Annotated in this window: 46 protein-coding genes (1 of these 46 running past the window's edge); 21 read left to right on the top strand and 25 right to left on the bottom strand. The window is 40.0% G+C overall.

The annotated features are described in order from the left end of the window. The 3 genes in view from tpiA to gap are tightly spaced (at most 1 nt apart) and all read right to left on the bottom strand, a layout consistent with a single transcriptional unit that may run on beyond the window. Positions 1-264, bottom strand: partial view of a triose-phosphate isomerase gene (tpiA, locus tag EHQ62_RS09525; protein ID WP_135642248.1) — the 5' portion only. Its footprint begins 486 nt before the window's first position; only the first 264 of its 750 coding nucleotides appear in the window; it begins with the start codon at positions 262-264; its stop codon lies beyond the left edge, outside the window. 1 nt (position 265) lies between these two features. After that, complete coding sequence (locus tag EHQ62_RS09520; RefSeq protein ID WP_135642246.1) at positions 266-1,456, bottom strand: phosphoglycerate kinase; 1,191 nt, start codon at positions 1,454-1,456, stop codon at positions 266-268. Position 1,457: 1 nt separating this feature from the next. Next, the gene (gene gap / locus EHQ62_RS09515) at positions 1,458-2,465 is read right to left on the bottom strand and encodes a type I glyceraldehyde-3-phosphate dehydrogenase (RefSeq protein WP_135642244.1); all 1,008 of its coding nucleotides are present in this window, start codon (positions 2,463-2,465) and stop codon (positions 1,458-1,460) included. Positions 2,466-2,629: 164 nt separating this feature from the next. Here gap and EHQ62_RS09510 point away from each other — a divergent pair, with 164 nt between their 5' ends. Further along, positions 2,630-4,315: a GAF domain-containing sensor histidine kinase gene (locus tag EHQ62_RS09510; RefSeq protein WP_279638324.1), complete on the top strand. Its 1,686-nt coding sequence runs from the start codon at positions 2,630-2,632 to the stop codon at positions 4,313-4,315. Positions 4,316-4,326: 11 nt separating this feature from the next. Here EHQ62_RS09510 and lepB read toward each other — a convergent pair whose 3' ends face one another. Beyond that, entirely contained in the window at positions 4,327-4,851 is a 525-nt protein-coding gene (lepB, locus tag EHQ62_RS09505; protein ID WP_244241721.1) for a signal peptidase I, read from the bottom strand. Beyond that, the gene (locus EHQ62_RS09500) at positions 4,844-7,339 is read right to left on the bottom strand and encodes a methyl-accepting chemotaxis protein (RefSeq protein WP_167482864.1); all 2,496 of its coding nucleotides are present in this window, start codon (positions 7,337-7,339) and stop codon (positions 4,844-4,846) included. Before EHQ62_RS09500 ends, lepB begins: the two co-directional genes overlap by 8 nt. 74 nt (positions 7,340-7,413) lie before the next feature. Between EHQ62_RS09500 and uvrC the strand changes: the two genes are divergently transcribed. Genes uvrC through EHQ62_RS09480 form a run of 4 tightly spaced genes read left to right on the top strand, consistent with a single transcriptional unit; the run spans position 7,414 to position 15,202 of the window. After that, on the top strand, positions 7,414-9,261 hold the full coding sequence (uvrC, locus tag EHQ62_RS09495) for an excinuclease ABC subunit UvrC (protein WP_135642238.1): 1,848 nt from the start codon (positions 7,414-7,416) through the stop codon (positions 9,259-9,261). 33 nt (positions 9,262-9,294) lie between these two features. Then, positions 9,295-12,120, top strand: a complete 2,826-nt coding sequence (locus EHQ62_RS09490) for an LIC11755 family lipoprotein (protein WP_135642236.1) — start codon at positions 9,295-9,297, stop codon at positions 12,118-12,120. 47 nt (positions 12,121-12,167) lie between these two features. Beyond that, a complete protein-coding gene (locus EHQ62_RS09485) occupies positions 12,168-13,565 on the top strand; it encodes an LA_2168 family protein (RefSeq protein ID WP_135642235.1) in 1,398 nt (465 codons plus the stop codon). Next, a complete protein-coding gene (locus tag EHQ62_RS09480) occupies positions 13,562-15,202 on the top strand; it encodes a phospholipase D-like domain-containing protein (RefSeq protein WP_135642233.1) in 1,641 nt (546 codons plus the stop codon). The genes EHQ62_RS09485 and EHQ62_RS09480 overlap by 4 nt, the downstream gene beginning before the upstream one ends. On the opposite strand, the gene EHQ62_RS09475 is transcribed toward EHQ62_RS09480, so the two are convergent. The 5 genes from EHQ62_RS09475 to EHQ62_RS09455 all read right to left on the bottom strand — a co-directional run bounded on the left by EHQ62_RS09475 (position 15,203) and on the right by EHQ62_RS09455 (position 19,243). After that, positions 15,203-15,388 carry a hypothetical protein gene (locus EHQ62_RS09475; RefSeq protein WP_015678394.1) on the bottom strand — a complete coding sequence of 62 codons (186 nt, stop codon included), beginning with the start codon at positions 15,386-15,388 and terminating at the stop codon, positions 15,203-15,205. A gap of 43 nt (positions 15,389-15,431) precedes the next feature. Beyond that, positions 15,432-16,673, bottom strand: a complete 1,242-nt coding sequence (locus EHQ62_RS09470) for an MFS transporter (RefSeq protein ID WP_135642231.1) — start codon at positions 16,671-16,673, stop codon at positions 15,432-15,434. Positions 16,674-16,734: 61 nt separating this feature from the next. Further along, the gene (locus EHQ62_RS09465; protein WP_135642229.1) at positions 16,735-17,715 is read right to left on the bottom strand and encodes an LBF_2017 N-terminal domain-containing protein; all 981 of its coding nucleotides are present in this window, start codon (positions 17,713-17,715) and stop codon (positions 16,735-16,737) included. A 7-nt stretch (positions 17,716-17,722) separates the two neighbouring features. Further along, positions 17,723-18,508 carry a FecR family protein gene (locus EHQ62_RS09460; RefSeq protein WP_135642227.1) on the bottom strand — a complete coding sequence of 262 codons (786 nt, stop codon included), beginning with the start codon at positions 18,506-18,508 and terminating at the stop codon, positions 17,723-17,725. Between the two features lie 192 nt (positions 18,509-18,700). After that, complete coding sequence (locus EHQ62_RS09455; RefSeq protein ID WP_135642226.1) at positions 18,701-19,243, bottom strand: NUDIX hydrolase; 543 nt, start codon at positions 19,241-19,243, stop codon at positions 18,701-18,703. Between the two features lie 129 nt (positions 19,244-19,372). On the opposite strand from EHQ62_RS09455, the gene EHQ62_RS09450 reads away from it, so the two are divergent. The 5 genes from EHQ62_RS09450 to EHQ62_RS09430 all read left to right on the top strand — a co-directional run bounded on the left by EHQ62_RS09450 (position 19,373) and on the right by EHQ62_RS09430 (position 25,296). Beyond that, positions 19,373-19,969, top strand: coding sequence for a glutathione S-transferase family protein (locus EHQ62_RS09450; protein WP_135642224.1), 597 nt, complete (start codon positions 19,373-19,375; stop codon positions 19,967-19,969). A gap of 67 nt (positions 19,970-20,036) precedes the next feature. Beyond that, entirely contained in the window at positions 20,037-22,052 is a 2,016-nt protein-coding gene (locus tag EHQ62_RS09445) for an ATP-dependent helicase (RefSeq protein ID WP_208720657.1), read from the top strand. Then, complete coding sequence (locus EHQ62_RS09440) at positions 22,052-22,741, top strand: tetratricopeptide repeat protein (RefSeq protein WP_135642220.1); 690 nt, start codon at positions 22,052-22,054, stop codon at positions 22,739-22,741. The genes EHQ62_RS09445 and EHQ62_RS09440 overlap by 1 nt, the downstream gene beginning before the upstream one ends. Before the next feature lie 6 nt (positions 22,742-22,747). Continuing rightward, positions 22,748-24,931 carry an LIC_12586 family protein gene (locus tag EHQ62_RS09435; protein WP_135642218.1) on the top strand — a complete coding sequence of 728 codons (2,184 nt, stop codon included), beginning with the start codon at positions 22,748-22,750 and terminating at the stop codon, positions 24,929-24,931. Then, positions 24,916-25,296: a hypothetical protein gene (locus EHQ62_RS09430; protein WP_167482863.1), complete on the top strand. Its 381-nt coding sequence runs from the start codon at positions 24,916-24,918 to the stop codon at positions 25,294-25,296. Before EHQ62_RS09435 ends, EHQ62_RS09430 begins: the two co-directional genes overlap by 16 nt. Here the strand turns inward: EHQ62_RS09430 and lpxB are convergent. From lpxB to EHQ62_RS09370, 12 genes are all read right to left on the bottom strand, one after another. Next, on the bottom strand, positions 25,270-26,484 hold the full coding sequence (gene lpxB, locus EHQ62_RS09425) for a lipid-A-disaccharide synthase (protein ID WP_135642216.1): 1,215 nt from the start codon (positions 26,482-26,484) through the stop codon (positions 25,270-25,272). The genes EHQ62_RS09430 and lpxB overlap by 27 nt on opposite strands. Next, entirely contained in the window at positions 26,453-27,319 is an 867-nt protein-coding gene (locus tag EHQ62_RS09420; protein ID WP_135642214.1) for an LpxI family protein, read from the bottom strand. Before EHQ62_RS09420 ends, lpxB begins: the two co-directional genes overlap by 32 nt. 11 nt (positions 27,320-27,330) lie before the next feature. Then, positions 27,331-27,561, bottom strand: a complete 231-nt coding sequence (locus EHQ62_RS09415) for an FmdB family zinc ribbon protein (protein ID WP_135642212.1) — start codon at positions 27,559-27,561, stop codon at positions 27,331-27,333. A gap of 10 nt (positions 27,562-27,571) precedes the next feature. Further along, positions 27,572-29,026, bottom strand: a complete 1,455-nt coding sequence (locus EHQ62_RS09410; RefSeq protein ID WP_135642210.1) for an SH3 domain-containing protein — start codon at positions 29,024-29,026, stop codon at positions 27,572-27,574. A 24-nt stretch (positions 29,027-29,050) separates the two neighbouring features. Beyond that, positions 29,051-30,592, bottom strand: a complete 1,542-nt coding sequence (locus EHQ62_RS09405) for a TolC family protein (RefSeq protein WP_135642207.1) — start codon at positions 30,590-30,592, stop codon at positions 29,051-29,053. 58 nt (positions 30,593-30,650) lie between these two features. Continuing rightward, positions 30,651-31,541 carry a succinate--CoA ligase subunit alpha gene (sucD, locus tag EHQ62_RS09400; RefSeq protein WP_015678143.1) on the bottom strand — a complete coding sequence of 297 codons (891 nt, stop codon included), beginning with the start codon at positions 31,539-31,541 and terminating at the stop codon, positions 30,651-30,653. A gap of 12 nt (positions 31,542-31,553) precedes the next feature. Beyond that, a complete protein-coding gene (sucC, locus tag EHQ62_RS09395) occupies positions 31,554-32,723 on the bottom strand; it encodes an ADP-forming succinate--CoA ligase subunit beta (protein WP_135642205.1) in 1,170 nt (389 codons plus the stop codon). 166 nt (positions 32,724-32,889) lie between these two features. Continuing rightward, entirely contained in the window at positions 32,890-34,800 is a 1,911-nt protein-coding gene (locus tag EHQ62_RS09390) for a PAS domain-containing sensor histidine kinase (RefSeq protein WP_135642204.1), read from the bottom strand. Between the two features lie 86 nt (positions 34,801-34,886). Next, positions 34,887-36,077, bottom strand: coding sequence for a Kelch repeat-containing protein (locus EHQ62_RS09385; RefSeq protein WP_208720656.1), 1,191 nt, complete (start codon positions 36,075-36,077; stop codon positions 34,887-34,889). 216 nt (positions 36,078-36,293) lie between these two features. Next, a complete protein-coding gene (locus EHQ62_RS09380; RefSeq protein ID WP_135642389.1) occupies positions 36,294-36,965 on the bottom strand; it encodes a hypothetical protein in 672 nt (223 codons plus the stop codon). A gap of 48 nt (positions 36,966-37,013) precedes the next feature. After that, positions 37,014-38,435, bottom strand: a complete 1,422-nt coding sequence (locus tag EHQ62_RS09375; RefSeq protein WP_135642200.1) for an Lcl C-terminal domain-containing protein — start codon at positions 38,433-38,435, stop codon at positions 37,014-37,016. A gap of 36 nt (positions 38,436-38,471) precedes the next feature. Further along, on the bottom strand, positions 38,472-40,784 hold the full coding sequence (locus tag EHQ62_RS09370) for a SpoIIE family protein phosphatase (RefSeq protein WP_135642198.1): 2,313 nt from the start codon (positions 40,782-40,784) through the stop codon (positions 38,472-38,474). A gap of 136 nt (positions 40,785-40,920) precedes the next feature. Between EHQ62_RS09370 and EHQ62_RS09365 the strand changes: the two genes are divergently transcribed. Both EHQ62_RS09365 and EHQ62_RS09360 read left to right on the top strand, forming a co-directional pair. Next, positions 40,921-41,679 (top strand): SDR family NAD(P)-dependent oxidoreductase, encoded by a 759-nt coding sequence (locus EHQ62_RS09365; RefSeq protein ID WP_135642196.1) that lies wholly within the window; start codon positions 40,921-40,923, stop codon positions 41,677-41,679. A 21-nt stretch (positions 41,680-41,700) separates the two neighbouring features. Beyond that, positions 41,701-44,370 (top strand): PAS domain S-box protein, encoded by a 2,670-nt coding sequence (locus EHQ62_RS09360; RefSeq protein WP_135642194.1) that lies wholly within the window; start codon positions 41,701-41,703, stop codon positions 44,368-44,370. Here EHQ62_RS09360 and EHQ62_RS09355 read toward each other — a convergent pair. Then, a complete protein-coding gene (locus tag EHQ62_RS09355) occupies positions 44,367-44,783 on the bottom strand; it encodes a response regulator (protein ID WP_135642191.1) in 417 nt (138 codons plus the stop codon). The genes EHQ62_RS09360 and EHQ62_RS09355 overlap by 4 nt on opposite strands. 79 nt (positions 44,784-44,862) lie before the next feature. Between EHQ62_RS09355 and EHQ62_RS09350 the strand changes: the two genes are divergently transcribed. Both EHQ62_RS09350 and EHQ62_RS09345 read left to right on the top strand, forming a co-directional pair. Then, positions 44,863-46,878, top strand: coding sequence for an NADPH-dependent 2,4-dienoyl-CoA reductase (locus tag EHQ62_RS09350; RefSeq protein ID WP_135642188.1), 2,016 nt, complete (start codon positions 44,863-44,865; stop codon positions 46,876-46,878). A gap of 72 nt (positions 46,879-46,950) precedes the next feature. Continuing rightward, complete coding sequence (locus EHQ62_RS09345; RefSeq protein ID WP_135642386.1) at positions 46,951-47,769, top strand: TrmH family RNA methyltransferase; 819 nt, start codon at positions 46,951-46,953, stop codon at positions 47,767-47,769. Positions 47,770-47,777: 8 nt separating this feature from the next. On the opposite strand, the gene EHQ62_RS09340 is transcribed toward EHQ62_RS09345, so the two are convergent. Both EHQ62_RS09340 and EHQ62_RS09335 read right to left on the bottom strand, forming a co-directional pair. Next, positions 47,778-47,969, bottom strand: a complete 192-nt coding sequence (locus EHQ62_RS09340; RefSeq protein WP_135642185.1) for a hypothetical protein — start codon at positions 47,967-47,969, stop codon at positions 47,778-47,780. After that, positions 47,966-49,084: a 1-acyl-sn-glycerol-3-phosphate acyltransferase gene (locus EHQ62_RS09335; RefSeq protein WP_135642182.1), complete on the bottom strand. Its 1,119-nt coding sequence runs from the start codon at positions 49,082-49,084 to the stop codon at positions 47,966-47,968. The genes EHQ62_RS09340 and EHQ62_RS09335 overlap by 4 nt, the downstream gene beginning before the upstream one ends. Before the next feature lie 741 nt (positions 49,085-49,825). Here EHQ62_RS09335 and EHQ62_RS09330 point away from each other — a divergent pair. The 7 genes from EHQ62_RS09330 (at position 49,826) to EHQ62_RS09300 (ending at position 57,390) form a co-directional block, all read left to right on the top strand. Further along, a complete protein-coding gene (locus EHQ62_RS09330) occupies positions 49,826-50,164 on the top strand; it encodes a MarR family EPS-associated transcriptional regulator (RefSeq protein WP_135642179.1) in 339 nt (112 codons plus the stop codon). A gap of 84 nt (positions 50,165-50,248) precedes the next feature. After that, a complete protein-coding gene (gene fcl, locus EHQ62_RS09325) occupies positions 50,249-51,205 on the top strand; it encodes a GDP-L-fucose synthase (RefSeq protein WP_135642384.1) in 957 nt (318 codons plus the stop codon). 110 nt (positions 51,206-51,315) lie between these two features. After that, entirely contained in the window at positions 51,316-52,323 is a 1,008-nt protein-coding gene (locus EHQ62_RS09320) for a phosphoglycerate dehydrogenase (RefSeq protein ID WP_135642175.1), read from the top strand. Positions 52,324-52,326: 3 nt separating this feature from the next. Further along, positions 52,327-53,406, top strand: a complete 1,080-nt coding sequence (locus tag EHQ62_RS09315) for an NAD(P)/FAD-dependent oxidoreductase (protein WP_135642172.1) — start codon at positions 52,327-52,329, stop codon at positions 53,404-53,406. 4 nt (positions 53,407-53,410) lie between these two features. After that, positions 53,411-55,168 (top strand): ABC transporter ATP-binding protein, encoded by a 1,758-nt coding sequence (locus EHQ62_RS09310; protein ID WP_244241719.1) that lies wholly within the window; start codon positions 53,411-53,413, stop codon positions 55,166-55,168. Next, a complete protein-coding gene (gene pseC, locus EHQ62_RS09305; RefSeq protein ID WP_135642168.1) occupies positions 55,165-56,346 on the top strand; it encodes a UDP-4-amino-4,6-dideoxy-N-acetyl-beta-L-altrosamine transaminase in 1,182 nt (393 codons plus the stop codon). The genes EHQ62_RS09310 and pseC overlap by 4 nt, the downstream gene beginning before the upstream one ends. A gap of 162 nt (positions 56,347-56,508) precedes the next feature. Next, a complete protein-coding gene (locus tag EHQ62_RS09300; RefSeq protein WP_135642166.1) occupies positions 56,509-57,390 on the top strand; it encodes a class I SAM-dependent methyltransferase in 882 nt (293 codons plus the stop codon). Positions 57,391-57,671: the final 281 nt, after the last annotated feature.

Below are 57,671 nucleotides of genomic sequence, written 5' to 3'. Positions count from 1 at the left end.
TTTGATTCCAAGTTCTGCAAGTTGCACGGGGGAAATTTCACCGGTCATGGCTGTGAGGCCAGACTGGTAAGCATTCTGCGCCCCTACGATGAGTTTGGATCCACTTGCAATGGAGGAAACCGATTCTAAATGAAGGGCACTCGGAAATACCATAACTTCGAAAGAAGATGAGTCACTGGCACTTAACAATCCTTTTGCGATTGATTTTGCCTCTGCCAAACTGAGGTTCATTTTCCAGTTTCCTGCGATGATCTTCTTTCTCATTTTATTTTTCTTCCTTTGGGAGTAAACATTGTACGCCAGGCAGGGTTCGTCCTTCTAAAAATTCTAAAGAAGCACCACCACCAGTGGAAATATGAGTGATTTTGTCTGCCACACCGGCTTTGTTCACTGCGGCGATGGAATCCCCGCCACCCACAACTGTTTTGGCCTTGGATTTGCTAATGGCCTTTGCAATTTCGATGGTTCCTTTCGAGAACTTATCCATTTCAAAAACACCCATCGGGCCGTTCCATAAAATGGTTTTTGCTTCTTTTATGGCTTTCACATAATTGTCGATCGTCTTAGGACCAATGTCCATTCCCATCCAACCATCGATGATTCCCATTTTGTCCACGGACTTCGTTTTTGCATTGGGATCAAAATTGTCTGCAATGATATGGTCAATTGGGATTTGTAAGTCTACCCCTTGGATCCCAGCCCTGTCAATGAGTTGGAAGGCTTGGGATTCAAATTCTGGTTCCACAAGGGATTTCCCAACAGGCACCGCTCTGGATTTCAAAAATGTATAGGCCATGCCACCCCCGATGAGGAGGTGGTCTACCTTCTCCAGAAGGTTTTTTAAAATCGCAAATTTGGAACTCACTTTGGATCCACCCACGATCGCCACAAAAGGTCGTTCTGGTCTTGCGAGGAGACCACTTAAGACTTCAATTTCTTTTCTCATCAGAAGTCCTGCAAACGCAGGCAGGAGGTGGGCCACACCTTCTGTGGAAGCGTGTGCTCTATGTGCAGTTCCAAACGCATCGTTCACATACACATCAGCCAGTTTTGCCAGTTCCTTACAGAAACCAGCATCATTTGCCTCTTCTTCCTTATGGAAACGAAGGTTTTCTAAAAGTAAAATCTCTCCTTCGCCGAGATCATTTGATAACTTCACGACGGTAGCTCCAATGACAGCCTCTGAGAAACTGACTTTGGTTTTTACCAGTGTGGAAAGGACATCAAACACAGGTTTCATGGAATACTTTGGTTCCGGTCCACCCTTCGGTCTGCCTAAGTGGCTTCCCAAAATGATTTTGGCCCCTTTGGAAATGAGGAGTTCCAAAGTAGGGAGGGTTTTTTCAATTCGAGTTTTGTCCGTCGCAATTCCGTTTTCCACAGGGACATTGAAATCCACGCGAACAAAAACTCGTTTTCCTTTTAGATTTTGTTCTTCTAGAAGAGGTAATTTCATCTTAGCCTTTTTTTGCCATGTAACGTACGAGATCTAACACTCGGTTGGAATATCCCATTTCATTGTCATACCAAGATACAAGTTTGAAAAACGTTGGGCTTAGTTCAATACAAGCATCCGCATCAAAGATAGAGGAACGAATGTCACCTAGGAAGTCGTTGGATACCACCATATCTTCCGTGTAACCAAGGATTCCTTTCATAGAACCTTCACTTGCTTCTTTCATTTTCTTTTTGATTTCAGCGAGTGATGTTGGTTTTTCTGTTCGAACGGTTAAGTCCACAACGGATACGTCTGGAGTGGGAACTCGAAAACTCATACCAGTGAGCTTTCCATTCACTTCTGGGATACAAAGTCCTACTGCTTTTGCCGCTCCAGTGGAAGCAGGGATGATGTTTTGGGCAGCACCACGTCCACCTCGGAAGTCTTTTTTAGAAGGTCCGTCAACGGTTGGTTGGGTTGCTGTCATCGCGTGGATGGTTGTCATAAGGCCTTCTACGATTCCAAAATTGTCAAGGACCACTTTTGTGATCGGAGCAAGGCAGTTTGTTGTACAAGATGCGTTGGAGACAACATTGTCTTTTGCGGCATCGTATTTTTCATGGTTCACACCCATGACAAAAGTAGGGATGTCTTTGTCTTTGGCAGGAGCTGAAATCACAACTTTTTTTGCACCCGCTTTGATGTGCTTTTCTGCGCCGACTCGGTCAGTGAAAAGACCTGTGGATTCAATCACGAAGTCCACTCCGAGTTCTTTCCATGGGAGTTTTTCAGGGTCTCTTTCGGAGAAGGTTTTTACTTTTTTGCCATCGATGATGATTTCATTGTCTGTATGAGAAACTTCCCCGTCGAATCGACCGTGGGTGGAGTCATATTTGAATAGATAAGAAAGGTTGTCTGGGGTGACGAGGTCGTTGATTGCTACAAATTCTAAATTGGGATCTTTGATTCCGGAACGAAGCACAAGTCGTCCAATGCGACCAAAACCATTAATTGCGATTTTTACCATGAGTTTCTCCTAAAAGGCTCGTATCTAGAGATAAAACGATTTTTTAATAACAGAATTTCGAGTTCGGGGTCTATGTCACTCATTTTAAAGGGAGAAGGAGCATTCACGGAAAGAGAAATTCCCAAATTTTAGGGTGACTTCTTCCCAGTGGCAGTGTATGGTTGGTGGGCTTTTCTCTGTCTAACTTCACGATGGATTCCCTAAAACTAGAACTCAATCGAGCCAGAATCCAACAAACCATCTTGGCAAAGGTCTCCTCCCATCCGAGCGCTCGGTCAGGGGACATCCAAACCATCTCCCAACTCATCACGAAATCCGTAGCGGAAGGCTTAGAAATCGAACGGGTCGGAGTTTGGCTTTTTAACGATTCCAAAAATGAACTTGTGAATGTGGACACGTACATAAGGAGTGCGGGGATTCACAGTTCTGGGGCCATCCTAAAAGAAAATGAATTTCGAGAGGAGTTCCATTACTTAGTCAATGAAAAGTTTGTGGATGCAAATGATCCTTACACCGACCCACGAACCAAAGGATTCATTGATACCTACCTAATCCCGAATGGCATCACTGCCATGTTAGATGGTGTGATCCGCATGGGGGAAGAACTCATCGGTACATTATGTTTTGAACATGTTAATAAAAAACATATGTGGTTAGAAGATGAAATTATTTTTTGTAGCCAGTTAGGTGACCAAATTTCATTAACCATCAGCAACCAACGAAAAAACAAAATCAATGATGAACTGATCGCCAGAGAAAATGAGTTAAAAGAACTGAATGAATCTTTGGAACGATTGGTCGAAGAACGTACAAAAAAATTAAAGTTGGCAAATGATGAATTGGAGATGACAATAACCAGTTTAAAGAAAGCACAAAACCAATTGGTTTTATCTGAAAAACTGGCAAGCCTTGGCCAACTTGTGGCAGGGATCGCTCATGAGATCAACAATCCCATTGCCGCCATCCAATCTTCTGCCGAAAACCTAAAAGAGTTTTTGTTTGAATCGGAACTTTCCATTTTCCAAAAAGAATTAAAAGAATTATTACCTGACCTAACGTTACAAAAACGGTTTTTGGAACTCATCCAAATATTAAGGACAAGGATTGAAATCATTTCTGGACGGGATCGTATGAACCGAAGGAAACGATTGGAAGTTTGGTTACAAACCAATGGAATCCCTGATACCTTTGCTTACCACTTGATTGATGCAGGATTTGATTTGGATGTTCTCGAATCATTTCGAGACTTACTTTGTGGAGAGCGATTGGAAAGGATCCTTACCTTGCTTGTTGAAGAAATCACAGTGTACCAATCCCTTCATATCATGTTGCTTGCAGTGGAGAGGGCAAGTAAAATGACCTTTGCCTTAAAAAACTTTGCCAGGTTTGAGATCTCCAAAAATCCCATCCAAGTGAATTTAAAAGAAAATATCGAAACGGTTTTGACCCTTTACCAAAACCAATTCAAAAAAAATGTAAAACTTGTAAAAGAGTTTGGGGATGTTCCTTTTATCGAAGGTTATCCAGAAGAATTATTACACCTTTGGACAAATTTAATTTACAATGCCTTACAAGCGATGTCCTTTCAAGGGAAACTCATCATACAAATGAAATTAGAAGGGGATACAGTTTTTGTATCGGTTGAGGATTCGGGGCCAGGAATTCCTTTGGAAATCCAAAATCGAATTTTCGAACCATTTTTTACCACAAAGCCATTGGGGGAAGGGAGTGGTCTTGGTTTGGATATATCGCGAAAGATCGTAGAACGGCACTTAGGTTCCATTCAATTTGTTTCCAAACCTGGCAAAACCATTTTTACAATTGGATTGCCAGTTAGAATCACAAACTAAGGTTTGTTAAGTTACCATAAAACCGCAAAAATTTGTGATTCTTGGATGGGGCCAAGGGTTCTCGAGTCCACACCAATTTCTCTGTTGTCAGCGAGTAAAAAAAAGGATTTTTCAGGCACAGTGACTTCTTTCATGTCATCGTGTTCTGTTTTTCCTTGTGGGATTAGGGGGATGGTTTGGGTACTCGGTTCAGGAAATAGAGCCGGGTCAAGGATTGTTCCATTACGAAAGACAAATCGTTTTTGGATGGAGATGGAGTCTCCCGGTTTTCCAATGATCCTTGCCATCACATAAGAATTTGGATCAGACGGAGAGACCGCAATCACAACATCCCCAATTCCCAAATTGTCCTTTCGAAACCACCTCGTAAAGTATTTCGTTTCCCCTTGTTTGAAGCTAGGTTCCATATAGCCATTGGAAATAGAGACAGGTAACAATACTTTGTATTTCACAAAGAGAGCAAATGTGAGCCCGATGCCCATAGGCAAAAGGATTGCGATGAGTTTTGTTTTGAGAGGGATTTTTTGTTTAGACATGGAAATAGTTGATCTCTTTTCGTAAACTTTCTGTGAGTTGGTTCATGTTTTGTGAATTGGACTTCGTTCCATCACTTGAAATGGCTGTGGTTTGGGCATGTTGGTTGATCTCGGCAATTGAACGTGAGATTTCCATCATCGCCGTTTTTTGTTCGTCGGTTGCTTCTCGGATCATCTCAGAAAGTTCACGGATCTGAGTGACACCTTCGTTCACTTCTTCGTTTGTTTCAATTTGTTTTTGCACAACAGACCGAATCTCTTTTGTCATTTGGTTGATCGAATTCACGCCGGTAATGGTTTCACTTAAGATGGAAATGGATTGGTCAATTTTTTCTTGGCCTTGGCTGATTTCCCCTTCGTTTTGTTTGATAAGTTCTTCGATATCTTCGATGGATTTGGCTGTTTTGTCGGCAAGTTTTGAAATTTCATCGGCAACCACAGCAAAACCTCTGCCACTGGCACCAGCCCTTGCCGCCTCGATTGCAGCATTTAACGCTAGTAAGTTGATCTGTTCGGAAATATTATGAATGATTTCGACTACATTTGTCATTTCAGAGGAAGACTGGTAAATTTTATCCATGGAAAGTTTCATTTCACCAAGTGAAATTTCCCCTTTTTTGGCATCTTTTGTGATCTCGCCCACACGAGTGTCAGCCACTTGGAATTTTTTATCAATTTCTGTTACTGCTTGGTTGAGTTCTGTCATCTTTTTCATGAGGGATGCCAAAGTAAAGGATTGGGTCTCCGTCCTTTGGGCCACACTTTCAATGCCTGCTGTAATTTCTTCAATAGAGGCTGAAATTTCTTCACTGCTTGCCGCTTGGTTTTGGGCTGCATCGGAAAGGGTTAACATGGATTCATAAATATCGGAACTTGTGTTTGTCAGTTCATTTGATACGGTTTGGGTTTGGTTGACAATTTGGCGTAATTTTGTTTGGAAATCAAACATGGCGTTGGCCATACTTCCAATTTCATCCCGGCTTGGGTCATAAAAATCGGATTTTAAATTCCCTTTGACCATCTCACTGATGCGGACTTTGATACGCTCCAGGGGTTTCAGTTTGGATTCAATGACAAGTACGGTAACAACACCAATCACGATGACGATAAAGATGGATATCCCCAGTGTCAATAAAAGGCTCATCAATGTTTTTTCATAGAGTTCTGCATTTTCAAAAATACAAAAGATGATGTAATTGAATTCAGGGTTTTTGACAAAGAAAATTCGTTTTTGTGTGCCATCTTCTGCTGAATCTATAAATCCTAGTGCTTCATCTGTTTGGAAGGGTGTATCAAATACTAACTTGGCTTTGGCGTTATTTCCAATTTCTTTTTTGTCGGTGTAATAAACGATGGATCCATCCCCATCAAAAAATCCAACTTTTCCTGAACTTCCAATTTTTAAGTTCCCTAAGATAAAACTAGATAGTTTTCCAATATTTAAGAAACCTCCCACATACCCTTGGAACTCGTTATTTTCATACACGGGAAGGGTGTATGGGGAAACAATATCCCCTGAAATACGAGAACGGATGCTTGTGTGGCGGAGTGGCCCTTGTCTTGCCAAATCACCATCTTCTATATAAAATACCCCACCCGTTTTGGATTTATCATATTCGTTTGTGGAGATGAATATCCCATCTTCTGGTTTGTAATAGAACAAGGCTTCTACGGCATGGTTTGTACTTCGTAATTGAATTTCATTTAAGACAGCACGAACTCCGCTTAGATTCTTTTTCACAATCTGGTCTTTGAGTTTGTTATCTGCAAATATGGATATGGTGAGTCGGTCTCGAAAATCAACAAGAGTGAGCCTCATGAGTGATTCCGAATCCATAACCGATTGTTTCATACTGGTATTCACAAGGTCTAACTCTTGTTTGAAATTCATTCGGTAATTGATAATAAAGAGAAGTAATATGGCTGCAAGAAAGGACAAGACTGTTTGGAATCCTAAATTGCGAGATAACCTTCTTGTATTGATCCGTGAGTTTTTGTCCATGCGAATGGATAATAAAATCCCTTTTACATTAAACTTTGTTTCAACGAACCCGATAAAAATGGATTGGAATAAAATGGTAAATGCCAAAGTCATCCCAAGTCCAATCGCTAGTTCACTTAAGAGGACAAAGTTTCTCGTTTTTTGGAAAACGAGTAAGGCGATCAAAACAAAAACATACCCGATGCTATACCTGATGGCAACATCCATCATTGAAACCTTTTCCAAGTGGTCCAACCAGAAATATGCCTTGTGGTTGTCTTTACTTGTTGCCGTTCCATTGTAAATGCGAAGGACAGGGGAAAAACGGACGTAATAAAATGAGATACAAAAAACAAGTAGGAAAACGACGATAAGGGCAGTGGAAATTAGAATGATTTCAAATTCTTCTTGTGTCCATTGTGTGAAAAAATAGATGTAAGAGAGTAATAATGGGAAACCAATGAAATAATTAAATCCTTCCAGACCAAAAATTATAAATTTGATCATTTTCCGTATGTCCATACCGTAGGGATACAGATTGTCTAAGAATTGTAAACGTAAAATTCCAAAACCACCCCTTTATGAAAGACACACTTGTTCTCAAAACCATCCAAGAAAAAATTAAAAATTTAGGTAGTTTGCCTGGGTGTTACCTTTGGAAAAACCAATTGGGGCAAGTGATTTATGTAGGAAAAGCACTCAAACTCCAATCACGAGTTAGGTCTTATCTGAATCCAAACCAAAAGGACAGAAAAACTCGGGCACTTTTTGTTGAGTTATATGATTTAGATTGGATTGCCACAAGGACAGAAAAAGAAGCACTGCTGCTTGAAGCAACTCTCATCAAAAAATACAATCCTAAGTTTAATGTTAGGTTAAAAGACGATAAAAAATATCCCTTTTTATGTGTTTCTACGAGTGAAGACTACCCAATGGTATTTTTAACTCGGAAAGTTAAAGATAACGGAGATAAATTTTTTGGTCCCTTTACAGATGTGAAAGCTGCCCGTGATACTCTTGAGCTGATTCACCGAATTTTTCCCATTCGGAAAACAAAGTTGAAACTCCCTTTGGCGAAACCTCAAAGGCCTTGCCTCAATTTTCATATGGGACGTTGTTTGGGGCCCTGCCAAGGGAATGTCACAAAAGAAACCTATGCAGAGTTAGTGGATGAGATTTTACGATTTTTGGAAGGCAAAAAAGAAAGGTTAGTTGCTGACTTAAAATCGGCAATGATTGCAGCCTCTGCCAAAATGGAATACGAACGAGCAGGTTTTCTCAAACAAAGAATTGAAAAAATAAACCAAATTCGCGAGAAGCAAACTGTTGTTAGTTTAGATGGCGGAGACGAAGACATTCTTGGGATTAGTAAAAGGGATGATGAAGGTCAAATTGTGATCCTAGAAGTAAGAGGGGGAAGGCTTGAAGGAAAAAAATCCTTTCCTCTTTCTGGACTTTCTTTTTCAGACGATGAAGAAGCGTTTACATCCTTTTTACGGGATTATTATTTAAATGCCACCGTTTTGCCGAGTGTTGTGTATCTTCCAACTTCCGCAAAAGGCAATTATGATGTTTTTTTAGAAGCCATCTTAGAAAAATTTGGCACTTCCATCAAACTCAAATTTCCAGAGATGGGTCCAAAAAAATCCTTACTCCGCCTAGCGGAAAAAAATGCAGACTTAAGTTTAACAGAAAGAATCCTTGCAACCAAACTCCGCGACCAAACCGTCGCCATGAAAGAATTACAAGAAAAGTTAAACCTTCCTACCTTACCTCGTACCATAGAGTGTTATGATATATCTCATTTCCAAGGCAGTTTGCCTGTCGCCAGTGGAGTGATGTTTGTGGAGGGAAAACCGTATAAACCAGGTTACAGGCATTACAAAATGCGTGGGTATGAGGGAATCAATGACCCAGGTATGATCCATGAAGTGATAGCACGGAGGTTAAGCCACCTTGTGAACGAAGGAGAAGCTCTACCTGATCTCATCGTAATTGACGGGGGCCTAACACAGCTTTCACGAGCGGCCGAGGCTGCCAATGCCTTGGATTTAGGTCATATCCCCATGGTGGGCCTTGCCAAAAAAAGAGAAGAGATTTATTTTCCAGGGGAAAAACACCCCTATAGTTTTGACATCCACTCACCAATGATGCGTCTGCTTCGGAATTTAAGAGATGAAGCCCATCGTTTTGGTGTCACTTTCCAAAGGTTACAACGTAAGAAAAAAGCACTGAAATCAATTTTGGATGACATCCCAGATATTGGGGCCAGTCGTAGAAAAAGTATCCTTAGTTATTTCCATACAAAGAAAAAGGTAACAGATGCTACGCGAGAGGAATTAGAAGGCGTTCAAGGGATTGGCCCAGTGCTTGCTGAAAAAATTTACAATAACATCCAAAGTTTAAAAAAAATAGAACCTAAAGACTGATCCTTCACCACTCATTTCTGTGGGTGACTCTCAGTGAAACGTATTGTATGGATTTTCGTTTTTCTCTTTTTTTCTTGTCATTCAGATGGAAAATCTCCTTTTTATTTTCCCTCTGAGGATGTAGGAGAATCTCCACAAATCCAATTTTTTTACGGATCATTAGGCTTTCCTCATGAAGTAAAGAACTCCCAATCTATTTTATCATATGAATCAGGGGTGCTTTGCCTTTTTTCCCTTCCATTGAAACTCTACAAACTTGAGTTAGGTAGTAAATTTCAAATTTGTTTGCGAATGGATGAAAAATCTTTTTTTCGTTGGAAAGAAGGTTTTTCCTATTTAGAAAAACTTGAGGGTGAATACCCACATTTTTTTGAATCGGGTAAGGATTGGAAAGTCCGTCTTACAGAATTTGGTAAGTGGAAAGCGGAAGCTTCCAAAACAAATCCTTCTTTAGAATGGAAACAACAAATTTGGTCGAATGGAATGGTTAGCTACCAAGTATTTGCCGTTCCTCATCCCATTTTTTTGCAAAAATCTAAAACGGAATGTGAGGTTGTGTTTCGTTCCAACCTTTTGTCTCTTTCTGAAAACAAATCACCTGCCATCGTTTTAACCCTTCCTTGCCCAGATACAGATTCTATATTAGAATCCATCCAAAATCAAAATGAAATTTGGTTATCAGAATGTACTCCGAATTCACCCATTGTTTCCGAAGTATTTCGCCATTCGGAATCATCTTACTTGCGTTATTTGGAATGGGAAAATCCATCTGATTCAATATTGTGTCCGAAGGCGGAATCCATCGAATGGGAAGAAGCAGGGGAACTTTCAAGATTCCAATCCGATGAATTTTTGAAACGAAGTCGTTTGGTTTTGCCACATGGGATTTTACTTTTATCTGATGAAGGGAAATTGCAGGGGATACCCATTCCCAAATCCTTTCTTCTTTCTCTCGGAACAAATTCTTCGATTCTGTTTGGTGATTCTAGTTTCCATGATTCTCCTTTTTCCTTTCGCCAGGGAGACGAATTTTTTTCCCACCAAACACGATTTACATCCTGCCGCGACCAATGGAAGTATTGGAAAACAAAGGAAGATTTTTGTGGGAATCCAGGAATACCGAATGAACAATCGTATGATGAATCAATGTTTTCCACACCAAGTTGTTCGTTAGAAGGGATTCATTTCACTGAGTTTTATCCAGGGAACCAAGCTGATTCACAATACCCATTCCCTGCTTTTTTTGAATTTCAAAATCGTGGGCCTCGTTGTGATCTTTCTTCTCTCAATTGGAGGTTGAATGGTTCTCTTTATCCATTTGTGGCAAAGGAAACCATACTTGAAAAAGATGCTTTGTTTTTATTTGTTCGCAAACCTTGGACAGGTTGGGGGAACTTAGAACGGGAAAAACCATTTTTCCTACCAATGGTTATTTTGCAAATCCCATCCTTCCAACTTGAATCAAGGATCACAAAAGAAACAAAATTGTTTGAATTCCCAACTAAGGAGTTTCATCTCATCCGAAGCGGAGAAAAAAATCTCCATTCCATTTACCGAAATCAATTTGAATTTCCCCATCCTAAACAAGGATCAAATCAAACTTTACACTCGTTAGGTTTCTATATGAGCCCAGGCACTCATGAAGACGTGGTGGTCCCAAAAGTTGGGGGACAATTATTAGAATTAGCGATAAACCAGTATCCATTTTTCGATTTTGGTTTCCATTCCCATGAGGAAGGGATTTTTTCATTCCAAACAAATGCAAACGATCAATTGTTGTTTTGGAAACCAAAAGACACTGAAATCGTAAGTTTTGCCGTTTCACCAAACCTTTGTTTTGGAGAGAAAATTACCCATTTGCCCGATGGATTTTTTTCTAGCAGTTTCCAGTCATTACAGTACAAGGATAAAGACAAGGTCGAAACGGTTCTTTTGCATTGGGAGGAAAATTCTCTCAATTTGATTTCGAATTTTGGAATCCATTCTCTCCATCCGGAAGACAGTCCCATTTTCTTTTCTTCCTCGTATGCTCCATCAAATACCTGCTCTGGGTTTTATAGAACTCCAGGGAAAGACAAACATCGTAGTTTAGAGATTCGAAAATCAGAACAGGAAGGAAAGTATGATACTAATTTTGCCATCGACCAAAACACAAATGTAAACTGGGGGAATGGTCGGGGAGTATCCAATCTTAGAGTCACAAATGTGAATCCAAAATTTTTCCAAATCGATTTTGGTTCTTTTGTAACTGTAGAACCAAGTGAACAAATATATTCTTTTATTGAGAATCCAAAACTCATTCGTCCCACAGGATTTTTGGAACGAAAAGGCCCTGTACAAATTGAGGCAATTTATCCCAATCCGTATGACAGCCAAAATGAATGGGTGTATGTTTGTAACCGATCAAACCAAGCAGAAGATTTACTTTTCTATTCCATCGAAGATGAAACATCTTCTGATCCACTAGTGCCATACCAAACTCGGTTTCCAGATCAATTGCCAAAAGGGAAACAGGGGAATGGATTTGTAACAAATCATTCCTTATTACTTCCAGAACACTGCGCATGGATTGTGGACCCCGATGGGAAGGATTGGTACCTTCCTATTTTTCATAGAGATAGAGACTTACTGTTAACAGTAAAAACCACACAAACCATTGGCAATGGAATTTCAAGTGGGGAATCCATCCAACTTAGGAAAGAAAAAAATGGGATTTTCTATTTGGTCTCCTCGTTTGGTCACAGAGAATCAGTAAAACCATTTCGTAAAACGGTCCTTACTGGAGAATACCTCTGGTTAAAACAAAATACAAATGGAACCTCTGCGGATGATTTTGAAACCTTTCGAGAAGAAAATTGAAATCCAAATTTTTTTCCTTACTAAGGTTTTTCATACCAATCATTTTCATGATTCCTTTGGGTACGATAAGAGCGGTTGGATTGGAAGTCGGTGTGACTGGTTATGAATTATTTTTGAAAGAAAACATGCAAGGAAAGCGACTCGAAGTTCCTGGTTGGGACTTTCACTACAATCGGTGGAAAAATTCGTTCCAAGCGGAACCATACCTACATCGTACATCCGGTGAATTTATGTTTGTTGGTCTTAAAGAGAAAGATTCCAAAAATCAAATTGTATGGGACTTACATTTACAATTGACTTCTGGACCCGATACGGGATTACGCCAATATTATTTAGGCAAAAATAGTTACTTTGGTACCCAAATGCAAAATTTCCTTTTGGGTGTCGGCAGAAGGGAACATCTCTTTTCCCCAAAAAGTTTTTCCACGCAGTTTGATGCGGGGGATGGACTTTTCGTTGAGTTGAAACCAAAACAAGGTTTAACTCTCCAATTTTTTGTTTGGGACCTTCATTCGGGTTCCCTTCTCCTTTCCAAAGACCAATTTCGTTCCCTTCTCAGTCGGGAAAGGACCTTGGAGGAGGAAGAGGCAAATGGATTGCCAATCGATAAAAAAGAAACAAAACAAAGCCGTAACCACCGAAGGAGGCAATCGTTTGGTTTGGTGTATGGTGATAGTGTCAGTTTACGATTTGGGTTTCAGTACTTGGAACTTGGTAGCCTTGGGCCTTATACAAAAGACCACCCCAATGAAACCAAACGGTATTTAGCCGATGGAGATTCGTTATTCCATGGGAATGGAGGATTCTCCTTACACACGGACATACTGTCCTTTGATTTTGATTTATTATGGTGCCGTGGGAATGATAGAACTCGCTCACGACTTGCTGCCACCCCAGGTTCGATCCCAATCGCTGGAGAGGCATTCCAATTTGGACTTGAACTTCGGTTTGGTGGCTTTCGATTACGATCTTCTCATTTTATCTCTGACCGAGAAGAGAAAAATGAAAAACAACAAATTGTAAAAGAAGGTTTTATTTCCTTAGGAACCCACCCAAGCCAAACTCCTTATCTTTCTCAAATCTTTAGAATTTTTCCCTCTTCCGCCGTTACGGAGTTAGGTTATGAGAAAAACTTTGCCATACTCGAAGGTCGATCATTTGGCTATTTAACAGAATTAGCAGTGAGTTATACATACAATCAGTTCGTATGCAAACTGATTGGGAATTATTTTATCCCTTACACGCATACTGGTCCGACGAATGGAAGGATTGCATTTCAAAAAAGGGAATTTGAACGGTTTTTTATTGCAGAAGGGATGTTGGAAGTATCCATCCGTGAAGAGATTGGATTTGAACTTGGAATTGGGGTTTCCCAACTGTTTTTGCCAGAATCAATCGGCATTCGTTCTAATTTTGGATATGTGTTTGGAAGGTTACAAATATGAAACGAATCCTATCTTTTCGCTGGATCAAACGGTATGGCCTATGCCTTTTATTTTGTTTTAATTTTTGCCATCCGACAAGAGATAAACTAGATCTCTCCGCCTTGTTATTCTCTCATCCCCCTATCAGTGAACTTTATTTTTCTTATCCTGGAAGGCATGTCTCATTCTCAAAAAAACAAATCGTAAGGGAAGTGGTACTGCAGGAAATTCGTAAGGCAAAGGATTCCATTCGTTTGTATGTATATTCCATAGATGACTGGGATATCATTGGAGAACTGTATCTGCAAAAACGTAAGGGAGTGAAGGTCACAATATTTGGAGATAAAGAAGAAGATTATAAAGAATTAGAATCATTTGGTTTCAATGCCAAACGTTGGCAAAGCTCTGGTATCCATCACACCAAAGTTATGTTATTCGACAATAAACGAATGTTTTTGGGTACTGGAAATTTTACCTCTCATGGATTGGAAACCGACCATAATGTGTATTGGATCCAAAACATCACACCAGAGGAATCGACATCCCTCATCCATACCCTTGAAGGAAATTCTAGATTGGGGAGAGTCCGTATCGGTGCACTTGAATACTTAGTGTCTCCGGAAGCGGGAAAGGAAATCCAAACCCAAATCTTAGATGCCATTGATTCGGCAAACCATTCCATTCGGTATTTGATTTTTTCACATTATGATCCTGTGTTGAGTTTCAAATTGGAACAGGCGAGCGAAAGGGGTGTTCGGGTGGAAGGGATTTACAATGCACCCATGAGTACAAATCCAGAAGGCAAATACCTGAGTTCCAGTTTATCATCTCCCTCCCAAATTTGGGAAGATGGCAATGTTGATTTTGTTTATAAAAATGATTCCTACTTGGGAGGTTTACTCCACCACAAAACAATGTTAGTGGATGGGAAGGATGTCTATGTTGGATCGTATAATTATTCGGTTTCGGCCCGTGACCAAAATAAAGAAATTTTTGTTAAAATGTCACACCCAAAAATTGCGGAAGAATTTTTGGAAGAATGGAATCGGATTGTGGCAGAAGCCCAACCACTCGTTGCCACAACGACAAATGACCTTAACCACGAGGAAGCAGTATGGAAACAATTTTTCATCAAAAGTTATCGGAACACATTCTTTGAAACCAATCTGTTTTTCAATCAAAACGGTGGCCTTGATCAGAATTCTTCTGGATTGGCGGGACAATACCGTGAGAGTTTAGACCTTAAGGATAGTACGTTGCCATTGCAAACATTCTTTGAGAACACTCGATTTGTTTCGAGTGGGGTAGAGCCTGATTCCATTTGGGTGGATTCAGAAGTCAGTTCTCTCACTCTCCACCTACAAAATTTATTTTATGGCACAAAAGTTTCCATTTCGAGTGGAGAGGTGATCCATTCGGTGATCATTTGGGATGGAAAAAGTCCCATAAAAACGATCCGATTGGATTCTATGTCAGTGGCGATTGGGGTGGGAGACTTTCGTTTGGGAAAGGATATTTGGATTTGGGTAGAACTTTCAAATCGAAGGTTAAGTTTTTGTCATACCAAACAAAAAGATAAAATGCCAGGGTGGATGGTATTTTTAATCAACCGTTTGGTGACCAAACAAAACAAAGAATTACTCTGTTCTTTTGACTGATCATTCCATTTTGTCTTCAATGACTGGAACCAATATCTTTGCGATTTCTTCTTGGAGTTTCATATAATTGTTGATACCAAGATGGGTGATTTGTTTGTTCACATCGTTTAACATCGCTTGTATGAGAAGGATGAGGGTGTGTTTTTTGTCTTCGGGTAGTTTGGAATCGTGGATCAAATCGGACATGGCTTGTCCAGTTTGCGATCGAAATGAGAATTTCCAAGCACTTTTAAACCCAGTTTTTTAGTTCAAGATCTTTTAGTTTGGGTGCCATCCTGTACGTAAAGATCACAATGAGAACTGTCATCGTCGCTCCAAACACAACCGACCCAACTGTTCCCAAAAGTTTTGCGGAAACCCCTGATTCAAAAGCACCAATTTCATTGGAAGAACCAATGAATACTTTGTTGATGGCACTCACTCGACCCCGCATCTCTTCGGGTGTCATGGTTTGCATGATCGTTGAGCGTACGACAACGGAAACACTGTCAAACACACCTGAGAGAAAAAGGGCAAAGAGAGACAAATAAAAGGATGTCGAAAGCCCAAAGACCAACATACAAATTCCAAAACCAAATACGCAGGACAAAAGGACCCTTCCTGATTTTTCAAGTGGAGGTTTGTACGTGAGGTAGTATGCCATGATGAGGGCGCCAAAAGAAGGGGCAGCTCGTAAGAGACCAAGTCCTTCTGAACCCACAAACAAAATATCTTTGGCAAAAACTGGGAGAAGGGCAACTGCTCCTCCAAACAAAACAGCAAACATATCCAATGCCATGGCGCCTAACATGATTTCGTTTTTTAAAACAAAACGGAGACCTTTCAGCAAACTATCTTTTAAAGCTTCCTTTTCTTTGCGTTCTGGCAAACTACGTTTTCGGATCCAAAAAAATAAGAAAAAAGGAAGTCCGATACAAAGGCAATCCAGTCCGTAGGCCCAATCAATGCCAAGGCTTCCATACACGATTCCCCCTAATGCAGGTCCAATGACAGCCCCTGCTTGGAAAGAAGTACCCATCCAGGCCGCCGAATGTGGGTAATGTTCTCGTGGAACAAGTTGAGTCACAAAACTAAATATGGCAGGGGAAATAAACCCTCGCGCAATTCCAGAAACTAAAATCACAAGGAAGATGGGATAGGCTTTGTAAGTATCTAATAGGAAGTGTAGGGGGCCTGTGAAGGCAAATAATGCCAAAGAACAAAGTAGTAAAAAAAATAAACAGATCACAATGATATTGCGACGGTCTCTAAGATCTGCTAGGTGGCCTGCATAAAGTGCAACAATGATGGATGGAATTGCCTCAAATAATCCAACGAGGCCTAAGTCGAGAACACTGCCAGTCAGTTCATACACTTGCCAACCAACGATGGTGGCTTGGATATTGATCGCAAGGACCATAAAAAAACGGGCAACAATAAAGAATCGAAAGTCTCTGTGTTCGAAAATGGCCAAAGAAAGATTTTTTTTCATCTCTATTTGGCCAGGGTTTCCTTAAAAAAACTAGGGGCAATTCACAAATTGCAAAGTTCGATTAATTCGATTCACTACCTAGTTGGAAAAGTAAGGATTTCACAGGTTCTTCGTTTCCCACTTGGTCAACGGCATAGTAGAAAATTTGGAAAGAACCTTTGCATTCTGCTTTAAAATCCAGAATGGAAAGGTCCGTGGAAAAAGGTTTAAATTCAGACTGTTTTCCTGATTGGCATGTCGTGGAATAAAAAATGTCCTTTAGTCCACTTCTGTTGTCACTCCCTACCAACCGGATTTTTGATTCTGGAGATAAAAAATTTACGTTCCCTTTTCCTTTGGCAATCGGCCCAACCCATTCCACTTTGGAAGTCGGTGGTTTTGTATCACGGATAAAATCCAAAATTTGCACCGCTTCTTTGTTCCCTGCTTTGTCTACAGAGAAATACAAAAGTTTGTAATCACCTTCCTCTGTAAATGGAATCGAAGTGAGTGATTTGGCAGAATTCCATTGCCCATCATTGATTCGGTATCGAACCTCAGAAATCCCTGAGGCATCGTCAATCGGTGAAACCGTAATGGTGTCTTTTGTTAGGTAACGGATATCTTCTTTTTCTTTTACAATCACAAAACTATCGTTAGAGATAACGGTGGCTACTTTTTTTGGAATGGGTTTTGGTTCAATGGCCTTTTTGGTCACAAACTCTTTCGGAACCGAAAGGGGAGATCCTGGGTCGACATTGGTTGAAAACACTTGTGTCCAAAATCCCTTGGCACCATATTCACCTAACCTTCGCACACGAAAGTATTCAAAATCATCTTTGGGAGTGACAGTGATTCTGTTGCCTTTGAACTGGATCACTTCAGGTGGTTTTGGTGCAATCGAAGCTTCCGTCTCACTTGGTTTTTCTTGCCAAAGTTCTAATTCAAAATTGGCATCAGCTTCGGCATCAATGAGGATCCTCAGTTCCCGTTTTGGTTTGGAATCCAAGGAACTGAGGATTAAGGTACAAACAGTAAAAATGAAAAGTAGTTTTTGTTTCATGTCCCTTTTATTCTTCTTTGATTCGTGGTGCTTCTGGAATTTTATAAGGTTGTACAGGGGATTTTCCTTTTTCAACAAACGTTGCCATCCCTTGTGTGAGCTCTACTGTTTTCCCTTGTGCATTCACATCCACAACACCTTCAAAACAGGAAATCGTAGAACTCAATTTTTCATCGAGTTCCACACGGAATTCTGTTCCTCGAACACCCGCAGTGGAAGATGGGCTGACAATATTGAATTTATGGTTGGCAGATGGCGGGTCAGATTTTGTTACCTTCGCATCAAGGCTCCCTTTGAAAAGCGCCACCGTCACAGGGCCACCTTTTTTATCTTCCCCTTTCACTTCAAAATGGCTATTGTTTAAGATACGGACCAAACCCACTTGGTTGATGTGGATGTCTGTTTTTCCTTTCCCACTCGTTTTGATTTGGTCATTGGGATGGAGTTCTTGGCCTAGTTTGAGAGGAACCCAAGGGCCTTTGCCACCAGTCCCATTCCATTCCACAGATCCCATCACAAATTCGGTCACACCCACAACGGCTTTGCGGAGGAAAACAGGAACCACAAGAGACAATCCTGGTTTGATCAAATCAGGATTTGGGATTTTATTGTATTTCAATAGTTCTGGCCAACGTTTCGGATCAGAGAGGTGTCGTTCCGAAATGAGAGAAAGGGTTTCTCCCTTTTGTACGGTGATGGTGATGGGTTCCAATCCCGCATCTGGTTCTGCCATAAGAGGAAATTGGCAGATCATTATGATAAGTACTAGGATCGTTTGTATGGACTTTCTCATATTCATACTGTCTCAAACTTCTGTTTAAATTTCCAGCGATTTCGTAAAATCTTGGGGATTTTTCTAAACGAGGAAATCCATCCATCCATTCGAATCATCTAAAGTTTGGATGGATGAAAACCGAACTCTTTGTATTTCCCACAATGGAAGATACCTATTTTACTGACACCGACCCTAATCGAAGTAAAACTTTCAGGTCTCAAACAAAAAATAAAATCCAAGAGCTGCTGCCATATGAGGGTGGTGGATGGCACCTTCACGTAACAATTGTTTGACCTCGGCAGGTGTCTTTAATACAATTTCAATGTCTTCCCCTTCATCAAATTCCACATCATGGATGGGTTCTACATCATAGGCCACAAACGAGTAAGACCAATTGGTAAACATCGCTGGGTTACCAGAAAACTTCGATAACAAACGAATCTTTGATGGATCTGTTGCATAACCCGTTTCTTCTCGGAGTTCTCGTACCACAGATTCAAATTCAGCATCTGGTCCATCATCATCAACGATCCCCCCTGGAATTTCTAAACTCTCTTCGCCGATTCCATGCCGGTATTGTTTGATGAGTAAAATCTCTCCAGACTTTGTAATGGGTACAACATTTACCCAGTTTTTCGATTTTAACACATAATAGGTTTTTTCGAGATCCACACGGGGGAGTTTGATATCAAATGATGCCAACGTGTAAATGGGAGTAGGGAATAAGTCTTTCCAGTTTTTTCGTTCTTTCAAAGCGGATGCATTCCTCTGGGATTTGTTTTCCCTTCAGGTTGTCGATTTGAGATTCGGATTGCCACCCTTTTTTTAAAAGGAAAACTCTAACTCCTTGCTTCCAAACGCATTGTTTGGAATCCTTTCCTTATGAAATTATACGGTAGCATCACTTCCCCTTATGTCAGACGGATCCGTTTCCTTTGTTTGGAATTAGGAATTCCCTTCCAGTTGGTCGACACAATGACGGAAGTCAGCCAAAAAGAACTGAGAGAAAAAAATCCTCTTTGGAAAGTTCCTTACTTAGAGTCTGGGGATGTAAAAATTTGGGATAGCCATACCATCACAGACTACATCCTTTCCATAAAGGGGAGTGGAAACTTCCGACCCAAAGAAGGAGAGCATTTTTTCCGTGAAGCAAACCTTCTCACGGCCATCGACCAAGCACTAGACAATGCCATCCTTTTGTTTTATCTAAACAAAGAAGGGATTAAACCCGATGCTGCCCCTTACTTAACCAAAAATGCCCTTCGGATCAGTTCCATTTTGGATTACATCAAACGAGAGTTAAATGGGAATTTTTTCTTTCCCGATGGGAAAGTAGGATTATCAGAGATTGCACTCTATAGCACACTCGATTGGATCCGTTTTCGGTCTGTGTTACCAATTTTGGAAGAAGAGATTTTTGTGAATTTTCTCAATTTCCATGGTCCAAACAAATCTTGGATGGAAACCGCGCCGAAGTAAGAAGTCCCGTCTTTTTTCACTCGACCCCATTTGATTTCGCTGGATTATGTCCCTTACCGGACCCCCTATGAAATTGAATGCGGCACAAATGGAAGCAGTTTCCACCATCCAAGGACCCCTTCTGGTCTTTGCAGGGGCAGGTTCTGGGAAAACAAGGGTGATCACCAATCGGATTGCCCATATGGTCGAAGGGGTGAAAATCCCTGCAGGGAAAATTGTTGCCCTTTCCTTTACCAATAAAAGTGCCAAAGAGATGGCGGAACGCCTCCGGAAGATGGTGCCTCGGGAAAAACTCAAAGGCATCACTCTTTCCACCTTTCATTCCTTAGGTTTAAAAATCCTCAAAGAACACATTACCAAACTTGGTTACAACGAAACGTTTTTGCTCTTTAATGGCACAGACCAAGAAGCCTTTGTGTCCGACCTTTTAAAATCCAAACGCCTTGATCCAAAAAAAGTCCCACCAAAAGAAATCCTTCGTAGGATCTCTTATGCCAAAAACACACAAGTCCATCCAGCGGAGAATGGCCTAACAGGTGAATTTGATCTCGTTGCCGCAGAACTTTTTTCGATGTATGAAGATGGCCTCAAGGAAAAAAATGCCATCGATTTTGATGATTTGATTCTTCTCCCCAAACGCCTATTAGGTGAGTTCCCAGAGATTGCGGCCTACTACCAAAGGAAACACGAATACTTCCTTGTGGATGAGTTCCAAGACACAAACCAACTCCAATATGAGTTTTTGTCCCTCTTTCGTGGGAAAAGTGATAACCTTTGTGTGGTCGGAGATGATGACCAAAGTATCTATGCCTTTCGGGGATCAAATGTCCAACTCATCTTAAATTTTGAAAGGGAATTCCCTCATGCAAAAGTGGTGAGGCTCCTTGAAAACTATAGGTCTACTTCACTCATCATCCAAGCGGCAAACTCCCTCATCCAAAACAACAAAGGCCGTAAGGAAAAAACCTTGTACAGCCGGATCCCTTCTGCCGAACGAGTGGAATACTATGAAACAGCGGATGAAAGGGAAGAAGCTATTTTTGTCGCAGGTCGCATCCAATCACTTCTCATCAAAAATGAATTTAAGGGAAAAGAAATTGCCATCCTCTTTCGCACCAATTTCCAATCCCGTCCATTTGAAGAAGAACTCCGTAACCGGAGCATTCCCTATAAGGTAGTCGGTGGTTATAATTTCTTTGACCGAAAGGAAATCCGTGATTGTATCTCCTACCTTCGGTACGTGGCAAACCCAAAGGATGATTACTCACTCCTTCGCATCATCAATTACCCAAAACGTGGGATTGGTCCCGGTACCATGCAAAAACTCCAAGAAGAGGCATTTACCCACAAACTTTCCTTATATGAAATCTTCCATAAAATGATTGAGAGTCCGGACTATTTGCCCGAAGTAAAAGCTAAGGTAAGGCAAGAAATTTACCAATTTGTGGAAATGGTAGATGCCTTTAAAAAGAAGTTTGCTATGTCCCCGAAATTGGCACTGGTCCTTCGGGAAATGATCACCCAAATTGGGTTCGAACGGGAAATTTCGATGGAAGAAACCGAAGAAAAGGTGGTGAAGGCCCGAATTTACAATTTGAGTGAACTTGTGAATATGTTGTCCTTTTTTGAAGAAGAGGAGGGCAGAGAAGGCAAAGCCACCATTTTTGACTTTTTGCAAAGGCTTGTCCTCCTGATGGAAGACGAACCAAAGGAAGATGAGGAAGACAGACGGGTGCAACTCCTCACCATGCACCAGTCCAAGGGTCTCGAATACGATTTAGTCTTTTTAGTGGGACTAGAAGAGGGAATTTTACCGAACTCACGTGTTATAGAAGAGGAAGGGGAAGTGGTCGATGAAGAACGACGCCTTCTCTACGTGGGTATGACTCGCCCAAGGCGAAAATTGTACTTGACTTCGGCTCGTACAAGACGCAAATTTGGGGAGCAAATCGAGAGTGCCCCCTCTCGGTTTTTAAACGAGTTGTCTCAGGAAGCTGTTCTTTTTTTCCCAATGGAAACAAAGGATAGAGACACGGAAACTAAGAATTTCTTAGAGGAATTAGACAAACTAAAGGTAGGCTAATGAAATCGATTCTCCCACTCACCCTCTTATTGTTGGTAGTGGCATTTGAAAATTGCGCATCAAACAAGGAAACCATCCGCCCAGGAGTTTCCAAAATCAATACAGGGTCTCATTTGGCCCAAATCGAAGCAATCGATGCTGATCTCAAATCCTCTACACTATCAGACGAGTCTCGCGACAAACTCATCATCAAAAAGGGAAAATTATTACTCGATTTAGGTCGTTATGAAGAGACGATCTCAACTCTGAACCAAGTGAACCAAGCGAAGGCAAACCCAGTGCAATTGTCTGAATGGAATTTGGCAATGGGAAAGGCATACATTGGGAAAAACGAATACAGCAAAGCGATTCAGTTCCTAAACCAATCCGAAAAACTCGATAAAAATACGAACCTCATGGAACGTAAAAAACTCGTAGTCCAATCCCTCGTTGCAGAAAGGGAATACTACCCAGCACTGGCGACCCTTACAAAGACCTACACAAAAGGGAACCAGAAAAAAGACGAATTCTACTACGAGACCGCGGCAAAGACCTATCTCAAAATGGGATTTGAGTACAAAAACACTGGTTTTTACCAAAAAGGGTTACAAGTGGCAAACCTTGGACTCGAAGAGTTTCCGAATAACGAAACATTAAAGTCCATCCAAAAGGAATGTTTGGAAGTGTTACAGCCGGAGGGCAAACTCTAAGCCTTTTTGGAACGTATTCTTTCTACACAGCGTTTCCTTCAGTGGAAACAAAACTTAAGAATTTTACTCAATAGAATCCGTGAAAACAAACGGGTTCTATTTTCATTTTTAGCCCTTGGTTTTGTTTTTTTCCTATTTGTTCTCTGCTACTATGGATTGGAATTTTACCTCCGCAATTACCGTATCCCTCTCGTGAAACTTCGGAAAGTTGTCGCAAGCACCATCAACCAAGAATTAGGTAAGGCAGTTGATATTGGGGTTTTGGATTTTTCGCTGAGAGAAGGCCTGATTATAGAAGATTTGGTTGTCTCGAACGAAGAGGATTTTTCGTTTAACGACCATATGTTGAAGGTAAAAAAAGTAACCTTCCGATTGTCCAGTTATTTCAAAGACTCTCCCACAGTGGAACGAATCGATTTTTATAGCCCACAACTTGTGTTAAATGATGATCGAGGGTTACGTGATCGACTCATTTCTTATGCCCAAACTAGTAAATTGAAAGACATTCGTTTTCATGATGCGAAACTCACAGTGAAACAAGCCGATACCACCTTGGTTGATTGGAAAGAAGGTTGGGACATTGATTTGGTTCGAAAAAACAAACGATTATTTTTGAAATACAATAATGGTTGGTTTTGGGTTCCCAATACAACTCGGGTGAAAGGAGAAGGTTATTTTTCAGAATCCAATTTAGATGATTTTCAATTTGAATTTTTTTGGAAAAACTTCCCTTCGGAAGAAGCCATCCTTCTCACTAATTTTCTTTTTGGATCACAGGTGCAGTCGGCTGTACTCACAGGAGAAGGAAAAATATCTTCATCGCCAAATACAGGTTTTGTGATTGATGGGGACTTGGAATTTGAAAATTCCTTTATTATTTTGCCATTTTTTGAAAATTATTTATTAGAAGGTTTCCGGTTTCGAGAGAAGTTTCATTTCACGAAAGAGTTGGAAGAAAGGGAATTTTTTGGCAATGAATTCCAAATCAAATCCCAGGTTGCCACAGTATTTGGAAAAGAGACCTTACTGCATAGGAAACTAGAATTCCAAATTACAGAATTAGAAGATATTTTTGAACATATAACGGACATTTCAGGCCTTTTTCGTTTTCCATTGTTTGGTGAACTGCATGGAAATTTAGAAGTCAAGGAAACGGGTGATAAAAACAAATGGTTTTCGATCACTGGAGAAGTGAAGGGTAGTGAGCTAAAACTTGCATCTTCCTTATTTGCTTTGGAAAATGGAAAATTGTACCTGCAATGGAAACCAAATAATGAATGGGAACTCAGTATCGATTCGGAAACATTTGGGAAACCCTCTCATCTTGTAGGGGCCGGCTCTGCAGATTTTAGTCGTTCCAAAAAAACAGATGGAACTTTTTATTATCCGATGTCTTCCAAAACAAAACTAAAGTTCCAGTCGACTGAACTCACCGCCAATGATTGGAAACCTCTTTATGAAGATTGGAAAAAAGATACCATGGAAGAGATTCGGGAACGCCAAGAGAAACTCATCCCCGAAGAATATTTTTACCAAACAAAACTGTATAAATACTTTTTGGAATCTATGAATTTTGATTTGAGCATTCACATCACAAACTTTTTTGCTTACCAAGGTTCCAAATCCTTGGGTGAATCAAAAGGGAATTTGGTTGTGAAAGATGGAAGGTTTAGTTTGAATTTGGGACTGGGAAATGTGGATTCCAAACTTTCAGTTGTATCATATTTTGCGAGTAAAACTCCAAATTTTAGTTTTAACCTAAATTTAAAAGAATACCCGTGGTCTGACCCATGGATGAATGTTTGTGGTACCGAATGGAAACCAAACCAAGTCAATTTGGATTATAGTTTTAATAGCATTGGAAGTGATTATTATATGTTGCATAAGGATGCAAGGACATCCTATTCTTTGAAATTATTTGGGGTGAATTTGAAAGATGGAGATCTTATCTCCAAAGGCAATATGGAACTTTTGGCATTTAAAAAGCCTTTTGATATTGAATTTACCCTGAACCGGTATTCTGATATGGACTACCTTTCGGATGTCGTACTCTCGAGTGAACAATTGGATTTGAAAGGTTACGGGAATAATAAAAATGGGAACTATCAAATGACCCTTTACGGTCTCATTGGAGAAACGAGAGGGAGTTTTGCGGTATCGGAAGAGGAAAACAAATGCCTAATCAAATAAATAAAAATCTCCTCATAACATTGTTTTTCGTTTGGACGCTTTTTTGTTTCCAGTGTAAGGAAACAGTAAACCCGGCTGACAAGGCACCGAACCTAAATACGATTCCGAGTTTTAAAGGGGAATGGGTATTGGAATGGGAAAATGGAACCCATGCCCTTTCCTTCGATCCAGAAACTCCCAAGGTTTTGTTTGATGGGAAAGAGGGAATGGAGTTGGATATGGACTCAGTGGGAATTCGGATCCGTGCTTATGATGAAGAATCAGTAAAAGGTTATTTTCTCTATTCCGATATCAAACCTAAGTCCTGGATTGGGACTTGGGAAAACCGAGTGGTCCGGTTATTCCGCCGGGATGCGCTTCAATAGAGTTTGGATTTCCTTTGCTGCCTTTTTCGAAGCATTTATTGTTCCGAGTTCCCGTTCTTTTGCTTCACGTAAGATCCCTTTGATTTTGTTTCGCAACTTTACATTCGAAAGGATTTTCCATGCTTCCGAAAAAATGTATTCCGGCCTACACTCATTTTGAGTGATCTCTCGGCAGACTTCCGTGCCACAAAGGATATTGGCAAGGCCAATGAACTTTGATTTGATGAGGAGTGATCCAAGGAAATAGGTAAATAAACTCACCTTGTACAAAATCACCATTGGTGTTTCAAAATACAATCCTTCAAGAGTTGCTGTCCCCGATGCAATGAGGAGGAGGTCACTTGCTTCCATCACACGTAGAGATGAGTTCCACAAATAATGGATATGGATGTCGGGGTGGATCAGTTTTACTGCGTGGATTTTTTCTAATAAAAATGATTCTTCCTTTTGGTTGATGTTTGGTAACAAAAAAACTATTTTTTTCTTCTCTAACTTACATTGTTCATGGAGTAAAACTGCAGTTCCAAGGATCGGGTCAATTAACCTACGAATCTCGCCTTTCCTAGAACCTGGCAGTAGTCCTACCGTATAACCGTGGTGAGAGTCTGGAAGTTTTTCTGGAACTACCGGTTCCTTTTTTAATTTTTCGGGGATTCGTTTCGTGATGGGATGGCCCACAAATTTGGCATTCACTCCATACTCATGGTAGATCTCTTCTTCAAAACGAAACAAAGTGAGCATGAGTGCAATGTGTTCTTTGATAAAATAAATTCGTTTGAATTTCCAGGCCCATATTTGTGGGGAAACATAAAATACAGTTGGGATCCCCCGTTTCTTTAATTCTTTTGCCAATCGTAAATTAAAACCAGGGTAATCAATTAAAATGGCAAGTTGGGTTGGTCTCTGTGTGGTTTCTTCTAAAACTCGATAAAATACTTTTTTTAGATAACTGTACTTTTTGATCGCTTCGGAAAATCCAATGACACTCAAATGTTCCATCTCTTCTAGAGATTCAAGACCGTTTTGAATCATTCCTTCCCCCCCAATTCCATAAAAATGGTAATCGGGTTCGATTGTGCTTAGTTCTTGTAACAGGTCAGAACCGATGAGATCCCCTGAATGTTCGCCAGCAATGACTAAGATGTTTTTTTTAGAGTTAGATCGATGTGATTTTTTTTTGGTTACCATTCAGAACCTTACTTCCATTTTTACCGAGGACACAGAAGTTTAACTTGTGTTTAGTGGCAAACTCAATCACTTCTTTGGGATTTACGACAAGTGTTTCGCCTTCACGGATGCATAATGTTTTGCAACCACTTTCTAACATCACTTGGAATGTGTGGATGCCAATGGTCGGTAAGTCAAAACGTTCGTCTTGTTTGGCTTTGGGGCTTTTGCAAACCACAGCATCTCCCTTTTTTTTTGTATACTGTCCACCACGGCGAATGGTTTCGTCAGTGCCTTCCACAGCTTCCACAGCGATGACAGATTCATCATTCACAACCACCATTTGGCCAATGTCCAAATCAGCCATTTTTTCAGCATAATCCATTCCAAAGACGATGTCTTTTAATTCCTGGGAGGAAAATTTTTTTGGGGTGTATCGGCCCTCTGGGAGTAGGAGGGATTTTAAATAAATTTTTTGTGAGATGACCTTTACTCCCATTGCCTCAAATTCCTCTGCGATGGCAAGGAAGATGGGGTAATCGTTTCGGTTGATGGTTTTTGCTAAAATGGAAAGGGCTTTGAGATCAAATTTGAGTTTTTGGAAGAGTAGGTCTTTTCTTACTTTTCCAAGCATGAGGATACGAGAGATTTTTTCTTTTTGGATCGTCTTTAAGATTTTTCCCACTTGGGTGATGTGGACGGGAATGGTCCGTGACTCATGCCCTCTGGGGGAAAAATCGGATTCAATCAAACCAAGGAAAATTGGATCTTCGCCGGCCGCGAGAGCTTCCTGCATTCCAATGTGGGGGAGCTCGCCACCACCAGCGATGATTGCCAATCTACCTTTTGTGACCAAAGGACTTCCTGTTACGTAGTTCCTGAATCGCTACTTGCAGTGGAGGAAGGGGCACTCTCTTTTTTGTAGTCAGTCACATAAAATCCAGATCCTTTGAAGATGATTCCTGCACTGGCAGAGATTCGTCGTTCCACGGATCCTTTTTGTCCACAAAGGCATTCAGTTAGTGCATCGTCCTTCATGGATTGAACGTGCTCAAAGTCTTTTCCACATGTGTTGCAATGGTAATCGTAAGTTGCCATATCCTCTCCTTTAATGAATTCCTGTTCTCACTTCAAATAATAATACATAATCTCGGTTTGGTTTGTTCACCAAAGGAAGGCAAACCTCCCATGAATACTTTCCCGCTTCCAAGATGGACTCAGAGAGTGGGAACGAACGTATGGATTGGACGAGGCCAGTATTCCGCCTCCAAAGGCTTGCGTTCCATTTGTCCCCAAGTCGATTCTCGATATGTAAGGACAGATTTTCTCGCCTTTTTTCGCCGTCGAGGACATATCGGTTTTTATTGACCCAAATCGAATTTTGGTCTGCTGCAATCGAATACGCCAAATGTTCCAAATGATTGTATTGCAAATGGATTTCAATAAAAGGGATGGGGGTTTCTGAATCGGGTGGTAAAAAGGAAAACTCAAAGTAGTTTTTGTTTCCCGAAAGTTTTTTGCAAATGCGTTCTGATGGAGTTTGTTTTCCAGAAGATCCGTAAATGGGAAATCCAGTTTCTCCTAATACCCGGATGGAATCACGTGGGATGTAATTTCCAAAAAAGGTTTGGGGGATTTTTTTCCCGTCCCAACCTTCAAAGTCGATTCGGATTTCATTGTCCACTGCCTTAAATCGTTTTTCAAATTCTCGGATGAGTCCCTCGTCGGCCAAAGTTTCTTTTAAAAACCCTGAGAAAATCCAGGCAGTTTTTTGTGTGTTTGGAAAGTAACATCGTTTCCAGTTCCCATCGTTGCCAGCAATGGTTTCTTCGGCACTATCTTCTTCCAAACAAATCGCAGGTTCTGGTTCACTTACCTTTCCTACTTCACTGTTTTCCCTTCCAGGGCCACTCCTAAGGTTTACATTTTTTCCTCGTATGGTGGCTGTTTGGTGGTATAAATTGGTTCCCGATACTTGGGATAAAAAATGAAGGGTTTGCAAAAGGAATCCTGTTTCAATTTCTCCAATGGGCTCAAAAGGAAATTTTAACAGATGGGAAAGGGCATCACTAAAACTTTCTTCCATCCCTCTTGGGTCTTCCAAAACCAAGAGGAGTAGGTAACTTGTGACTTCGGATTTTGGGATTGGTTTTGCAAGGGAACTGATTTTTGTGATGAGGGCCCTTTTGTATCCGGTCCCATGTTTTTTAAGATGAGAAAAATAAGGGTCTTCCAAGTGGTAATAGGGTCCCCGTGTGGTTTCCCATTCGATGACTTTTATATCCTTTCTTTTTTGGAAGAAACTCAATAGTTCTTTTTCACCATTTTTCCCATTCAATTTTTTTTCCAATTGGGAAAGGGATTGAGATAAGATGGTGAGTTCCAATTCACTCGTTGGAATCTCGGACTCTTTGTAAAGTTTTAGGACTTTTAGATAAGATTCTGACTGGTACAAATCGTACGCTTTGTCGTCCCTGTCTCGAAAATCAACAAAGGTATAGGTAAAGAGAATGACGAGTGAAAAGACTATCCCAAAAGCAAAAAAAACTCGGGAGCGTATCAAAAGGAACCTCCCGGATTCGTTTGATTAAAGATTTTCAGGAAGGAGTTTGGCGCGGTCCACTCCGTATTCTTCGAATAATGCATTTTTTGCCACATAGTATCGGTGTAGGTTGATGTTGTAGTCCACTTTTGCTCTGACAAGAGAAAGTTGGTCTTGTACCAATGTGTCCAAAGCATTTTTCACGGCAAGTGCATTGAACCTTCCTTGTTGGAAGGAACGTAACACTCCATTATAATACTTCTTAGATTCTTCTTCGGTTCGTTTCGCATTTTCCATCACACGGTAGGAAGCTTTGAGGATATCAATTCTTGTTTTGACATCATCGGAAACAGATTTGACTAAGTCGGATTCTTCCAAGGCCACTTGGCGTTTTTGGATTTCCGCATCACGTAGTCCCACCTTCACCCCTTTGTCCATAATGGGGTAACTGAGGTCGAGTGAGCCTTGCATCACAGGGTATTGGTAGGATAGAACTCCATTTCGTCCATCGGAGTAATTGTTTTGTGGGCTTATGGTATTTTGTGCTTGGTATCCGTAAGTTCCGGCAGCCTTTAGAGTAGGAAGGGCTTCGTTTTTTGCCATCTTCATCGCAAGTTCCGCGTTTTCTTTTTTCCTTTGTAAGGCACGGAAATCTGCTCGGTGTTTGTATGCGTAGTCAATGTCCGCTTGGTAATCCAATTTGGCAGGTAGGGTTTCCGAAAGGGGAGTTGTCTTTTGGAAAACAGTGTCTTCTGGAAGGTTGAGAGAACGAATCAGTTTTCGTCTTGCCTCTTCCTTTTCGGCACTTGCCTGTGCCATCTGGCCTTCTACTTGTGAGAGGAGGGCATTCCACTGGTTCACTTCAAAACTTTCTGAAAGGCCAAGTCCTTGTTTGCGGATGGTCAGATCCCGTACGTTTTTTGTATTCTTTAATAATTGTTCGAAGGTTTGGTAACCGGATTCTTTGACTGAGTAGTTCCAATAGTCAACAAGGGTAGAGACGACCTTCGTTGCCACTTGGTCTTCCATTTGCTCCCGCATGATCTCTGTTTGGTTCTCTAGGATCTTTTCCATATTCCTTTCATTGGCACCAAAGGCATTTTTGAGAAGGTCTTGGGCAATGGTTACAGAAAGAGTGTCCGTATAAAGGGGTGGTAGTCCTAAAGCGGAAAAACCTGATGGTGTTTGGTTTGGGTTTTCAAAGGCGTTGGAGTCGAACCTTTGTGATTTCGCTTCTAATTTGAAATAGGTTCCCGTTGTGAAAAGTTTTTCTAAACCAGCACTGTAAGTATTGGTTTGGGTTTTTGTTCCCGTAAAGATATTGTTTTGGTTGAAAGGGAATTTTTTCTGGTCGATTTCCGCTTTGGATACAGCCCGCCAGGAATACTTCGCTTCATACTTCATCAAATTGGAATCTGCTTTTGCTAGTTCCAAACGAGCTTGCAAAACTTCGCGGTTGTTTTCGATGGCATACCGTACTGCCTCCTGGAGGCTAAGAGAAAAACCCTTATCCCCCGACTCAGCAGCCAGTAAACCTACGGAAATGAGAAGGATGATGACACTAGAAAACCATGAACGTTGTTCCATACTCTTAACTCAGACTCCTCATTTCCCCTGCAAAGTTGTATTTTTTTGATCGCTGCCCTTATTTTTTAAAGGCTGCTTTCATTTTTTCACCAACTTCCCCGATATGCGCGCAAATGCTCACACCAGCATCTTGCATGGCTGCAATTTTGGAAGTCGCTGTCCCCATTCCCCCAGAAATGATAGCACCTGCGTGCCCCATACGTTTCCCTGGAGGGGCCGTTTGGCCTGCGATGAACCCAACCACTGGTTTTTTGACATGAGCTTTGATGTAAGCCGCTGCTTCTTCTTCAGAAGTTCCACCGATTTCACCAATCATCACAATGCCTTCTGTGTCTGGGTCTTCATTAAGGAGGCGAACTGCTTCCGTGTGGTTCATCCCGGGAACTGGGTCTCCCCCGATTCCAATGCAAGTCGACTGGCCAAGGCCCGCCGCCGTCAAGGAAGCCACAGATTCGTAGGTTAGAGTTCCTGAACGAGACACAATTCCAATGTTCCCTGGAGTGTGGATGAAACCTGGCATGATTCCCATTTTTACATTATAACGTGGGTTGATCACACCTGGACAGTTTGGTCCTACGAGTTTTGTTTTGGAATTTCGTAACACGCTGTACACTTTTAACATATCGTGTGTAGGGATTCCTTCTGTGATACATACCACAAGAGGGATCTCTGCAAAAATCCCTTCGAGGATTGCGTCCGCTGCAAATGGAGGTGGAACAAAAATCACTGCTGCGTTTGCTCCGTCTTCTTTCATCGCGTCTTTGATGGTATTGCGAACAGGAGCTGTTTTTCCAAATTCAGATGTCCAAGTTTGGCCACCTTTTCCAGGAGTCACACCCGCTACTACCTTTGTACCATATTCCAACATTTGAGTCGCATGGAAGGAACCTTCTTTTCCAGTGATCCCTTGTACAACTACTCTTGTATTTTCATCTACTAATACAGCCATGTTTCCTGTTTCCTATTTTTTGATTAGGGAGACAATTTTGTCTGCCGCGTCACGGAGTCCCTCGACTCCCACAATGTTCATCCCAGATTCGTTTAGGATTTTTTTCCCTTCTTCTGCGTTGGTTCCTTTTAAACGAACCACAACTGGAACGGATACGTTTACCTTTTTTGTTGCTTCGATAATTCCAACTGCAACTCGGTCACAACGTACGATTCCACCGAAAACGTTTACAAAAATTCCTTTTACGTTTGGATCGGAAAGGATAAGCCTGAACCCATTTTCTACAGTGGTTGGGTTTGCTCCACCTCCAACATCCAAAAAGTTTGCAGGTTCAGCACCAGCTAACTTCACGATGTCCATGGTTGCCATCGCAAGACCGGCACCATTTACCATACAACCAATATTTCCATCTAACTTCACGTAGTTGAGGTTGTATTCTTTTGCTTTTACTTCGTAAGGATCTTCTTCAGAAATATCTCGAAGGGCTTCGTTGTCAGGGTGACGGTAAAGAGCGTTTTCATCCAAGTCCATCTTGCAGTCCCCTGCAATGATTTCGTTTTGTTTTGTTAGGATGAGAGGGTTGATCTCGAGGAGTGCTGCATCTTCTTTGATGTAAGCATTGTAAACTGAATTCACGAGGGCAGTGAAGGATTTTTGTGCTTCTGCCGGGATTCCAAGAGCAAACGCAAGTTCTCTTACTTGGGATCCTTGGATTCCGATGCCTGGATCAATTTGGATTTTGATGATTTTTTCAGGGTGGGTTTCGGCCACTTCTTCAATTTCCATCCCACCTTCTGTGGAAGCCATGATGATGGTTTTGCGAATGGCACGGTCGAGTAAAATGGAAAGGTAGTATTCCTTCGCAATCTCAAGACCTTGCTCTAAATAAACTTTTAGGACTTTTTTTCCCTCAGGCCCAGTTTGTGGGGTGATGAGTTGCATCCCGAGGATTTTCTCTGCAGCCGCTTTTGCGTCATCTTTTGTTTTGGCGACTTTGACTCCGCCACCTTTCCCTCGTCCACCTGCGTGGATTTGGGCTTTGACCACCACTACGGGTGATTTTTGGACAACTTCGTTATATGCCTTTTCGAAATCACCGACAGTGTCGATGACCTTTCCGAATGGAACGTTGGCATTGTGTCTACGTAGGATTTCTTTGGCCTGGTATTCGTGGACTTTCATGGATTTCCTTATGTCATTGGTACGTCCGAAGGCAACCGCCAACGGATCACTAGGTTAAACCTCATGGGTTGGGGGAGATTGTCAAGTTGGATTGGAAAGAAGTGTGCAAAGGCCGGCCCATTGGACTTTTCCGTTTGTGGACAAAATGCCTGGAATGAGTTAGGTTTTATGCCCGAAGGCTTCTTTCCGGATGTTTGGGTAGGGTCACTCGAAAGACTGAACCTTTCCCTTCCTCGCTCGTCAATGCGATGGAACCACCAAGCACTTCAACTTGTGATTTGGTGATAAAGAGTCCAATGCCTCTGGCATCTTCATTCCGATGGAAGGTTTTGAACATACCAAAAATTTTGTTTCCATGTTTTTGCAAATTGATTCCAAGGCCATTGTCTTCGACGGTGAATACAATTTGTTCATTTTTCTCTGTCGCTTCAATCCGAATGAAAGCACCTTTTTTCAGTCGAACATACTTCACAGCATTTGAAATCAGATTGAGAAGGATACTTTCTAAGTAAGCGGGGATGGTTTTACATTCGATTTCGTTTGGAATCCTGACTTCAACTTGGATGTTCCTAGATTCGATCGAACCTTTTAAAATCGTTAGTGTTTTATCCACTTCATTTCTCAGTGAACAAATTTCCATCGGTTTGTTTAACATTTGGTTGATGGAGATAATGTCATTTAAGTGAGTAATGGTTTCTTCTAATTGTACGGAAGAGGCATGTAACATTTGTATGATCTTTGTTTTGTCTTCTTCTGGATTGGAATCTTCTAATAACTGCACAAGGGATGTAAAATTGGAAGAGTGTTGTCGGATATTATGGGAAACTATGTAGGCGAAGTTTTGTAATCGATTGTTTTGGATGCCTGTGAAATGTAACATCCGTTTTGTGTTTTCTAGGGCTTCGATTTCTTCTGTGATATCAAATCGAATGGACAAAAAAGATTCTATTTGGTTTTTTTCATCATACAAAGGATGGATGAAGGTTTGTAACCAAAAATAATTTCCATCTTTTGATTTGTTTTTGATGATTCCTTCCCAAGTATGACCCGATTTGATTTCTTTCCATAAAGCACTCCAAAATTCTTTTGGGTGGTAGGCAGCATTTAAAATTCTATGGTTTTTACCAATGATTTCGCATTCTGAATAACCACAAAGATTCAAAAACTTGGAATTTACCCTAGTGATGTTACCATTTGCATCCGTGACACTGACAATGGCTGATCTTTCGATTGCATCTAAGATGGAGGTTAATTTTTTATTTTGGAGTTGGATGGTGTTTTGTGTATTTTTTAGTTCAGTGACGTCGAGAAAACTCGCAGTCGCACCTTCCAAATTGCCTTCTTCATCATAGATTGGTGTTGCATTGACATTCAACCATTTTGGTTTACCACCTTCTGAAACGATTCCATGTTCACAATTGTAGACAGTTTCTCCTTTCCCCAGAGCAATTGCCAAAGGAAGTTTTTCGATTGGGTAAGGATCACCATTTGCATCTATTTGTTTCCATTCTCTGGAACTGAAATACCGATTTTCAATGGTTTCTAATTCCAACTCTAATATATTGGCTGCGCTATCGTTCGCATAGAGTATTTGCCCTTCGGTATTGACGACAACAACCCCATTGATCATTGTTTTTAAAAATCGATTGAGTTTGGTTTCTTTTTGTTTCAATGCTTTTTCTGCGAGTAACACATCGGATAGTCTTTCGATAAGAACCGTACAATGTGTACTACTGATCCGACTCAATGTGAATAAGAAGTTTTGATGGTTTGTTTTTTCAAAATGCAAACCGGATATGGTTATGACTTCTTCAAAGTTTGTGTTGTTTTGGAAACAAGAATGGATTTGGTTTTGGTTTCCTAGTTCCATTAAAAATGGAAACAAAAAACCAATTGTCATTGGATCATTGCCTGTTTTTAAATTAGGGTGAGTTTCTTTTGCCTTTTCATTGGCAAATACTAGTTTTGCGGAAACATCAAAACTCCCTTCCTTGGTTTCGAACAAAAAAACAGAATGATTCAATTGGTTTGCAAAACCGAAAAAGAGATTCCTGTCTGAATTGTTTGTTCCACTCATGGGTAGGCATCAACCATACCAAACACGTATGGTGAAAAACTTGAATCAATTCGACGAAAGAATCCGTTTGGATTCTAGTTTTCTGATTAAAATTTGTTCCAGTAAGGAGAAAGCCGGATGGAATCACAAAAACTTCCATTTGCTTTTGTATCCAAAAGGTCAAATCGATCGGCATTATGCGGGGAAAGGTAAATTTCGCCACCTAATCCAATGGCTCCACCTCTGTAGGATGTGGTGGATGGGTTTGCCATCAGAACAGAATAGGAATCTGTTCTTGGATCAATGGAAATGAAATTGGAATAATTATAAGGAATTGGATAAATTTTTCCATTAGGAGAAAGTACAACTCCGTTGAACATCCCACTGACGGGTGATGGTAAGTTTCCGAGGTTTGTTACCGTATCATTGTTTTTTGTATCCACTGCGAACACGTTACTTGCGTTAAATGGGATGATATAGATCTTTCCATTCGGGGCATAAATCCCTGAAAAAAAATTCCCACTCCCACCAAAGGAATACGAATGCATCGTAACTGAATCTGTGTTAGTGTCTAAGATATAAATGTTCGTGGCATCATGGGGGATGTAATAGATTTTTCCTTCAGGTGTGAGAACTCCATTGGAAAAAATTCCTCCAGAGAGGGATGTTGCTACTGAACCAAAGGTTTTGGTTTTTGTGTCATAATAACGAATGGTGGATTCATTGCCTGGTGTGAAGTATACCTTCCCATTCGGAGCAAACACTCCACCATTGTATGCGGCTCCACCCATTGTGATATTGCCAATGGTCGACATTGTTTCCTTTGAAGTATCGAAGGAAAAAAAGTCATTGTTTTGGTGGGGAGCAAGGTAAATTGTTCCATTTGGTCCAAGTGCCCCACCCATAAAATCAACTACACCAGCTACAGAGGTAGAAAGAGCAAACGAACGATTGTTAGGATCAATTGAAACGATATAAGGTGAGTTATACGGGAGTAAATAAAGTTTTCCATTTGGGGCACTGAGGGCACTTTGGAATGCAGGATAGGCCACACCGATGGCGGATTGGACTGAAACAAGGGAATATTGGACCAGAGCTTCAGGCCCACTCACACCAAGAGATGCTTGTAACTCCACTTCCTTTTTGACTAAATCCCAATTTTCTGGTAAGTGGGCTTGTTCATATGATAAGGAACAAATGGGTTCACGTGGTTCTTGGATCTGGTAACCACAATGAAAACTTTTGTCTTTGGTTGTGATGCGAAAGAGTAATTCCTCTAAATAGGAATTGGAATTCACATCGCATACATTCGATAAATTTCCATTCGAACAGGAAAATAACAAACAGAAGGAAGAGAAAAAAAGAATAGAACGAAACATAAAACTGATACAATGGATGTTATTTGCGAAGGCACTCCAACCGCAATCAAGATTAGAAATATCCCTAAGAATTCATTTGCGGAAACGTCCGTAGTGAATTCCTTGATACATTACAATCGAATCCTTCTGGATGGATTAAATCGGACGTGTTACGATTTTGATTCCTTCCGCATTGATGTTTGGAAAAAAATTAGGGTCTCTCTTCGGATCGGTGAGTAAAAGTTTCACATCTCGTATCCTTTCATAACACTCTTTCATAAGGAGTTGGTGCCCACACCCAAGGAGATGGTAACCTTCATGGACAAGAGTGGATTTTGGACTTGTGAATAAGAGTTGGATGGTGGAAATGTATTTCGCTTTGATATAACCTTTTGTATTGGTGCGTGTTTCGACAGCACCTTGGATTTCTAACTTCACTCCCACTCCTACAAAGAGTCCTAAGGTAAACACTTCGTAGGCGATATCACCCCAAGTCCTGCCTTTCAAATACAACATACGATCACAAAATTCGGGCATCTTTTTGTTAACCAAATACTCGATGATATCCGAGCCATAAAATCCGGGACGTTCCATGATAGCCAAGGGAATGGGTTCAGCTTTGAGATGGTAAAGGGAAAGTTCCTCATTCCATGCTGTGAATAAAGATTGGATTTCTTCTGGTTCGATACCAGGTTCACGGATGACACAAACGCGAATGTTAACTTCCTCTCCAAACGACATCGAATTGCGAAGAGAAGTTTGGTGGAAACCGATTGTGGTGCAACCGGCTAGGAAAAGGAAACAAGTGAGATAAAAAATTTTGAACATGGCTTTCAAAGGATTCAATGGTATGTTTTTGTTTCCATCTGACAAACGTTAAAAATCGGAAACACAGCGGGTATAATTGTCTGATGAATTTGATTTTGTATCAGGTCCACCACCTGAATATTGGAAATTGACAACAAAGGCATTCGAACCGAACTGAGTTCCTGAAGTTGAAGTCCAATAATTCACGACAGCTGGCGATGCAATTTCTGCCGTATTGGGAAAGAAAACCGGATCATAACCGGGCCTTCCGTACGTTTTGTAAAAATCGATCAGACTCCTGAGTTCATTAGCGTTTGGTAGCCTCCAAACCTTACCAGCCAAATTTAAGTTTTGGCAATAATTGATTGCCGTTTGCCAATCAGAGATGAGATCAGTCCCACCCGTGCACGTTGCGAAGTTGGTTTGGCCTGCATGGCACCTTTGCCAAACAAGGGAAGTGTCTAAATCCAAGATGGTTCCATCATTATTATTGATTAGGCGTTTGTTTTTGATGGGGGTTCCATTTGCAACACAACGCAATCGGTGGAGGTCCCCATATCCACCACCTCCAATACCTGATTCAATAAAAGTAGGATAATAGGCTCCCACTCCTGGATCATAATCCGTGTTTGTTTTGAAATTCCAGCTGTCTGTTGCCGGAAAGTAGGTTTGATTAATTGATGGATTGATTGTAGTATAGTCGAATGTACTCATATACTCATACATTTCGGGAACACGCCAATCGGTGCGATTGGCAAATCCTGACCCAACATTGAGACTCGCACAATCCGTTTGTGCTTGTGTATATGTAAAGCTGGTTGTACCCGAGGTTGTGCATCCAATCCCAGTGATTCCCCTTTGGCAACTCGTCCAAACCAGTCCAGAATTTTCTTCCGTTGTGATTTCCACACCAGCCACCAAACTAGGACCAATAAAACTTGGAGTGGTTCCTTTTTGGAAGTTTCCGTCCTGACCCGAAACACTCGAACAAATGGCTGGATTATATGCACCATCGTAACAAGTGGTTTGGTTCGTTTTGAACGGAAGTTTTCCCATCCATAGAGGCGTGTAAGTGCAACTGGCACTTCCTTTGGGATTACTGGCAGTAATGGTATAAGATACTCGATTGGCAAACCAACCAGAATAACTGCCTTGGAGGGAATTAAAAAAAAACGAAAAGGAAATTCCAGGAGGAAGAGGAGGGTCACTGGAAAACGTCAATCGATTGCCATCGGTTTCAAACGACTCCACAAAAAACATAGAATTGGGTTTTGGAATCGGGGCAGGGCAATTTAAAAAACTGGGAGGAATCACTTCCAAAACCAATCCACAATGTGGGGTTTCGTCAAAATTGATATAACGGATGAGTAAACTTTCTAAATAAGACTCTGTTTTGGGATCACAAAGATTATCCAATTTAGACCTTTGGCAATCCATCAATTGTGTGGCAAAGAGAAAAATCAATACGATACAATTTTTTGTCTGTGCCATAAAATCGATGCTAAATGGTATTATGAATAGAACTTGCTACGATGGAATTTCGGCAACTATTTTCTCCTTAAAAGATGCAATTTGTGATTTTAAGCTATCAATGCGTTTTGTATCAGTAGGAATAAGCGATGTTAGATGTAAGGTCTTCTCTGCTTTAGGCAAATTGCCTATTATCAGATACAATTGTACAAGTTGAATCAAATTGGAAAGGTGGCCTGGGTTACGAAGTCGGATCCTTTCTCCCATATCAATTGCCTTTCCGTATTCTTTTGTTTGTTTGTAAGTGAACGATGCTAAATAAATTAAATCCGTATCTCCCGGAAATTCCTCAATATAAGTGTTTAGTTTTTCGGCAGCCAATTGGTAGTCTTTCATACGTACAAGTAAACGAATGAGGGCTCTTTTGATTTCTCTGTTTTCGGGATTGATGCGATTTGCTTCCAGTAAACTTGTTTTTGCCTCTTCAAGGGATTCGGCTTTAATTTGATTTTTTGCCTTTCGCATCAGTTCATAGGATTCTTTCCGAATGGCCCGAGGAGGTTGGTGGCTATTTTCTTTAAAACCAATCCTCATAAGACTTAAATCATCTGTTAGTTCTCCCATGGTCAAAATGGATTGGTAAATGTTTTTTAGATCTCCATTCCCTCGTTCGACATGGCGTAAAAATAATTCTTCATCGTGATTGATTTTACGAGCAGTTGTCTCTGTGACAAATTCGATATCATCCCTTCCGTCTGAACCAAGGATTAGGATATCTCCAGGTAATAGTTGTAAGGTGGATATTTCGAGTGATTTTTCAGAAAAGGGAGTCCCCAATTTTCTAAGTTCTGAATTGTTTTTGATAAATTCGGCAGTACCTTTTCGATACAAAACTGACCAAGGGTGTTCTGCATTTAAATAATACATTAAGCCAGTTTCATCATCAATCAGACCCATTACCATGGAAACTAACATGGAACAATCGAAACTTTCAAAGATATGATGGAGTTCTTGGTAAGCATTTTTAATCCAACGTTCCGCATACAAAAGTTTTACTGCCTCGACGGCATTGGACCTTTCTAAAATGGATTGGACTGCCGCACCGAGGACTAATACCCCACCCGCACCTTGTAAGGATTTTCCCATTGCATCTGCATTTAGAAAAAAAGTATAATCTTTCCCTCGTAAGGTGATGGTGCGAGTGATGCAAATATCACCACCTATTTCATTTTCCCTTCCATGGAATAAAAAGGTTTTTTTCTGTTTGATTAAAAAGTCTGTTTTCACATGGGAACCAATGGTTTTATTCAAACTTAATGGTTTGATGAGAAGGGATGTTAAAAAATAATCACCATCTTGCTGTTTTTTTAACGTTTCCACTGTTTCCAAACTGTTTCTGAGCTCTGAGGTTTTTGCTTCTACGAGTTCCTGTAAATTCTCTCTAATTTTTCCTACTTCCCTCGTAGCTTTTTCAAAGTTTTTGGCAAAGAGAATGAATTCCTTATCGATGGATAATATGGGAAGCGCACCACTCCCACCAGAAGCCAAACTATTTGCCGATTCGTTAATTTGTTCTAAGGTACGGTTAATGGATTGGAAAAACATATAAATCAAAATGACCGCTTCAATAAACGTCATCGTGATAAAGGCTGTAATTTTAAGTAAACTTGCATTGCCAAAGGAAATAAAAACAGATAAGACACTAAGGGAAAGGAGAATGAGGATGAGTAAAAAGATAAACTTTCCTTTTAAACTCAAAATCCCAAAGTTTTTGTGGACGGTGACGTCCCTGTAAGCTAAAATCTTTTTGATTTCCACTCGTTTGCTACCGGTGGCATAATCGGAAATGATATAAGAAAAACCTCCGTAAACAAAAACGGCAGACAACCATCCAATAAAAATCAATAATAACTCATACAAAGGATATGAAAACACAATATAAGTAAGGGAAACGGAGAGGAAAATCATAAGGGCATACCGAATTGCAGCATACATGTTTTCTTTGGGAAGGTGGATGAGTGTGTTTAAATTGTTTTCGAGTTCTAAGATGTCTTTGTGACGAATGGTTTCGTTTCGTTTAAGAAAAAGATTTAGCTTTCTTACGTCAGAACGAAATCCACCGTAACCCAGAGGAGTTAAGATCCCAAACTCAATGCTATGCCCAACAGCTGCCAATAACGTAGCAAAAACAAAAACGTTCACCACTTCCGGGTGATTATCGATTGTGAAATTGGGAATGAGGGCGGAACCAAAAAAGTATGCGTAAAAAGCACCAAAAAATGCCCCTTGTAGTGAAAAGAAAACAATCGCAAAACTATATGAAATGGTTCTGTGTAAAAATTTGAAAATTTGATCAAAGATTTGACTCATTCTCGTCCCCAGGGAATCCAAATTCTAAAGTAAGGGAATGGATGAGTAAAGAGATTTTCAGGCCTTGGTTTGAAAAAAGTTAGATATCATATTAAAAAAAACTTTCAAACGAAATCACAGTCGTTAGTTTTCGCTAATGGATTTAAAAAACAAAAGAATTGTAGTGACTGGAGCTGCCTCTGGGATTGGAAAAGAGACCGTATTGCAGCTGTTAAATTTCGAAAACGTTAAGATTTTAGCATGTGACTTAAATGAAAAAAATGTAATCTCTCATCCGAATGTCATTCCTTATAAATGTGACGTATCAAAACCAGAATCTTTAGACAAACTTCTTAAGGATGCCGATAAAAAATTGGGTGGGATTGATATCTTTTATGCCAATGCAGGTTTTGCCTATTACGAAGTGATCCCCGAAGCCAATTGGGAAAGGATCGACAGAATCTTTCGTACCAACGTGTATTCTCCATTTTATACCTTAGTCACATTGAATTTAAAAAGGAAAGAGCCTTGTTTGTTCATTGTCACTGCCTCTGCCATGAGCCACTTACCACTTCCAGGATATGCCTTGTATTCGGCAACAAAGGCGGCTGTCAGGTCCTTCCTTGATGCCTACCAATGTGAATTGAAACCTGGTAACCGAACCATGATCGTGTATCCCATCGCGACTCGGACAAAATTTTTTGACTCAGCGGGGAAAGAAGTTCCTGTACCATTTCCAAGCCAAACGCCTGAGACAGTGGCAAAACAAATTGTAAAAGGAATTTTAGGAGACAAGAAGGAAGTTTTTCCCTCATTTCTCTTCCGTTTCATTCAATTTTTGGACAGGTTTTTATTTTTCCCGTTAAAAATTTACCAAAAATTAGAAGCACTAAAATTGAAATCGCATAAAACTTAAGTCTACTGCATAGTGGACACTATGCAGGCCTCTTCTGGAGAATCTTTACCAGATTTACCAACTTCGACTATGAATCAGTCCATTGTCGAAGCTGATCTTTTGAAAACGATCATGGAGGTAAGTTCCACTGCGATTGTTTTGTTAAACCCACAAGGACAAATTCTGTATGCAAATCCAGCTTCAGAAAATGTCCTTGGAATCAAATTAACGGACATTCTCTCTCGAACCTATGATGCACCCCAATGGAAAAACACTTCCCTTGATGGAGGCCCTTGGCGGGATGAAGACCAACCATTCAATATCGTATTAAAAACAAAAAAACCTGTGGCCGACATTCGGCATGCGATTGAAGACGCACATGGAACCAAAAAATACCTCTCCATCAATGGATCTCCCGTTTTCGATGAGAAGGGGGAGTTACGTTCTCTCGTTTTTTTAATCACAGACATCACAGAAAATGTTCTCAAACAAAAAGAATTGGAAGATAGTGAGTCAAAATACAGAACCATCACTGAACTTTCACTCAGTATGGTATATGATCTCGATATCAGTACTGGCCAAAACCAATGGGCTGGTGCCATCCAAGAAATCACAGGTTACACCACTGAAGAATACGTTGCCATTGGTTATGAAGCATGGTCGCTTCTCATCCATCCAGAGGACAAAGATAAGACCTTGCAGTTGTTTGATGAAGCAATGGAGAAAAAAACTAAGTTTTCTTGTGAATACCGTTACAAAACGAAATCGGGTAACTATGTTTTCATAGAAGACAATGGAATCTTTTTATATGATAAAGAAGGCGTAGCCTATCGAATGTTTGGTGCGATGATCAATCGTACGGAACAAATTGAGGCAAATTTAGCACTAAAAGAATCTGAGTCAAGGTTACTCATGTCTCTTGACGCAGTGAAAATGGGGATATGGAGTTGGGATATCGACAAACGAGAGATCTATTGGTCTCCGCAAACATTTGCAATTTATGGATTTGCATCCGATGAGACAGAAATCTCTATCGACAAGTACATAAAACTCCACCCAGAAGAAGACATTCAAAAAGTTTCCCAAGAAATCCAAAGTTTAAAAGATGATCCAAGTCGTTCTGGATTTAACATCCAACATCGTATTTTCCACGCAGATGGGAAAGTTCATTGGGTAGAGTCTAGAGGAAATTTGTTACGTGATGTGGAAGGGAATCCGTTTCGTTTGATGGGAACCATATTGGATGTCACCGAGGCCAAGTTAGCTGAGGAAGCATTACGAACTTCCGATGAAAGGTTCAGAGCATTTTACCAATTTTCAACCGAAGCATTTCTGATATTTGATGAAAACTCACTTCGCGCAAAAGATTCAAATTTTGCCTTCCAAACTTTATTCGGTTATACTCCTGAAGATACAAAAAATTTAAGGATTCGTTCCTTACTTACGATGGATTCTTTGCAAAAAATTCGTGAAAAAATTGAAACCAATTCCAGTGATTCCATTGAAATTGTTTGCAAACGAAAATCAGGAGAAGTGTTTCCCGCTCTTGTTTCCATCAAACGGTTTAAGTACAACCAATCAGATTCGATTGCTTATAGTATTTTCGATTTGAGTCCTATCAAAGAGGTAGAAGAACTTAGGCAAATCAATAACGAAATTCGTGAAAAAAACAAACTCATCGAAAAACAAAAAATTGAACTCGAGATGGCCTTCGAAAATTTAAAACGAACCCAAGAGCAATTGGTACAATCAGAAAAATTAGCGGCCCTCGGCCAACTGATTGCAGGCATTGCACACGAAATCAATAACCCCATTGGTGCAGTTAAGGCTTCCAACCAAAATATGTTGGATTGGCAAAAACGTTATGGAATCGCCTCACAATTGTTTCGTGAAGCCATCCTAAGTGTGCCAAGAGAAGAACAAGTGATTCTCAAAACGATTCTATCAAACCTAGACCAACCCATCGAATTTTATACAGGCAAAGAAGAACGTTTACGCAAAAAAAAGAACAAAGAAATTTTAATGCAAAAAGGTTTTAAGGCCGACGATGCGGATGAATTTGCGGAAGCCTGGGTAGAATTAGGGATCGGGGAATTGGAAGAAAAATACATTCCACTGTTTCATTCCCATTACCTTCGTGTGTTTTTCGACTATTTGGCTTTGGAAATCCAATTCCGAAGGAACACTCGTTCCATCCAATTGGCTGTGGATCGTGTATCGAAAATCATGTATGCTCTAAAGAACTTTTCTCATTTTGATTCTACAGGGAAAAAAATAAAGGCATCTGTTCGGGAAACCATTGAAACCGTACTTACGATTTACCAAAACCAATTGAAGAGGGGGATCACCGTAACCAAAAATTATGAAGATGATCCAGCAATCCATTGTTATCCGGACGACCTCTTACATGTTTGGACCAATTTGATTTATAATTCCTTACAAGCGATGTCATTTAATGGGAATTTAGTGATCACGATCAAAGATTGTGGTGAAGAAGTGATGGTGTCTTTACAAGACTCAGGGCCAGGCATTAGTCCAGACATACAAGAAAAAATCTTTACTCCATTTTTTACGACCAAACCGCCAGGGGAAGGCAGTGGGCTTGGTCTTGACATCGTAAATAAAATTGTGAAACGCCATGGTGGAAGGATCGAACTTGCATCAAAACCGGGAGAAACGATTTTTTCGATTTACCTACCCAAAGGGAACTAAGATTCGATAGCCTGAGAGATGGCAGCGATCAGTTCTTTTTCGTCCCAAGGTTTTTTTAAACAAGTGATGAGTCCAATTTCTTTTTGCAAAGCATCCACCAAGGTTTCTTCTGCAAATCCTGTGATGATTACTTTTTCAATAGACGGAAATTGTTTGTGAACCTTTCGTAAAAACTCATCCCCATTCATCCCTGGCATTGACCAATCGGAAATGATGATGGCGACGGAATTCCCTTCCTCCTCAAATTCTACAATGAGGTCCCAAGCTTCTTTGGCATTTTCTGCCGTGAGGTACTTAAATTGTTCTCCAAAGTGGTGTTTCACTTGGGATTTCATGCTGAGTAAAATGATGGATTCATCATCTACAAAAAGGATTGCCTTTTTCCCTTTTTTTTGTGAGGTAAGAACAGCCACAGAAGAAAGTTATATCCGTTCTCTTTTAAATGGCAAGTAAATCTTGCCAAATTCTTAGAATTTCTACACTTGGGTCTTTATGACAGCATATCCTAATTTACTTTCTCCATTATCACTTGGATTCACTACACTTAAGAATCGAACCATTATGGGTTCCATGCACACGGGCTTAGAAGAGGCGCCGGGTGGTTATGAACGAATGGCAGCCTTTTATGGAGAAAGGGCAAAAGGAGGAGTTGCACTCATCGTCACAGGTGGCATTGCACCGAATGAAGCTGGGCGTGTGGCAAAGGGAGGGAGTGTGATGGACACAGAAGAAGAAGCCCATCACCACCGAGTGGTGACCGATGCCGTCCATAAAGAAGGTGGAAAAATTGCCATGCAAATCCTGCACACAGGAAGGTATGGATACCACGATAAAATAGTTGGTGCCTCTAACCTTCGTGCTCCCATCAATATGTTCAAACCACATCCATTAACGGAAGAAGAGATTTGGAAAACCATCGATGATTTTGCAAGATGTTCCGAATTAGCAAAGTTAGCTGGTTATGATGGCGTGGAAATTATGGGAAGTGAAGGGTATCTCATCAACCAATTCATTGCCAAACGCACCAATAATAGAACTGATGAGTGGGGAGGGAGTTTCGAAAATCGAATTAAGTTCCCGATTGAAATCATTAAAGCCGTAAGAAAACGTGTTGGAACAGACTTCATCATCATTTACCGTCTGTCAATGTTAGACTTAGTGGAAGAAGGTGGGAATATCGAAGAAGTCCTCCACTTAGCCAAGGAAATAGAAAAAGCGGGAGCTACCATCATCAATACTGGTATTGGTTGGCATGAAGCTAGGATTCCAACAATTGCCATGATGGTTCCGCGTGCCGCTTTCACTTGGGTCACAGCGAAAGTAAAAGGACATGTTTCCATTCCACTGGTAACTTCCAATCGAATCAACACACCTGAAATTGCAGAATCAGTTCTTTCGCGAGGGGATGCCGACCTTGTTTCCATGGCACGGCCTTTCCTTGCAGATTCTTTTTTTGTTGAAAAGGCAAAACAGGGGAAACCAGAAGAAATCAATACATGCATCGCTTGCAACCAAGCTTGCCTTGACCATATTTTCCAAGGAAAAACGGCAAGTTGTTTGGTAAACCCAAGGGCTTGCCATGAAACAGAACTCATCATTCAAAAAACAGAAACAGTGAAAAAGGTTGCAGTGGTTGGTGCTGGACCTGGTGGAATGTCTTGTGCGAAAACACTTGCGGAACGTGGGCATCAGGTAACACTTTTTGACGCGCAATCTGAGTTAGGTGGTCAATTGAATATCGCAAGACGGATCCCTGGAAAGGAAGAATTTAAAGAAACCATCCGTTATTTTGATACGATGTTAAAAAAATACAATGTGGAAGTGAAACTGAATCATTTTGTCTCCAGTGAAGAATTAATCAAAGAAGGATTTGAAGAAGTGGTGCTTGCTACAGGTGTCATCCCTCGGAAGCCAGAACTTCCAGGGATTGATGGTCCGAATGTTCTCAGTTATGTGGACGTAGTTCTCAAAGGAAAACCAGTCGGAAAACGTGCAGTCGTTATGGGAGCAGGAGGGATTGGTTTTGATGTGAGTATCCTTCTCACAGACCCGGGCCATGCCTTCACAACAGAAAATTACCTAAAGGAATGGGGGATCCAAACAGCCATCGGAAAGGATGGAGGTCTTGGGAACAAAGAAACTCCCGTTGGTGTGAGAGAAGTGACTATGTTAAAACGTTCCAATAGCAAATTTGGAGCGACCCTTGGAAAAACAACCGGTTGGATCCACAAAACTTCCCTTGAAGACCGAAAGGTAAACCAAATCTCGGGTGTGACTTACAAAGCCATTGAACCAGATGGAGTTGTGATTGAAGTGAAAGGGGAAACAAAAAAAATCCTTTGTGACACTGTGGTAGTTTGTGCAGGACAAGACCCGAACCGTTCCCTCCTCACACCGCTACAAAATGCAAAGCTGCCAGTCCATCTCATTGGTGGGGCAGACCTTGCTTCAGAACTTGATGCCAAACGGGCCATTGACCAAGGGACAAGGCTTGCCACAACCATTTGAAAAATCAGATGTTTTGTTTCAGGTTCACCATTGGGGAATTTCGAGATAGGTAATGGTTTGAAACCACTGAAGATGACTGTTCGGAATGCAGAATTCCAAATCATATCTGCACTCCGGACCAACCGTACCAAACGAAGTAAGGAAAAAGAAGTTTTTGTTGAGGGAACCGAAGCCATCAAGCAGTTAATCGCTGCAAGGTGGGAGGTCACTCGCATATTGTACAGAGATTACCTATCTCTATCTTCTTGGGCAAAGGCTGTGTTAGAATCTTTCCCTCATGCAAAACAATTTGAAGTGAAAGAGGATTTGTTTTTGGAACTTTCCGAAAAAGAAAACCCTTCTGAACTTCTAATCACAGCAAACATTAAAAAACAAAATGTTTATGATCTAAGTGATTTTGAAACGAAAATACAAACTAAAAAAAATTCCTTGTATTTACTATTCGATCGCCCGAGTGATTTAGGAAATTTTGGATCAATTTTACGATCCGCCGATGCCTTCCATGTGGATTTTATTTTTCTAATTGGTCACTCCATCGATGTATATGACCCAAAAGTGATCCGTTCCAGTTTAGGGGCACTCTTTCACACCAAACTTGTATTTGTGAATGAAATTGTTTCTTTGGTTTCTTTTATTGATACTGAGAAACAAAGAAATGGGTTAACAGTGATTGGGTCTGATTCGAGTGGTAGGGTAGAATTACAAGAAACAAACATACAATGTCCAATACTTCTTATATTGGGAAATGAAAGGAAAGGGATGAGTGTCAATTTACAATCCCTTTGTGATTTGATTGTGCGAATTCCAATGAAGGGAGTAGTGAACTCCCTTAACGTGGCAAGTGCTGCGTCTGTTTTTCTTTGGGAACTAACAAAATTGAGAAAGCAGTAATTCCAATTTCAGCGGCAGGTGGCGATACTTCCATCTGGATTGTATTTTACACTTGCACCAGATGTGAATTGGATGTATTTGACTCCATCCACACAAACTTCGTCATAACCAAAGTATTTGGCACATCCGCGTGATATGGTCCCACAACCCAATAAAAATAAAGTTGAAAATAGAATCAGACGAATGGGTTTCAGTTTCATATTTTGGCATTCACTCCTTTTTGAACTGACAATTCATTCCAAATCCCATCCAATGTGGATAGGTGGGCAGTCAGTTGGTTTTTGTGATACAACACAATATTCGATTTTTTTAAATTGTGAAGCGATTTTGGAATGTGATACAAAACTTCTTTTGTTTTAATGAATTCACCTTCCCAATCAATCAAATTTACTTTTTTTAATTTTTGGAAAATCAGTTCCAATTGTGTTTGGATCGTTTCTTTTCGTAATTCAGAGGCGATTGTAATTTCCGGGAAGTGTTTTTCCAATTGGGATTTCACCTGAAACAACATTTGCATCAATTGTTGTTTTCTAATTTGGGTTTCCCTTTCTAATTTTAATAGTACATAGGAAGTTAAATTTCCAAGGGTGACCGTGTAGTGTTTCCCTAGTGTGTCCGCAACTAGTTTTACCACTTTGTCAGCTGGCATCTCACTTGGAATTTCAAAAGGCCTACCATATTTAATATAAAGTTTCGTTTTTTGATACGAGAGATGGTCATAAGTTAAGGTAAAACTATTAAAATGTAATTTATCAATTTTCGATTTGATGTAATAGGCACCACGTTTTACCTGATTTAAAAAACCATCATGGTTGTAGGTTCCTTCCGGAAACATAAATAAATTCCTTCCCTTTCTGATATGGGCGACTAAGTCAGTCCATTCGCTATCAACCTTATCTCGGAGTTCTCCTTTTTTTAGTAGCTCTCTTGCATTGTCACGAAACGGACGTTTAATGGGAACGGCACCTATATAACGTAATAAAACGGGAATGATATTACTGGCATCAATGAGTTTGAAAATCCATTTGAGAATTCCTTTTGCACGGAATTCTTTTTGCAAAAACCCTCGTTTCAAAATATCTTCCCTTGCTGGAATGATCATTTTGATTTTTGGATTGAGTCTTGGGTAAACCATTGCAAGGGATACGACATCGGCTTCCGATACATGATTGCAGAGGAGGGCAGAAGGATAAGGTGCTTCTAATTCTTCTTTTTCTGGAAAATTTTCTTCGATGGAATGGAAAACAAGTCCCCTAGCAAAACTGACTAGTTTGATGAGAAAGTCATAGGGAACGGTATGCTTTTTTGGTTTCATTGAGGTAGGTATCTAAAAAAAAGAAGAAACAGTCAATTGGAATCTGGAAAGACATTCTTATGCATTGGCAGTTTCCAAAAAAGAAATCCGAACGACGAGTGTTCTAAAAAGGTTGCGATGACGAGATTTTAGAAAGCAATGGGAGGGGACCATTCCTTTTTCTCCTCTGTTTCCTGTCTTTGGTGCGAGGTTGCTAAGTTGGGCCACCGCATCTTGTTTTGAAGCAGATCATAATGCTTGGAATACAATAAGCTTCTATCAGAGAGTTGGTCTATCGCATTTGGAATATGTGCCATCTAACTTGCATTTTGTGAGATACACGCATACTAAGTCTGACTCGAATATCGGATGTTGGTCACCTATGAAAACCAAGGAAATTCCTTCCCATTTTTTTTGGGGAGGGAGGGAAATTGATTCGCAGAAAAGAACATCTCTTCCTTTCGTACCTAGATGGACTCGGAATTCACAAAAAGGACAATCGATTTTTTCTTTTTCCTATCTTGCGGTCTACTCGGGAATTTTCGTCTTGGGCGGTGAAATTTCGCTTACCAGAATCCCTTTATTTTGCCACCAATCCATTTTTGTTCATAAAATGAACAAAAAATTTCTTTACTTTGTTCAACGACTGAACACATTTTGACAGAATATGGGACTCAGGGGGCGAAGCTATGCCTAGGGTCCTTGGCCGAGAAGGCCAATTCAAAATCCAAACAGTTTGCATCCCATCTGCAATGTTTCATTATGAAAGATTCTTACGAATACAGTGACCATCACCTCAAGTTACTCCAGTTGCTTGAGGAAAACCCAAACCTTTCCCAACGAGATGCATCGGATGTATTGGGTTTGAGTTTAGGGAAGGTGAACTATATTTTAAAAGCCTTCCTCGACAAAGGCCTAATCAAAATGAATAATTTTCGTAATAATAAAAATAAACTTTCTTATACCTATTTACTCACCCCACAAGGCATTGAAGAAAAAGCACGTATGACCCTCCATTTTTATGAAAAGAAAAAAAAGGAATATGAAGCTTTGAGAGCCGAAGTAGAGAAGTTAGGTGAGAGTTTGGAAACTTTAAGCTAAGATCATCTTGATTTGAACTTTATTCTTAGAATCGAATATCTTTCTAAAATATTTTTTCTACCTATTTATAGATAATCAATCATGATGCAAAAAAAATCCAAAATCTATGTTGCTGGTCACAAAGGTCTAGTTGGATCAGCGATTGTGAAGATACTAAATCAATCCGGATTCACCAATGTGATCGGCAAATCGCATGCTGAAATGGACTTACAAAACCAATCCCAAGTATTGGAATTTTTTGAAAGAGAAAAACCGGAGTATGTATTCCTTGCTGCTGCCAAAGTAGGTGGGATCCATGCCAACAATACCTATCCTGCTGAATTTATTTTTTCCAACTTACAAATCCAAAATAATATCATTGATGCTTCTTACCGTTACGGGATCAAAAAACTTTGTTTTTTAGGTTCTTCTTGCATTTACCCCAAGTTTGCCAAACAACCTATGGATGAAGGACAATTATTAGATGGAAAATTGGAACCAACTAATGAACCGTATGCGGTGGCAAAAATCGCAGGGATTGTGATGTGCCAATCTTACAATAGACAATATGGTACAAATTATATTTCAGTCATGCCAACCAATCTTTACGGACCTGGGGACAATTACCACCCTGAGAATTCCCATGTATTACCAGCTCTCATTCGAAGGTTCCATGAGGCAAAAAAACAGAATCTTCCTGAAGTAGTGATTTGGGGTACTGGTAAACCTTTACGTGAGTTTTTATATTCAGAAGACATGGCAAGAGCCTGTGTATTTCTCATGCAACACTATGATGTCTCTGGCGACCCGAAAGGGGGCGAACATGTAAATGTTGGTTCCGGCATTGAAGTCAGCATCAAAGAACTTGCAGAAACTGTAAAAGAAGTTGTTGGTTACCAAGGAAATTTAGTTTTGGACCCTACAAAACCAGATGGAACTCCCCGGAAGCTACTGGATGTATCCAAACTCCATCAAATGGGATGGAAACACCAAGTGGAACTCAAAGAAGGGGTTCGGTTGGCATATGAAGATTTTTTACAAAAGGGTGTTCATACACCGTAGAATCGATCAAGAATCATTGGGAATTTGAGTCATACCTTACCTATGACTCAAAAGGCTCCTAATGCAGAGCATTTATTAAGAATTCTTTTTTGAATTGGAACCAGACATCCATGAAATCCGTTTTTGTTTCTACATTTCCCTTTTGTCGTACGAGTCCGAAAGCTCTCGAGCTCTTGGCATCAAACGGGTATAAGGTGACAATCAACCCAATGGGAAGGAAGATGAAACCTCTGGAAGTGATGGAAGCAGCCAAAGATTTTGATGCCCTCATTGCGGGAACAGAAGATCTTACTCCACTCGTCAAAGAGACAACCCATTTGAAACTCATCTCTCGGGTTGGTGTAGGGCTTGACAGCGTTCCACTAGACCTTTGTAAAGAAAGGGGAATCTCGGTAGCCTATACCCCTGATGCCGTTTCCCCTGCTGTCTCAGAACTCGCAGTGAGCCTTATCATTGATGCAATGCGGAAGGTTACCTATGCGGACCGGGAAATCCGGAATGGTGAGTGGACACGGCCATATGGCTCGCGGATCGGAGGGTCGACAATCGGCATTCTAGGATTTGGAAGGATCGGAAAACGGGTCGCTTCGCATCTTTTAGGGTACATGCCTAAAGAGATTCTTGTCTGTGATTTGCTAAACCAAGAGCAATCGATGGAGCGGTTGCAAAAACTTTCCAATCAAATATTTGAAATGAACCAAACAATTGGTAAAAATTGGAATCCAACCAAGTTGATTCAAGTTGATCTGGAAACACTATTAAAAAGGTCAGATGCTGTTACCATCCATATTCCTTTGAATGATAATACGAAAAATTTACTCGATGCGAAGGCAATGTCCACTATGAAACCAGAAGCAGTGTTAATCAATACGGCAAGAGGTGGCATCGTGAATGAAGATGACTTATACCAAATATTAAAAGACCAAAAGATTGCAGCAGCTGCAATGGATGTTTTTCTGGATGAACCGTATAATGGCCCGTTATGTGAGTTAGAGAATGTGATCCTTACCCAACATATGGGTTCTTGTTCCAATGACTGTAGAGAAGATATGGAAAGAGAAGCCGCAGAGAATGTAGTTGGATTTTTTGGTGGTGGGAGTTGGGAGAGGGTGGTTTAGGGGATGGTGGTTGTTGTTGGTTCTGGAATCATTGGATCCTGGATAGCATATCTTTTAGCAAAAACTGGCCATGAGGTGTATGTAATTGAAAAGTCTGAAAATGCAGGCGATGGAATTAGTGGACGTAATTCTGGAGTTTTACATTCAGGCATTTACTATGATTCAAATTCATTAAAATCGAAAATGTGTTTTAGGGGGTATGAACTTGCAATCCCATTCTTTGAAAGAAATCACATACCGTTTTCAATTTGTGGAAAGGTGATCACAACTGGAATATCAGAAACACTAACCGAAGAAAAGGAAAAACAAGAAGAAATTGAAAAACTCTTTGAGAATGGAAAACGGTTAGGGATTCCAAATTTAGAACTAAAATCGAATCCGGGGAAACATTGGAGACATGTTTTAGGGAACACAGCATTATGGATTCCTAAGACCGGAATTGTAGATGTTCCAATCTATCTCAAAGTATTATGGCAACTTGGAGAAGAATCCGGCGTTAAAATACTTAAGAATAGAAAGGTAATTCGAGAAGACGACAAAGTTTTCGCTTTGGATTTACGATCAAACGAAAGGGAAGAGCTTGAAGCTGATGTTTTTATTAATTCCTCTGGGTTGTATTCTGATGAACTATGTCAATCTGATGCAATTCAATTCAAATATGAGATTCGCCCAAATAAAGGTGAATATTACCGTCTTAAAAAACAACTGCCTTATGAAACTCTAATATACCCTTTACCAATGAAAACTTCGACAGCTTTGGGGGTACATTACACTTTTCATCTTGGTGGGGATGCATATGCTGGTCCCAATTCGAATTGGGCTGAATCCAAAGAAGATTATAAAATGCAAACTCCTAGAAGTATTTATTTTGAATCATTGAAGAAAATTTTAGACTTCTACGAAGAAGAAGATTTAAGCGAAGGATATGTTGGATTGCGGCCTCGTTTATTTAAGAACGGTGAAGCATTGAAAGATTTTTTGATTCATAAAGAATCAAATTGGATTCATTTGTTAGGAATTGAAAGTCCTGGACTAACTTCTTCGCCTGCGATTGCGGAAGAGGTGGTTAGGATGGTTGGTTAGATAATTGGCCAAGATTTTGTTTAAACAAATTCCATTACCTTATAGAAGATTATGGAATTCGATTTCCAGAAGCAGGAAGAATAAATTTTTCCTACTTATACTTTTAACATTAGGTGCTTCCTTTGCAGAAATTTTTAGCATTGGCGCTATCTTTCCTTTTCTAGCCGTCCTTACAAATCCAAATAAAGTTTTTGAAATTCGAGAATTAGATTTTATTTGGAAATTTTTCCGAATCAATCATTCAAGTGATATTTTCTTTTTTGTTACACTTGTATTTGTGTGTGCATCGATGCTTTCTGGTGCAATGAGGATATTGTTAATATATGCAACTACTAGATTGTCTTTTGGAACAGGTGCAGATATTAGTTATGAAATATATCGACGAACTTTGTATCAGCCATATTCCGTGCATATCAATAGAAATAGTGCGGAAGTGATTAGCGGAATCACTGTTAAGGCGAGTAGCGTTGTTACTCAGATCATAACTCCAATACTTACAATTTCATCATCTTTGATCATCTTGATATTGATACTTATTAGTTTGCTGGTTGTTGATCCTAAATTGACAATTGCTACTTTCGGTTTGTTTTTATTGTTTTATCTATTTGTAGCAAGATACTATCGAACTCGATTGTTAAAGAATGGAAAAATTTTAGCAAGTCAACTAACAATTGTTCAAAAATCTCTCCAAGAAGGATTGGGAGGAATTAGAGATATTATTCTAAATAATTCTCAGAAATATTTTTTATCCATTTACAGGAATTCAGATGCAGCATTTCGATTATACTCTGCAGAAAATTACTACATTGGTGCAAGTCCGCGTTATGTCATGGAATCCTTTGGAATGGTTGCACTGGCATTATTTGCTTACACTATCGGGAGATCTAGTTCGTCATTAAATACTTCATTGCCAATTTTGGGTTCCTTGGCGATTGCAGGTCAAAGGATACTACCTCTTTTACAGCAGTCGTATCAAGGTTGGACAAATATTAAGTCAGGGCAAGAAAACTTGAGAAACATATTAGATTTATTGGAACAACCAATTCTAAATGAAAAAGAAAGTTTTAATGATAAATTGATTTCCTTCAATCAGCAAATTGAACTTAAGGCAGTAAATTTCCAATACAACGATAGTGGGCCATGGGTCTTAAAAGATATCAACATAGTTATTCCTAAAGGGGCTCGGGTTGGAATTATTGGAAAAACAGGTAATGGGAAAAGTACTTTAATGGATCTGTTAATGGGCTTATTACCGCCTACAAATGGATCTATTTTGATCGATGGCATTGAAATTAACAAATTAAACATTCGTGAATGGCAAAATTCTATCGCGCATGTACCTCAGAATATTTATATCTCAGATTCCAGCATTGCTGAAAATATTGCCTTTGGAATCGATAAGAATATGATTGATGTATTTAAAGTAAAGGAGGCAGCAAAAAAAGCAAAAATCGCTGATGATATTGATTCACTTCCTCTTGGATATGATACGCGACTAGGTGAACGAGGTGTGAAGTTTTCCGGTGGCCAAAGACAAAGGGTAGGAATCGCGAGAGCACTTTATCGAGATTCATCTATCATATTTTTAGATGAAGCAACGAGTGCTTTAGATATGGAAACTGAGAAGACTATAATTGATTCAATTAAGGATTTGGATAGAAATATCACTATATTCATTGTTGCTCATAGATTATCAACTTTGGAAATTTGTAATCATGTATATGAGATTAATGATGGGAGATTAAGGAAAAAAAATATATGAAACAAATTCCCTATGGACGTCATTCCATTGAACAATCTGATATTGATTCTGTTTTAGAAGTTTTAAATTCCGATTTCCTTACTCAAGGACCTCAAGTACCAGCGTTTGAAAAGGCAATTTCTGAATATGTGTCTTGTGAATATGCAATTGCAGTTAATAGTGCGACTTCAGCTTTACACTTGGCCTGTTTGTCTTTAGGAGTAGGTTCGGGAGATATTGTTTGGACAAGTCCTATTTCTTTTGTGGCAAGTGCGAATTGTGCTATTTATTGTGGAGCGGATGTCGATTTTGTTGATATTGATCCACTTTCCTATAACATGTCAGTTGATCGATTGAGTGAAAAATTAGAAAAAGCAAAAAAAGAAAACAAGTTACCTAAAGTTATAATTCCAGTTCATTTAGCGGGACAAAGCTGTGATATGAAGGCAATTTTCGAACTTAGAAAAACATTTGGGTTCCACATCATTGAAGATGCATCGCATGCGATCGGAGGGGATTATTTAGATCAAAAGGTTGGCTCTTGTCAATATAGCGATATTACAGTCTTTAGTTTTCATCCTGTGAAGATCATTACAACGGGTGAAGGTGGGATGTGTACAACGAATAATCTAGAAATTGCAAATTCTATCTATCGGTTAAGAAGTCATGGTATCACTAGAAATCCAAAGGAAATGACAGAAGCTCCTGATGGTTCTTGGTATTATCAACAAATAGAGTTAGGATACAATTACCGGATGAATGACATACAGGCGGCCCTCGGTCTTTCGCAACTTAAGCGTTTGGATCAAATTGTTCAAAAAAGACATAAAATAAAAAATAATTATAATAAGATTTTAGCAGGCCTTCCACTCATTTTGCCTTTAGAGATGGATTATGCTAGGTCGTCTTTGCATTTATATCTAGTTCAAATTAAACCAAAAGAGATGAAGGCTGGTAGAAAAGAGGTTTTTGAGCGACTCAGACAATCCGGGATTTTGGTAAACGTACATTATATTCCGATTTACCATCAGCCTTATTATCAGAAAAAATACAACTACCGATACTCCGATTTTCCAGAAGCAGAAAAATATTATAGTCATGTGATTAGCCTTCCCATTTATCCAGAGTTGACTCTCGAGGATCAGGATAGAATCAAAGAAGCAATTGTGAAACCTATTGGGCATCAGGTAATCTTTTGATCTGTAATTTCTAAGATTAGAATGGAGTGACTTAGTAATATATTCAGAAGCCAATCTTATCTAACCTGGTCTTTGATTACCTGATTTAGATTTGTTAATCATTCCCTCATAAGACCTTTACTTAAATTAATAAGATCGGAGCTATAATAAAAATCTTTCGAAATGAAATTTGAAAAAAAGTTAACTAAGCACGGTTTTTATTCAGTGTATCCTCTTCCAAGTTCCGAAGAGATGGAAAAATATTTTTCAGAGAAATATTTCCAAGCTCCTGATACCAAATGCTACCAAATTTCTTACACACCGTTGGAAATAAAGCATAAGAAAATGAAAAGTGAATTGTTATTCTATTCGTTGACAAAAAGCGGATATAACAATGGCAAACTATTGGAACTCGGTCCTGGAGAAGGTTTCTTTTTAGACGTCGCAAACAAAAAAGGCATAGATATTGTTGGTGTAGATTTCTCTGACTTCGGAATCATAAAGTTTCACCCAGAACTTTCCAAGTTCCTTATTAAAAATGATGTCTATGTAGCAATGAGAGAGTTTTTAAGTTACGGAAGAAAATTTGAATTAATCCTAGCTGATAGTGTCATTGAACATTTGCTCGATCCAGAAGCATTCTTTGAGTTGGCTCTCGACCTATTGGATACAAACGGACTTTTATGTCTTTCTTTTCCAAATAACTATTCTGCTTACCAAAAGTTACTCTTAGATAAAGGTTATATTAAATCCGAATTCTGGTATGTGCCACACGCTCATTTTCACTACTTTACTTCAAAATCAATGGAAAATTTAGCAAGTTCTTATGGTTTCGAGGTGAAGGATTGTTATTCCGACTTCCCTATAGATTTGTTTTTATTAAATGAATCTTCGAACTACATAAAGTACAAGAATCTCGGGAAACACGCACATAAAGCTCGGGTTGAGATCGATTTATTTTTATCTGAAACTGGATTTGATAATTATTTAAGTTTACTTCGTTCAATGGCAACAACCGGTATCGGAAGAAATTTAACAATGATATTTGAAAAAAAGATTATATAGGCTTTTAAGAGGGAGTATGGATAAATTACAATATGTAATCGTTGAAATTGCTAATTCTCATGATGGAGAGGAAGAAAAATTTCTTCGAATTGTAGATTCGATTAAGTCATTGATTCGCTAACTCGAATTGATGTATCGTAGTATTGCTCCCATAGAAAAAATTTAAGTAAATAAAACCATCTGATTTAATTAAAGAAACTATTTATAACAGCTGTTCTTTCTTGAATGGATTCAAATTAATTTATAAATTAATAATTCCGGCTTATTCAAATATTAAGGTG

This window comes from Leptospira jelokensis (assembly GCF_004769635.1).
In the GTDB taxonomy this organism is placed as follows: Bacteria; Spirochaetota; Leptospiria; order Leptospirales; family Leptospiraceae; genus Leptospira_A; species Leptospira_A jelokensis.
The sequence above is the reverse complement of the archived record's forward strand: the minus strand, read 5'-3'. Positions and strand labels throughout refer to the sequence as shown.

Bases quoted from the DNA above. Each gene is read 5' to 3' on its own strand.
- EHQ62_RS09340 (WP_135642185.1), bottom strand. From the start codon at position 47,969: ATGAAACTGAAACCCATTCGTCTGATTCTATTTTCAACTTTATTTTTA.
- EHQ62_RS09500 (WP_167482864.1), bottom strand. From the start codon at position 7,339: ATGATCAAATTTATAATTTTTGGTCTGGAAGGATTTAATTATTTCATT.
- EHQ62_RS09440 (WP_135642220.1), top strand. From the start codon at position 22,052: ATGAAATCGATTCTCCCACTCACCCTCTTATTGTTGGTAGTGGCATTT.
- EHQ62_RS09380 (WP_135642389.1), bottom strand. From the start codon at position 36,965: ATGTTCAAAATTTTTTATCTCACTTGTTTCCTTTTCCTAGCCGGTTGC.
- EHQ62_RS09450 (WP_135642224.1), top strand. From the start codon at position 19,373: ATGAAATTATACGGTAGCATCACTTCCCCTTATGTCAGACGGATCCGT.
- lepB (WP_244241721.1), bottom strand. From the start codon at position 4,851: ATGTCTAAACAAAAAATCCCTCTCAAAACAAAACTCATCGCAATCCTT.
- EHQ62_RS09480 (WP_135642233.1), top strand. From the start codon at position 13,562: ATGAAACGAATCCTATCTTTTCGCTGGATCAAACGGTATGGCCTATGC.
- EHQ62_RS09350 (WP_135642188.1), top strand. From the start codon at position 44,863: ATGACAGCATATCCTAATTTACTTTCTCCATTATCACTTGGATTCACT.
- EHQ62_RS09320 (WP_135642175.1), top strand. From the start codon at position 51,316: ATGAAATCCGTTTTTGTTTCTACATTTCCCTTTTGTCGTACGAGTCCG.
- EHQ62_RS09375 (WP_135642200.1), bottom strand. From the start codon at position 38,435: ATGGCACAGACAAAAAATTGTATCGTATTGATTTTTCTCTTTGCCACA.
- EHQ62_RS09315 (WP_135642172.1), top strand. From the start codon at position 52,327: ATGGTGGTTGTTGTTGGTTCTGGAATCATTGGATCCTGGATAGCATAT.
- EHQ62_RS09405 (WP_135642207.1), bottom strand. From the start codon at position 30,592: ATGGAACAACGTTCATGGTTTTCTAGTGTCATCATCCTTCTCATTTCC.
- EHQ62_RS09485 (WP_135642235.1), top strand. From the start codon at position 12,168: ATGATTCCTTTGGGTACGATAAGAGCGGTTGGATTGGAAGTCGGTGTG.
- EHQ62_RS09370 (WP_135642198.1), bottom strand. From the start codon at position 40,784: ATGAGTCAAATCTTTGATCAAATTTTCAAATTTTTACACAGAACCATT.
- EHQ62_RS09390 (WP_135642204.1), bottom strand. From the start codon at position 34,800: ATGAGTGGAACAAACAATTCAGACAGGAATCTCTTTTTCGGTTTTGCA.
- pseC (WP_135642168.1), top strand. From the start codon at position 55,165: ATGAAACAAATTCCCTATGGACGTCATTCCATTGAACAATCTGATATT.
- sucC (WP_135642205.1), bottom strand. From the start codon at position 32,723: ATGAAAGTCCACGAATACCAGGCCAAAGAAATCCTACGTAGACACAAT.
- EHQ62_RS09365 (WP_135642196.1), top strand. From the start codon at position 40,921: ATGGATTTAAAAAACAAAAGAATTGTAGTGACTGGAGCTGCCTCTGGG.
- EHQ62_RS09415 (WP_135642212.1), bottom strand. From the start codon at position 27,561: ATGGCAACTTACGATTACCATTGCAACACATGTGGAAAAGACTTTGAG.
- EHQ62_RS09460 (WP_135642227.1), bottom strand. From the start codon at position 18,508: ATGAGAAAGTCCATACAAACGATCCTAGTACTTATCATAATGATCTGC.
- gap (WP_135642244.1), bottom strand. From the start codon at position 2,465: ATGGTAAAAATCGCAATTAATGGTTTTGGTCGCATTGGACGACTTGTG.
- EHQ62_RS09345 (WP_135642386.1), top strand. From the start codon at position 46,951: ATGACTGTTCGGAATGCAGAATTCCAAATCATATCTGCACTCCGGACC.
- EHQ62_RS09520 (WP_135642246.1), bottom strand. From the start codon at position 1,456: ATGAAATTACCTCTTCTAGAAGAACAAAATCTAAAAGGAAAACGAGTT.
- sucD (WP_015678143.1), bottom strand. From the start codon at position 31,541: ATGGCTGTATTAGTAGATGAAAATACAAGAGTAGTTGTACAAGGGATC.
- EHQ62_RS09470 (WP_135642231.1), bottom strand. From the start codon at position 16,673: ATGAAAAAAAATCTTTCTTTGGCCATTTTCGAACACAGAGACTTTCGA.
- EHQ62_RS09335 (WP_135642182.1), bottom strand. From the start codon at position 49,084: ATGAAACCAAAAAAGCATACCGTTCCCTATGACTTTCTCATCAAACTA.
- EHQ62_RS09445 (WP_208720657.1), top strand. From the start codon at position 20,037: ATGAAATTGAATGCGGCACAAATGGAAGCAGTTTCCACCATCCAAGGA.
- EHQ62_RS09475 (WP_015678394.1), bottom strand. From the start codon at position 15,388: ATGTCCGATTTGATCCACGATTCCAAACTACCCGAAGACAAAAAACAC.
- lpxB (WP_135642216.1), bottom strand. From the start codon at position 26,484: ATGGTAACCAAAAAAAAATCACATCGATCTAACTCTAAAAAAAACATC.
- fcl (WP_135642384.1), top strand. From the start codon at position 50,249: ATGCAAAAAAAATCCAAAATCTATGTTGCTGGTCACAAAGGTCTAGTT.
- EHQ62_RS09465 (WP_135642229.1), bottom strand. From the start codon at position 17,715: ATGAAACAAAAACTACTTTTCATTTTTACTGTTTGTACCTTAATCCTC.
- EHQ62_RS09300 (WP_135642166.1), top strand. From the start codon at position 56,509: ATGAAATTTGAAAAAAAGTTAACTAAGCACGGTTTTTATTCAGTGTAT.
- EHQ62_RS09360 (WP_135642194.1), top strand. From the start codon at position 41,701: ATGCAGGCCTCTTCTGGAGAATCTTTACCAGATTTACCAACTTCGACT.
- EHQ62_RS09330 (WP_135642179.1), top strand. From the start codon at position 49,826: ATGAAAGATTCTTACGAATACAGTGACCATCACCTCAAGTTACTCCAG.
- uvrC (WP_135642238.1), top strand. From the start codon at position 7,414: ATGAAAGACACACTTGTTCTCAAAACCATCCAAGAAAAAATTAAAAAT.
- EHQ62_RS09430 (WP_167482863.1), top strand. From the start codon at position 24,916: ATGCCTAATCAAATAAATAAAAATCTCCTCATAACATTGTTTTTCGTT.